We start from the raw sequence: 57,671 nt of genomic DNA, 5'->3' as shown, positions 1-57,671 counted from the left end.
AACAGCGATTTAGCCAAAGCCTTTGGTACCGACTCGCAGCACGGCGCATTTGTAAATCAAGTGATGCAAGGCTCAGCAGCAGATCAAGCAGGCATTAAGCCAGGCGATATTATTATTGCTGTTGATGATAAAAAGGTGAAAAGCTTTGCGGAACTGCGCGCTAAAATAGGCACCATGGGTGCAGGTAAAACCATTAAGATCGGCGCGATTCGAGATGGCGAAGACATTAGTTTTAAAGTTACTTTGCAGCAAGCTGAAGAGCAAAACATTAATGCTAAAGTTATGCATCCAGCCCTAGAAGGCGCAAGTTTGAGCTCTACCGCTAAAGGCGCAGATATTTCTGGCGTAGTGGTCAGTAAAATTCAACGCAACTCAAAGGCCTTTGCTAACGGTTTTGAAGAAGGCGATATTATTATCGGCATTAACAAAATCCGAATTAGTAGCATCGCCGACTTACGCGAGCTACTAGAAACCGAACCCAAAGTACTCGCGGTAAATATTCAACGCGGCGACGAAAACTTGTACCGCATCATTCAGTAAACTGAATGAGCTAACAACAAAGGCGACTTATTAGTCGCCTTTTCTTTTGTCTCTAGAATCAGCGTGCTATGCTGAGACTCTAGCTGGAGAAGAACAATTGTTAGCTATAATCAAGTATTTACTCAAGCCTGCTATTTTTGGTTTAGCGATGGCAATCGGAATTTTGTTTGCCTTCCCTGAGTTTCGGGAGAACAGCAAGCAGCTATTAGACGACTATACCGATACCCCATTGGTTAGTTACGCACAAGCCTCTAGACGAGCGGCTCCTGCCGTTGTAAATATTTATACTCGCAGCTTCCTGCAATCTTATGTGAACGTAGACAGCCAGCTAGAATCTCAAGGTTTGGGATCGGGCGTGATCATGTCGAAACAGGGCTTTGTTTTAACCAATCTGCACGTGATTGCCAATTCAGACCAAATTGTTATTGCCTTACAGGACGGACGAGTATTTAACGCTGAGTTAGTCGGTGGAGACATCATCACTGACTTAGCCGTGCTGAAGATTGACGCCTCTCCAGATTTACCGGTTATTCCGCAAAACGACCAACTTGTCACCCAAGTAGGTGACGTAGTACTGGCTATTGGTAACCCCTATAACGTGGGCCAAACGATTACCCAAGGTATTATTAGTGCAGCGGGCCGTAGTGGGATGAGCTCTACCGGTCGTCAAGACTTTCTGCAAACAGATGCAGCTATTAACCGTGGTAATTCTGGCGGTGCCTTAGTCAATACTCGCGGTGAGTTGGTAGGCATTAATACCTCAGCCTATCACTTAAACGATGCAGCAGATACTTACGGTATTAGCTTCGCTATCCCTTTTGTATTAGCTAAAAAAATCATGCAGAGCCTGATTAAAGACGGCACGATTGTGCGTGGTTATTTAGGTTTAGATGGGCAAAAAATCACTCCACTACTGGCTTCACGTCTTAAATTAAACGAAACACGTGGAGTTATTGTTAGTGGTATAGACCCACAAGGGCCAGCGGGAAAAGCTGGTATTTTGGCTAACGATATTTTAGTGAGTTTAGCCGGCCAAGATATTGAATCGATTAAACAGGCCATGGATATTGTTGCCGAAACGAGACCAGGTTCAGAGATCATGGTTCGCTTATACAGAAACGGGGAACTGCTAGAGCTCCCCGTTACTATTACCGAACTAAAACTGCCAGTTCGACCTACGAGCGGTCGTTAAAACGCGTAATTTTTGCGCCTAATTTAGCAAACTTAGTTTCAATATTTTGATAACCACGGTCGATATGGTAAATCCGGTCGACCACGGTTTCACCTTCAGCCACCAAAGCCGCAATCACTAAGCTTGCAGAAGCACGTAAATCAGTCGCCATTACTTGGGCGCCCGTTAGGTGATCTGAATGCTTACAAATAGCGGTGTTGCCTTCTAGCTCTATTTCTGCGCCCATACGCATCAACTCAGGTACATGCATAAAACGGTTTTCAAAAATCGTTTCAGTCACATGACCAGTCCCTTCGGCCACAATATTTAGTACCGTGAATTGGGCTTGCATGTCGGTAGGAAACGCTGGGTGCGGCGCTGTTTTAACATTAACCGCGTTAAGCGCGCACCCTTGCATGTCTACTTCAATCCAATCACTGCCACTGCTTACATTTGCACCCGCTTCTTCAAGCTTGGCCAATACCGATTCCATCAATGTAGGGTCAGTATGAGTACAACGCACTTTACCGCCCGTTACCGCTGCCCCTACTAGGTAAGTACCGGTTTCTATGCGGTCTGGCAATACACTGTATTCACCGCTGTGTAGGCTGTCTACGCCAGTAATTACTATAGTGTCGGTACCCGCACCTTTAATATCGGCGCCAAGGGTGTTTAAGAAGTCGGCTAGGTCTACCACTTCAGGTTCACGAGCAGCGTTTTCAATAATGGTTTCGCCTTCAGCTAACGCCGCCGCCATCATCAGGTTTTCAGTGCCAGTTACGCTCACCATATCCATGAAGATACGGGCGCCCTTCAAGCGGCCGTCTACACGGGCTTTTACATAACCGTCTTCAACACTCATGTTGGCTTGCATTAGCTCCAAACCATGAATGTGCAAATTAACTGGACGTGCACCAATGGCACAGCCACCAGGTAGTGATACGTCGGCTTCACCATAGCGGGCAACCAATGGGCCTAGTGCCATAATCGATGCACGCATCGTTTTTACTAAATCGTAAGGCGCAACAAAGTCATTAGCTTTACCAGCTTTAACAATCACGGTCTCGCCGCTGACTTCGACTTCGCGGCCTAAATGCTCAAGCATTTTACAGGTTGTGCCAATGTCTCTTAGTTGAGGGACATTGTGCAAGGTCACTTGCTCTTCACATAACAAGGTAGCAAAAAGGATCGGCAAAGCCGCATTTTTTGCACCAGAGATGGCCACTTCGCCTTCTAAACGACAGCCACCTTCAATTCTAAACTTATCCACAACTACTCCTAGCGACTACAGTTGGCCAAATTTTTGTTGCTTTTGCCATTCATCAGGAGTGAACGCCTTAATCCCTAAAGCGTGAATTTCGTTACTCGCAATGTACTCTTTCAGTGGTGCGTATACCGCTTGTTGTTTTTTAACGCGCGATAGTTCCGTAAACATTGCACCAACAGCAACAACTTGAAAGTGATTACCTTCCCCAGTTACTTGCACATGGTCTAGCTCAAGCGCTTGCGATAAAATTTGTTCAATTTGTTCTGGTTGCATTATAACGCTCCGCTAATGTGCTTTAGTTTTCAAATTGCAGCAAGGCGTCTAACTCATAGAGAGTAAACAGCTGCTTGGCTTGATCAGGGCAATGCTTAACAATTAAGCGATTGCTAGGTTCAGGTTTTAAGGCGGTGATGATAGCGGCTATTCCTGCAGAGTCAATCCGCTTAAGTTTGGCCAAGTCGAGTTCTGTGGCTTGGCACTTTGCTAACTGGGGCCACTGAGCGGCAACATCATCTGCGTTCCACTCACCAATTAAACGAAGCGTTTGCTGCTCAAGCTTAAGCTCAGCGCTCATTACTTGGCCTCGTGTGCGGCAAAGTTTTTGTCTTGCAGCAACTTAATGACACCGTCTATACCGTTGCTACGAATTAAACTGTCCATTTCTGATTGCTTCGTTGACAGCAAACTAACACCTTCAGCGATTAAGTCGTAGGCCAACCAGCGGTCGCTGCTGTCTTCGGTTTTTTTCTTAAGTTTACGAAACTTAAACTCGAGTTTAATCGGCGGGCGTTCGCCATCAATAAACTGGGCTTTTACCCCTACCTTTTTCTTACCTTCAACCGATCTCTCTGGTTCAATCGTTACTTGTTGCTGCTTGTATTGCCCTAAAGCCTGCTTGTAAGTACTCACTAAATATTCTTTGAACGCAGCGGTAAACTCACTTCTTTGTTCTTTTGTGGTTTTTTTAATTTGTTTTCCCAACACCACAAACGACGCATAGCGATAATCAATATGCGGCATCAGCTGCTCGCGCACAATGTCTTCAATTTGTTGGTCAGCATCAGCGGCTTCACGGTCTACTTCAGCCAAGCGGCTAAAAGTTTGTTCTGCTACATAAGCCATTAAGCGATAAGGGTTGTCGTCTACTTCATCGGCCCAAGTACTGGCACTAAGCAATAGCGACACTACCAACATCAAGCTGCGTATAAACATGCTTACTCCTCCGATACCGAAAATAGAAACTGACCAATCAGTTCTTCTAATACTATGGCCGATTTGGTGTCTTCAATCACGTCACCGTCATTCAAGTTCTCTATGTCTTCTAATACAAAACCAGGAGTTAGGCCAATGTACTGCTCACCTAACAAACCAGCAGTAAGAATCGATAAGGAACTGGTTTCTGGATAATAACCGTATTGGCGATACATGCTTAATGTTACCTTTGGCATGTAATCTTCTATATCTAGGTTGATCTTTTCTACACGACCGACGACAACGCCCCCTACTTTCACAGGTGAGCGTGCTTTTAACCCCCCAATATTGTCGAACTTGGCATACAAGGTATACGTATCAGTATTATTCCCAAATTGGCTATCGGCGATTTTTAAGGCCAACACCAATAAGGCAACAATGCCTAACAAAACAAATGCGCCTACCGACAACTCTACTTTATTTACTTTCATGTTATTCCCTAAACCTAGCTGCCAAACATTAATGCGGTTAATACAAAATCTAAAGCTAATACCAACAACGACGCGTGAACCACGCTGCGAGTTGTAGCTTGGCTAATCCCTTGAGCACTGGGCAAAGCGTCGTAACCGTTAAATAACGCTACCCACACAACGGTGATGGCAAACACCGCACTTTTTATCATGCCATTGCCAATGTCTTGGCCAAATTCAATAGAGGCTGCGGTAATCGACCAAAAGGCACCGTTATCGACACCTAGCCACTCTACGCCAACCAAAAAGCCGCCCCATATACCCACCAAGTTAAACATTAAGGTCAGTAGCGGCATAGCAATAAAGCCAGCCCATAATCGTGGAGCAACCACTCGTTTAAGCGGATCTACCGCCATCATCTCCATACTAGATAACTGCTCGGTCGTTTTCATCAAACCAATTTCAGCGGTTAAGGCTGAGCCTGCCCGCCCTGCGAACAACAACGCAGTAACCACAGGACCTAACTCACGCAATAAAGATAAGGCAACCATAGGGCCCAGGCTAGTTTCAGCGCCAAAGTCGACTAAAATATGATAGCCCTGAAGTGCCAACACCATGCCAATAAATAGGCCAGAAACCAGAATAATTGGCAGAGATTGCACCCCCACCACATAAACTTGTTTAACCGTATCTTTTACAAGCTGAGCACTCGGCCAAGTCGCCAATGCATGCCAAAGCATCAAACTCGCTCGGCCAATGGCGCTAACTCGAGCTAAAGCGTTACGCCCTAACGTTGCTATAAATTCAATCATAAGCTTGCCTTCAGTGCGCTAGCGTAATCGTCTGCGGGATAATGAAAAGCAGCTGGACCATCGGCTTGGCCTTTTAGAAATTGCGCTAAACGCGGGTTTGAATTCGCCGCGATGTCGGCAACACTGCCTTGGGCTAGTACACTGTGGCCGTCTATCACAAAAACGTAGTCAGCAATGCTAAGTACTTCGTTTACATCATGAGAAACAATCACTGAGGTAAGCTGCAAGCTCTGATTAAGCCCTTGAATTAACTTAATCAATACCCCCATTGAAATAGGGTCTTGACCCACGAACGGTTCATCATAAAGGATTATTTCGGGTTCTAGCGCTATCGCTCTGGCCAACGCCACTCGGCGAGCCATTCCGCCAGATAAATCGCTAGGCATCAACTTGGCTGTACCGCGCAAGCCCACTGTTTGCAGCTTCATTAATACCAGGTTGCGTAAGACTGTTTCCGGCAACTGAGTATGCTCACGCAGCGGGAATGCAACGTTCTCAAACACATTTAAATCACTAAACAAAGCGCCACTTTGAAACAACATACCAATGCGTTTACGCAGTTTAAATAATTCATTCCGTTTGAGCTGATGCACATTCTGTCCATCAATCAATACCTCACCCGCGGTGGGTTGTAATTGCCCACCAATAAGCTTGAGCAAGGTAGTTTTGCCAATTCCGCTGGGGCCCATAATGGCTGTGATTTTACCGCGCTGGATACGCAAGTCTAAGCCATCAAAAATGACTTTATTAGCGCGCTGAAACGCCAGTTGTTTTACTTCAATCAAACTATCCGCCACTCCGTGAGCAATCTTGATTGGCCAAGGCAGACATATTATTGAGATAATTGATGACACTCAAGGCTAAACTCTTCCCTTTTGCAGGGAAAATGCCGACAATGCTCCGATTTTTTTGCATCGTTGATGTTTTATAACTGAAGGATTCACATGTTAGTTGAATGTTTATTATTGGTATTGGGCCTCGCACTGTTGGTGTGGAGCGCCGACCGCTTTGTTTATGGTGCAGCCGCCATTGCTAATAATTTTGGTTTACCACCAATGATCATCGGCTTAACTATTGTTGCTTTAGGTTCTTCTGCACCAGAGGTTATGGTGTCAGCCACGGCCGCCCTAGAAGGCAAAATGAATACCGCCGTGGGCAACGTAATTGGCTCAAATATTACCAACATTACTCTGGTACTAGGCATCACCGCCTTGCTTAAACCGCTAATAGTATCCTCCTCAACCCTGTTTAGAGAGCTACCTATGGTATTAGTGGCCACTGCAGTTGCCGGCTGGGTGCTTCATGATAAACACCTAGGTTACCAAGAAGGGTTTGTTTTACTCACTCTGTTTGTAGCGTTAATGGCCTACTTAATTATCAACTCATTGCGCCAGCGCAAAGGCGCCAACGTTGACCCAATGATCGAGGAAGCTGAATCAGAAGTACCTAACGATGTACCAACTGGCAAAGCGTTGCTTTGGCTAGCGGTGGGTATGGTTGTGCTTCCACTCAGTGCTGATTTATTAGTGGGTTCTGCCTCGGAGATTGCTCGTTACTTTGGTATGAGCGACTTGGTGATTGGCCTCACCATTATTGCCATTGGCACCAGCCTGCCAGAGCTAGCAGCCTGTGTAGCCGGTGTCATCAAGAAAGAGGATGACCTAGTTCTGGGCAATATTATCGGCTCTAATCTGTTTAACATTCTAGCAGTACTGGCTGTCCCGGCGTTTATAGCGCCAGGGGCAATTGACGCCAACGCTGCTGGCCGCGATTTTTATGTGATGATGGGTGTTACCGTACTGTTGTTCATCATGGCGATGGGCTTTGGTAAAAGCCGCAAAATCACTCGTTGGGAAGGCGGCTTATTGTTAAGCGGCTTCATAGGCTATCAACTGCTATTATTTCTAGCCTAAGCACCTGTTATTACTGATTTAAGAAACTAAGGGGAAATGAGTGTCGTTTGATTATATCGCTTCAGCCAAGCAAGTCCTTGAGATTGAAAGCTTAGCTATTGAAAATCTCCATCAATATATTGATCAAGAATTTGCCGCCGCCTGCGAAATGCTTTTAGCCTGTAAAGGTAAGGTGATTCTTACTGGTATGGGTAAATCAGGCCACATTGCCAATAAAATTGCCGCTACTTTAGCCTCTACCGGCACTCCCGCATTTTTTGTTCACCCTGGCGAAGCCTGCCACGGTGATTTAGGCATGATTGCTGCCGAGGACATTGTATTAGCCTTGTCTAATTCTGGTGAATCAGAAGAGATACTCTCGCTCTACCCTGTATTTAACCGAATTAGTGTTCGTTCTATTGCGATGACCAGCAACCCCAACTCGTCTATGGCCAAGCTTGCCAACTACCATTTATGTATCTCAGTGCCTCGTGAAGCGTGCCCATTAGGGTTAGCACCTACCGCAAGCTCTACAGCAACCTTGGTAATGGGCGACGCGTTGGCGGTAGCACTATTAGAAGCCCGTGGGTTTACTGCCGATGATTTTGCGCTATCTCATCCTGGCGGCACTTTAGGTAAAAAATTATTGTTAAGTGTGAGTGACTTAATGCTAAGCGGGGAACAAATCCCTCTAGTAACAGTCGAACAAACTATTCGTGAAGCATTGTTCGAAATTACTGCCAAAGGTTTAGGTATGGTGGGAATTGTCGATGCTAAGCAACAACTGGTGGGTATTTTTACCGACGGCGACTTACGTCGAATACTTGATCAACGTATCGATATACATGACACACCAATTGGCCAAGTAATGACTCAAAAACCCAAAGTCATTGAAGACTCTTGGTTAGCCTTTGACGCCTTAAAGTTGATGAAAGCCAAATCAATTAACGGCTTGTTTGTATTGAACCAACAGACCGTAGTGGGTGCCTTTAACATGCATACCCTGCTGCAGGCTGGAGTATATTAATGACGATTAACACGCCTTATGGCTCGGTAAGCTCGCAAAACTTTACCCGTGCTAAAAACATCAAGTTGCTTATTTGCGATGTTGATGGAGTGTTTTCCGATGGCCGGATTTACCTTGGCAATGATGGTGAAGAACTAAAAGCCTTTCATACTCACGATGGCTTTGGCATTAAATCCTTGTTAAACATAGGTGTAGAAGTGGCCATTATTACCGGCCGCCAATCTAATATTGTAGAAAAACGCATGCAGGCGTTAGGTGTAAGCCGCATTTACCAAGGCCAACAAAACAAGATGGTGGCCTACCAACAAATGCTCGAACAACTCAACCTGTCAGCTGACGAAGTGGCATACATTGGCGATGATGTCGTTGATACTCCGGTAATGCGGGCTTGTGGCTTAGGTGTTGCGGTACATGACGCTCACCCGCTGTGCAAACAAGATGCTAACTTGGTTACCATTACCCCAGGTGGTTTTGGTGCGGTACGCGAACTTTGTGATCTGATACTGCAAGCCAAAGATCAGCTAGAACATGCTCAAGGTATGAGTGTATGAATCGCGTTACGCTGTTTTTTGCTAGCCTGTTCGTTCTTGCCTTGGTGTTGTGGCAATTAAGCCCCTCAGATCCTAAACAACAAAGCGCTCAACGCGAAGCCAGCAAGCCCAACTTCGTTGCAGAGAAACTCTATAGCGTCAGCTTTGGCGAAAATGGCAGCCCTCGTTACCGTATCTATGCCGAACAAATGGAGTTTTTTGAACAACTTAAGCACACTGAATTTACTCAACCAAAGATTTTGGTTTACCCAGATCCTCGTCAACCTGTATGGCAAATTGTGGCTGATCACGCTACAGTACAGCAGCAACAAACTGTCACCTTAAATGACAATGTAGTGATTAAAAACTTAAGTCGTGGCGAGTACGTTCGCGACATAATTACCGAAAGTTTGGAAATCGATCTGCAAAGCGAAACCATGAGCAGCGATCAACCTGTTACCGTGTATGGCCCATCGTACGAATTGTATGGTGTTGGCATGGACGGTGATCTAGCTAACGAAATAGTGACTTTATTAGATGATATCGAAGCGGTTTACCACAACCCACAAGAGTAAGTTAGCGCTAGCGGCTAGCTTGTTTATCCTTTCTTGGGGTTCTCAAGCACTTGAAGACGACTTCAACAAACAAATTATTGTTGATGCCGACCGCCAGCAGGTCAACATCAAAGAAAACCGCGTCACTTTCTACAATAATGTAGTGGTGACTCAAGGTTCAATAAAAATGCACGCCGAAGAACTCAGCGTAATAGGTAGTGAAGAAAAAGGCAGCGAAGTGATGATCGCCAAAGGCGAACCAGCAACTTTTTACCAACTACTAGACAGCGGCAAGCCGATTGAAGCAGAGGCCAACGAGGTGCGTTACGATTTAAAAACGCAGACCCTCACGTTAACCAACAATGCTCAGCTCAAGCAAGAAGAGAGCTTAGTAAAAGGCCAAATGATTAAATACAGCATTAACAAACAAGAGATGGTTGCTCAAGGCGATGAAAATAATCGAGTGACTACTATCTTCCTGCCTCAGCAATTAGAAGAACTCTCCCCCGAGGACAATGAGTAATCATGAGTACCTTAATCGCTGAGAACCTTGCCAAAAGCTACAAAGGTCGCAAGGTAGTAAAGAACGTCAGTTTAAATGTAGAAACCGGGAAAATTGTTGGTTTACTAGGGCCAAACGGCGCCGGTAAAACCACTACCTTCTACATGGTGGTTGGCCTAGTGCCACGAGATCATGGCCGAATACTTATCGATGACGATGATCTGTCTAGCACTGCTATGCATACTCGAGCACGAAAAGGCATTGGTTATCTTCCGCAAGAAGCCTCTATCTTTCGCCGCTTATCGGTAGAAAAAAATATTCTGGCGGTATTAGAAACCCGTAAGGATTTGGACAAAGAGCAGCAAATTGGCGCATTGGACGATTTGCTAGAAGAGTTTCACATTGGGCATATTCGCAAAAATCTCGGTATGAGCCTATCAGGCGGAGAGCGTCGCCGGGTAGAAATTGCCCGCGCCTTAGCCGCAGCCCCTAAGTTTATTTTGCTTGACGAACCCTTCGCTGGGGTAGATCCTATTTCCGTTATTGATATTAAAAAAATCATTGAACACCTGCGTGATCGCGGTCTAGGTGTATTAATTACCGACCACAATGTAAGGGAAACTCTCGATGTTTGTGAGCATGCCTATATCGTTAGTCAGGGTGAATTGATAGCCTCAGGTAAGCCACAAGAAATACTTGAAAACGAGCACGTGAAACGAGTTTATCTCGGTGAACAATTCAAGCTATAGTTAAAGTGCAGCTTAGAAAATAATATAAAAAGAAGGGATAGCGGTAGTTAATGAAAGCATCTTTGCAGTTGCGTCTTGGTCAGCAGTTAACCATGACCCCCCAGTTACAACAGGCCATACGCTTACTCCAGCTTTCAACCCTGGATTTACAGCAAGAAATTCAAGAGGCTCTGGAAAGTAACCCTCTGCTTGAGGCGGATGAGTCACATTCGAATGATAGTGACGCAACAGAGGCTAAGTCAGCCAATGAAAAATCTACAGAAGCCGAATCTAGCGCCGACGTAGACAGTAGCCAAATGGAAGCTGGCGATGCCATTAACCAAGAAACTGTTTCTGATGACCTACCCGTAGACTCCACTTGGGACGATATTTATAGCGCCAGTTCCGCGCCAGCTAGCTCATCGAGCGGCAGTGGCGGTGGTGACGACAATGATATGTTATTCCAAGGCGAAACTGTTGATTCCTTACAAGATCACATGCTGTGGCAAATGCGCCTTACTCCTTTCAGCGAAGTAGACCAAGCCATTGCTTTAGCCATTATTGATGCAGTAGATGAATCAGGTTACCTCACACAAGATTGTGAACAGTTATTAGATGGCCTAAATTCTAGTGACAATAACGACTTAGATGTAGAGCTTGACGAAATTGAAGCAGTACTAAAACGGATTCAGCATTTCGACCCCGTAGGCATTGCCGCGCGCTCACTACAAGAATGTTTGTTAATTCAATTAAGCCGTTTTTCCCCAGAAACACCATGGCTAAATGAAGCCAAAGATGTGGTGTCTAACCATATCGATGTATTAGCCAATCGAGATTTTCGCTTATTGGCTCGAAAGACCAAATTAAAAGAAGACCAGCTGCGCGAAGTGATGCGTTTGATTCACACCTTAGAACCACGCCCGGGTAACGCTGTTGAGCCAAACCAAGCCCAATACGTTATTCCCGATGTTTCCGTAGTGAAGCGCCAAGGTCGTTGGGTGGTAGAGCTAAACCCCGATGCGATGCCGAAGCTAAGAGTAAACTCTCACTATGCATCCTTAAGTAAAACGTCTAATGCCACCGATACTCAGTTTATCCGTAGCCACTTACAAGAAGCTAAGTGGTTTATTAAGAGTATTGAAAGCCGCAATGAAACCTTACTCAAAGTCTCTAACTGTATCGTTCACCATCAACAAGCCTTCTTCGAATACGGTGAAGAAGCAATGAAACCAATGGTGCTGAACGATGTGGCCGAAGCAGTAGAAATGCACGAATCAACGATTTCTCGAGTGACAACTCAAAAATTCATGCACACACCTCGCGGCATTTTCGAACTTAAGTATTTTTTCTCTAGCCATGTGGCTACCGATGGCGGCGGTGAATGTTCATCTACCGCTATTCGTGCATTAATTAAGAAACTGGTTGCTGCCGAAAATACCAGTAAACCTCTCAGCGATAGTAAGATTGCTGATATTTTGGCAGATCAGGGGATCAAGGTGGCAAGACGTACGATTGCAAAATATCGTGAGTCTTTAGCGATACCACCTTCTAACCAACGTAAGAGCCTACTTTAAGGCCAATCAAGGGGACTATATTTATGCAAATTAATCTTACCGGACACCACGTTGATATAACTGAGTCTTTAAAAGAATATGTCCATAACAAGTTTGCCAAGCTCACTCGACGATTTGACCAGATAAACAATGTTCATGTCATCCTCAACGTCGAGAAGCTCAATCAAATCGCAGAAGCCACCTTACATTTAAATGGCGGTGAATTATTCGCTACCGCTGAACATTCAGATATGTATGCGGCCATTGATGGTCTTATCGACAAACTTGACCGCCAAGTTATCAAACATAAAGAAAAACTTAACAAACATTAGTCACCTCCATGCAAATAGATAAAGTACTAAGCTTGGATTGCACTCAAAGTGCAGTCCAATGCTCTTCAAAAAAACGCGCCTTAGAAATCATTAGTGAACTAGCCGCTGGTCAACTGGATACGACAGCTCAATGTATATTTGAGAGTTTGTTGAATAGAGAAAAAATGGGCAGCACCGGTATCGGGCAAGGCGTGGCAATACCTCATGGCCGCATTGATAAACAGCATCAAACAACCGCTGTTTTTTTACGTTGTGATCCCCCAATTGCTTTTGATGCCATTGACAATAAACCTGTTGATTTGGTTTTTGCCTTACTGGTACCAGAAGATCAGTGTAAACAACACCTCAACACCTTATCTCAAGTAGCTGAAAAACTTAACGATAAGCAAGTATGTAAACAACTTCGTTGTGCACAAAGTGATGACGAATTATACGACATCATGGTAGCCTAATACTCTAATCACCGTTAGGGATAGTCATGGAACTCATTATCGTGAGTGGGCGTTCTGGTTCAGGAAAAACCGTCGCCTTAAGAGTACTAGAAGATCTGGGCTACTATTGCGTAGACAACCTCCCGGTTGTGTTATGGCAATCTCTTATCGATAACTTAAAAAATACTTACTCTAAAGTAGCAATAAGTATCGATATTCGAAACCTCCCAGACGAACCTTCGCCGATAGGCCAAATTATTCGCAACGCCGGCCCTGATGTGAATCTATTAAGCATTTTTTTAGATGCTAAAGACGAAGCACTGATCCGCCGTTACAGCGAAACGCGGCGAGTTCACCCGCTGAGTCAAACTAATTTGTCTCTGGCGGAAGCGATTGAATCGGAAACCGAGCTGCTGGCACCGTTATCTCGAAATGCTGATTTACGCATCGATACTTCACGCTTATCAGTGCATGAGCTAAGTGGCTTAATTCGCTCTAGAGTAACTGGCGATCAGCAACAACAGTTAATTTTAGTGTTTGAATCGTTTGGCTTTAAAAACGGCGTACCTAACGATGCTGACTATATGTTTGATGCTAGATTTCTGCCGAACCCCCATTGGCAAGAAGAGTTACGACCACTGACTGGCCTAGATAAACCCGTTCAAGAGTATTTATCAGCACAAGCTTTGGTCAATCAATACATTAAGCAAATTCGTGATTTACTACAATCTTGGTTACCGCATTTGGAAGCCAATAATCGCGCTTATCTAACCATTGCCATTGGTTGCACTGGTGGCCAACACCGTAGTGTTTACGTAGCAGAAAAACTAGCTGAACACTTTAGTGCTCAGCGTAAAGTACAACGTCGCCATCGCACTTTGGAACACCGTCTTGAAACTCACTAGGCAAGTTATCGTTAAAAACAAGCTGGGGCTGCATGCTCGCCCAGCGACAAAACTGGTAGAGCTGGCCCAAAAATTTGATGCTGAACTAACCATTATCGATGGCGAGAAAACTGCCTCCGCTGCCAGTGTAATGGGCTTGTTGGTGTTAGCCAGCGCTCAAGGTAATACCTTAACCATTATTTCCGAAGGGGACGATGCCACTGCGGCTTTAGATGCTGTTCAAGCGTTAATAGAAGCAAATTTCGACGAAGAATAAACCAAAGCGCAATAAACACACGCTACACTTAGCAAGCGCTGCTTAAACAATAATAGGGAATGCTTATGCCGGAAGAGATGGAGTTAAACCCTAATCAGCACAAACGTTTGCAGGAGCTTAACCAAGCCCTAGACAGCGGTATGTTTGTGCATGTTAGGCGCATGCTTCATCAAATGCCGGCCTGTGACGTAGCCTTACTGCTAGAATCTAGCCCACCAGCGGGGCGGAAAGTGTTATGGCAACTCACCGATCCTGAACAACACGGCGAAATTCTCGAAGAGCTTAACGAAGACGTAATGGAAGGCGTGCTGCAATTAATGGCGCCTGAGACGCTTGCCGCAGCCACCGAAGGCATGGACACCGACGATATCGCTTATGTGCTGCGTAGCCTGCCTGATAGTGTGTATCAAGAAGTATTAGAACAGATGGACGGGCAAGACCGTCATCGTGTAGAAGCCGCCTTAGCCTATCCTGAAGATACTGCCGGCAGTATCATGAACACTGACACCATCACCATTCGTGCCGACGTCACTATTGATGTGGTATTACGTTACTTACGGGTGCGCGGTGAACTGCCCGAGGCCACAGACGCCTTGTATGTAGTGGACGAGGATGATTCACTACTCGGTGATATCCCTTTATCCACCCTGCTTACCGTTAACCCCAATGTTGACGTTCGCGACGTGATGGACAGTAAGGCAGAGACCATTCCGGTAGCGATGGATGAAGATGATGTAGCGGCATTATTTGAGCGCCACGACTGGATTTCAGCCCCTGTTGTCGATGAAGAAGGTCACTTATTGGGCCGAGTGACCATTGATGATGTGGTTGATATTATTCGTGAAAATGCCGAGCACAGTATGATGGGCATGGCAGGCATGGATGATGACGAAGATACCTTTGCGCCGGTAATAAAAAGTACTCAACGTAGAACCTTTTGGCTAGCAATAAACTTGTGTGCAGCGTTAATCGCAGCCTCTATCAGTAACATGTTTGAGTCAACCTTGGAACAATTAGCCACCTTGGCAATTTTAATGACGATTGTCCCTAGTATGGGAGGCATTGCCGGTAATCAAACACTTGCCCTGGTAATCCGTGGCTTAGCTGTGGGGCATATTGGGGAAGGTAACTCACGCTGGCTCATCGGCAAAGAAGCGGCTATTGGCATGCTCAACGGTATGATTTGGGCCACGGTGATTGCGATAGTGGTAACCTTTTGGAAAGGAGATTGGACACTGGGTGTGATCATCGCAGGGGCGATGTTTATAAATATGTCATTAGCCGGGCTGGCTGGCGTTACTATTCCCCTGCTAATGAAGAAATTTAACATTGACCCAGCATTAGCTGGCGGTATGGCTTTAACCACCATTACAGATGTAATGGGCTTATTCTCTTTCTTAGGAATGGCCACCTTAATACTGGCTTAAACAAAGCTAGAGGCCAGAGACGAGAACTGAGCTAGAGCAAACAATTCAGCTTATTTGTGGCTCTAGCCCAATCCAATTAACTTTAGCTACCTGCAATCTTCATTGAAGAAATCAATATCGAGCCCGTTTGAATAGCACTCTCTTTATCGAAGTCATCAGCAATAGCGACAACATTCGCAAACATTTCAGGCAAAGTACTGGCGACAGTGATTTCATGTACTGGAAAAGCAATTTCACCATTCTCTACCCAGTAGCCAGCGGCACCGCGAGAGTAGTCTCCAGTTACCGTATTTACCCCTTGCCCCATCATTTCGGTTACCAATAAGCCCGTCCCCATTTGCTTTAACAGCTCAGTCCTATTTACACCGCTATTTTTCACAAGCCAGTTATGAATACCGCCCGCATGCCCGGTACTTTGCATGCCCAACTTACGGCCCGCATAAGTCGTTAATAAGTAAGACTCTAAAACTCCATCGGCAATAATGTGTTTAGCTTTAGGTGCTACACCTTCGCTGTCAAAAGGTGTACTTGATAAGCCCTTTTTAACAAATGGGTCTTCGTAAATAGACAACCAACTCGGGAACAATTTTTTTCCCAAACTATCGAGTAAAAATGACGAACGACGATATAAATTACCACCACTAATCGCTCCAATTAAATGGCCAAACAAGCTACCCGCCACTTCTTGATCAAATACCACAGGTACTTCACAAGTCGAAATTTTGCGACTGCCTAAACGACCTAGGGTTTTACTGGTCGCTTGAGCAGCAATCTCTTCAATACTGTCGAGGTCAGAGAAGTCACGCGCTACGCTGTAGGCGTAATCACGTTGCATATCTTTTTCACCAGCGATCAACATACAACTAATACTATGACGACTGGTCGGGTAACCGCCTACAAAGCCGTGGCTATTTCCAAATACCTTAACCCCGTAGTGGCTATTAATGTTCGCCCCATCACTGGCTTTAATTTTAGGGTTAGCCAACGCTAATCCCTCACACTTTTTGGCAAGCTCAATAAAACGGTCAGGCTCTAGTGGGTGTGGGTGGAATAAATCTAAATCAGGAATATCAGTGGCGAGTAGCTCTTTGTCGGCAATTCCGGCAGCTTTATCTGCCGAAGTGAATTTAGAAATATCGTAAGCCGCTTTCACTGCATTCTTAATTGCTTCAGGGCTTAAATCAGAGGTTGAAGCACTGCCCTTACAGTTAGCCGTATATACCGCGATACCCAAGGCACCATCGTGATTAAACTCCAGCGTTTCCACTTCTTGATCACGGGTAGCCACGCAAATTCCGGTTTGCTTAGAAATCGACACTTCCGATTCGTCGGCTCCTAGTTGTTTGGCTTCTTGAATGGCAAACTCTACAGCCTGTTTTAATTGGCTTAACTCTTGGCTAACTTGTTTTTCAGGGCTCATTGTTATTCTTCATCTCCATGCATTTCCCTAGCATAACAAAACTCATCGAGCGACCATATGCAAGAACTGGTAAGATATGAAAAAAAGTACCATGAGAGTTAAAAATGAAGAAAGAACAGCCCATTGATGATGACGATTGGATCAGTAAGTCCGAAATCAAGCGAGAAGCAGACCGGCTGAAAAAACTAGGTGCCGACTTGGTTGGGTTAACCAATCCGCAGCTAGCCACTATTGAGATGAGTCCAACCTTACGCGAAGCCATTGCCCTAGCTAAACGTTTGAAAGACAAACGCGAAGCCTCACGCCGCCATATGAACTACATTGGCAAAGTGATGCGCACTGAAAATGAAGAGCAAATTAATGCTGGCTTAGACAAGATCCGTAATAAACATATTTATCAGGCTCAAGCGCAACTTGCGTTAGATAAACAACGTGACCTCTTAATTGCCGAAGGCGATTCAGCGATTAATAACTTAGTAGCTGAGAACCCTAACTTTGAGCGCCAAAAGCTTCGCCAATTAGTCCGCCAAGCTAAAAAAGAATTAGAGCAAGAAAAACCAGACAAAGCCCATCAAGAACTGGCTAAATACCTAAAAGAACACCATTAAAAAAGGGGCTTAACGCCCCTTTTTATTATGCTGTACCACCTACAGTAAGTTCATCCAACTTCAAGCTAGGCTGTCCTACTCCTACCGGTACACTTTGACCTTCTTTACCACATACACCAACACCTTGATCGAGCGCGAGGTCATTGCCAACCATCGACACTTGCTGCATCGCTTCTGGTCCGCTACCAATTAAGGTGGCGCCTTTAATTGGCGCGGTAATTTTGCCGTCTTCGATGAGGTAAGCTTCTGAGGCAGAAAATACGAATTTGCCTGATGTAATATCTACTTGGCCACCACCAAAGTTGGGCGCATAAATGCCTCGTTTAACCGAAGCAATAAGCTCTTCGGGTTCACTTTCACCGGACAACATATAGGTATTTGTCATACGCGGTAGGGGCAAATGGGCATAAGACTCGCGTCGGCCATTACCGGTAGAATGCGTATTCATAAGCTGAGCGTTGTGTTTGTCTTGCATGTAGCCTTTAAGCACACCTTTTTCAATCAATACATTGTATTGGCCAGGCGTACCTTCATCATCAATACTGACCGAACCGCGACGATTTCCCATCGTGCCGTCGTCTACCACAGTACATAAACTGGAGGCGACCTTCTCACCCATGCAGCCACTAAAAGCAGAGGAGCCCTTACGGTTAAAGTCTCCCTCTAAACCATGGCCTACCGCTTCATGCAGTAACACGCCAGGCCAACCGGCACCTAGCACTACCGGCATAAGTCCAGCTGGCGCATCTACCGCTTCCAAATTAACCAAGGCTTGGCGTACAGCTTCATCAACAAAGCCCATCGCCCGTTCGCGACCATTTACGTCTTCTAAGAAATAGCTATAGTTGCTTCGGCCACCGCCACCAGCAGAGCCTCGCTCACGACGCTCGTTGCGCTCTACCAATACGCTACAGTTAAAGCGAATTAAGGGGCGGATATCTGCTGCTAAGGTTCCGTCACTAGCCGCCACTAACACTTCTTCGTAAACGCCACTTAAGCTAACGATCACTTGAGTCACTGAGGAATCTAAGCTGCGCGCATATTTGTCTGCTCGTTCTAACAAAGCAATTTTTTGTTGGTTAGATAAGCTAACTAAAGGGTTGTCTGACTGATAAAACTGCTCAGCGCTAACTCGAGAAAATGGTTTTACTTTTGCCGAACCAGCTTTAGCACTAATACCTCGGGCAGCCTGGCAAGTTTGAATTAACGCGCTTTGATTAATCACATCTGAATAAGCGAAGCCCGTTTGTTCGCCGCTAATTGCGCGAACACCAACGCCCTGCTCAATGTTATAGCTACCTTCTTTTACAATGCCGTCTTCTAGCACCCAAGACTCATGGCGACTATGTTGAAAATACAGATCAGCGTAATCAATTTGGTGTTTTGCTACCTCGGTCAGCGCCATTGTTAATTCTTGCTCGCCAATGCCACCCGGCACCAGTAATGACTGACTGACTTTTTCAAACGACATAGTGTTTATTCTCTCCACCCTAAATGTAATTGACCATGCAACGGCACGGGCATCCGGTCCCTAACTTGTTTTAACAACTGCGGGTTAAATTCGGCTCTTGCTGGCGCTATTCCGCTTGCTTGTAGATCTAAACAACGCCCCCACGGATCCACTATCATCGAGTGTCCCCATGTTTGGCGTTGGTTGTCATGTGTTCCAGTTTGATTTGCAGCAATCAGATATAACTGATTTTCGATGGCTCGAGCTTGTAACAGCGGCTGCCAATGGGCTTCCCCCGTTAGCGCAGTAAACGCTGCAGGAACTAATACAATATCACAGCCCTGTTGGCGCAGCAGCTGAAATAAATAAGGAAAACGCAAATCAAAACAAATCGCCATACCAACACGAATTTCATCAATATCAAACCAAGCAAGCTGCTGGCCCGCAACAAAACTATCGGATTCTCTATAGCAGCCTACGTTGTCGGCAACCTCAACATCGAATAAATGCAATTTATGATAATGCTGTAATAAGTCACCATCGGGAGAAAATGCTAAACTGGAGGTATAACAACGAGCATTATCATCAGCTTGTGTTGGCACGCTTCCCGCCACCAAATAAATAGCATAGCGTTTGGCCTGTTCGGCTAACCATTGTTGAATAGGGCCATTTGCAAGTGGCTCAGCAATACTGATATACGCTTGGTCTCCGCCACCATATTGAGCAAAGTTCTCTGGCAACAATACCAAATCCCCAGCGTGCGGCTGAGCCTGCTTTAGCAACTCTTCAGCTTGCGCTAAGTTGCTCGACAGTGAACTTCCTGAAGTCATCTGCAAGGCAATTAAATTCATCAGCGAGACTCCTTAGGACGAAACTTATCTGGCACTTTAATTTCTTGTTTAACCCGCTCCAATTCTATCAACTCTGGCTCGCCAATATTGCCCGTGAGTGCAAAGTCAATTTGTGTTACCACTTCCACCACTGGTTCTAACAACTTAGATAAAGCCAATACGGCTACTCCAGTAGCGGGAGTGACCAAAAATGCCGCCAGTACCGGCAAGCTTGAAGTAACTTTAGGAGAGTAGCTCACTAGGTAATCAATTTGACCATCTCGAAAATCAACCTCGCCTTTGCCGCGCATGGAACCGGCCACACCATCAAAGAAAAAGTCCTGATTATTACCAACGCCCTGTTTAAAGGTGATGCTGCCGCTCAATGAGTCAAAGTGCATGCCTTTTTCAAATACGTCGCTAAAATCTAATTTAAGTCGGCGACGAATAGTATCCAAACTGGCTAAGGTTAATAAACGGGTACCTTTATCGCTCATTTCCGTCACCACGCCTTTGTCGGCTTGAACCTTGATATTGCCATCTAAGCTGCTCATTTCAGGACTCAATAAGCTATCGCGCCAGTTAACATCAAAAGTAAAACGTGCAGGCGTTCCTTTTAGCGGGCTTTCTTGGCCGAGATCCTCAAATACTTTTTCCATACTGGTGCTCTCAAAAGAACCAGCTAAACCAGCTTGTTCGGCTCCGTCTGGGGCATTCCAAAACAAAGCTGAAGTTAATTGGCTATGTCCCCAATCAACCCATAAGCGGCCGTTTTCCATCGCTTGGTTCTCGATCGGCAAATCAACTTTTACATTTCCTAAACGGTAATCTCCAAGCTGACAACCGCTGCAGCTGAGCTTGAGAGGCGGCAAAACTTTTAACAAACTATGACCACTGGTTTCTGAAGTAGTTTGTCGTGACTCCAGTTTTTGTAAGTCTTGTTCTACTTGCTCTTCAAAACGGCCAAAATCAATTTGATCTAAATTCGCCTTTTCAATAACAACATTAACTGGCTGTTCAACAGAGGGATGCTTAGGTGCCGCAAGACTAGCCACTAGCTGCTCGGACTCAATTTGTAACTGGGTTTTACTGCGCGGCAAAAACGCAATATCAAAGTTATCCAGTGTTTGTTCCAGCAAGGTTGCTTTAGTGACCGCGCCCCGTACAAACATTAACTCTGGCACTTCTAAACTCACATTGGTGTAGTCTGTTTCAGGCTTCTCAGGGGTAAATTTAATTTGCTCTTTTGCCCAAAAAAGCCACGGTTCCAGATCCAGCTCAGGAAAATCAAAAGACATGGCTAAGCCTTCCCCTTCCCACAACAAGTTGTTATCTGCACCTAAATTAAGCAGTGCGTATTTCAGCTTCTTTTGGTCGTCAGCAAATTCTACTTTAGCCGTAGCGGAGACCAACTGATTAGACTCTAATTGAAATTTACTAGTAAGGTGATCGCCGTTAACGCTAAGCGCAGTAGGCCAGCTAAGGGGTGACGCCTTTTTCATTGGTGCGGGCAAGTTCATGCTCACCCCCAGTAAATCGCTTCGAAAGTCACCGTTGTAATCAAACAAACCTTCCGGCTTAAGGCGAATATCTAAATCCCCTTGCCAGCGTAAATTACCTTTTGCGTACTCGGTAAGTGGAATACCAAAAGCACGCTCAGCCTCCACCAATGGCCATCGCCCTGCTAAATCAAAGTTAAGCAGATAATTATCAGCGTCCGCTTCAGTATTAAACTTGATGTCTAAGGGCATCCCCCGCCACAGGGCTGATAAGTTATTGGTACGCAATTGCTCATTCTGAAAATACAAGCGGCCGTTTAGCTGACTAAGGCTCATGCCCGCAGGTAACACTTCAATGCCATTACCATTGAAGTCTACATGGCCATTTACCTCAACATCTCCGTCAGAGAGCGGAATATTAAGGTAAATTTCACCCGCTACATCGCCATCACCTAGCGGAAGCTGCTGCAGGCTTGCACTTAAGGCTTCAATCGGCGATTGCAGTAAATAGTCTTGTACCGCACGGGCTGGTCCGGCAATTTCGCCAGTAATAAACAGTTCCGACCCGCTATAAAATTTAGGAATACTGGCACTAATACGTTGTGCAGGAACCTCGCCTAAACGCGCCCTATTACTCTCCATAAACAGGCCATCATTCTGGAATAACAAATCTAGCTGCAACTCTTCTAAGGCAGGCCAATCAGGGTCAAACTTAAAGGTGGCATCATCGAGCGGTACAAAGGCTTGGAAAATGCCATTGTGTTGGTCATAGGGATAGTTGTTTAACTGCCCATACCAAAGGATTTGGCTATCTTTTGCCGCGCCAGCTAAGAGTGCGCCTTCTAAATAGGAGAAAACCTTATCGGGCATTACATTTGGGTAATACCAGTAAGCTTTGCCGGCATCTTTAATCTCGGCATTAGCCATTAAGCTCAGCAATGGCCACTTACCTTGTTCCGGCCAAATAAGTGCCCATTGACCAGCAAAATCTAATTCGGGAGTCAGTAATTGAGTCGCATCGCTCTTTAGGCTTAAGCCCGCATCACCAAAACTAATTTCAATCTCCGATTCGAGTTGTTGTACTTGCCAAGTTTCTATAAATTGAGCTGCGAGCTGAAATGCCCCTCGCTGTTGCAAGCTTAAGTGAGCACTTTGTTTATCGCCACGAATGTATGCACTTAGCGCGTGAATACTAGGCAGGTAAGATTGTCCCACGGTGCTCAAGCCAGAAATATCAGCCTGATAGGTCAGGGCTTTGTCAGCATGTGAGTAATTGAGTTGCAGTTGGTCTAATTGCCCTTCGGTGATTAACCTTGACCAAGCAATCTCCCCTTCCTGTTCCAGGGCCACTAAAGCAGGTGACCAGGTGGCTAGGTCATACTCGGCAAGGCGCCAAGCTTGACCTTGTTTATTGAGCAAGGCTTGCAGGGTAAAATCAGCGTCAAGACTATTAACACTAATGTTCCAGGGCAGCTTATCGATACGCCAATCATCTTCAACTTTGAGACCTTGGGCTAAACCACTGTCGATAACCAAATGCTGTTCGTTGTCAGCTCCCCAATAAACATAACTAGGTTGCCATTGCACTACCCAACGTTGCTGTTGATCTGCACCAAAATCAACCCATAAAGACAGGTTTAAATCACTACCAAGATGTTCTGAACTTCGCCCTAACAAACGCGGCATAGCATTTAAGTTAAGCTGTTGCCCTTTAGCAAATAGTTTACCACTTAAAGAATCTACGTTTGAAGCATCACCTATCAGGTCTACTCGAAAGCTTATTCGGCCATTTTGTAAATCCTGACCAATAAGTATCTCACCGTTTCCTTGGTGTAGTTGACCATTATTCACCCAATCCAAATTGGCGATATCAAAGTTCATACTATGATCAGGAAACTCAATTTCTATCAAACTATTGGTTAAGCTAAAACGAGTTAATTGGCTCAGAAATACATCGGCAATGGCTTGGTAGCTTTGGCTAAAATCACGCTGGGAGCGCGCACTATGGGGGTCAATAGCTAACTGAAAATTAACTTGGTCTAGCACCAAGTCTTTAAATACTACTTGGCCTTGCTCAATACTTTGCCAGAGATCTAATTCCAGCATCAATGCGCCTACACTGAAGGTAGTTTCTCGGTTTTCTCCAATCGCTACTTGGCTATCTTCAAATACCAACATAGGGCGAAAATTATGCATCCGCGCACTAAGCTGGCCAATAGTTAAATCGGCTTGCTGTCCATCCACCAGCCAAGACGCTAAGTCGTCTTTGTAGTTAGTCGCAAAACTTAAAATGCCGCGTGCAATACTCAAGCACACGGCAACAATAACCAATAATAACGCTAAACCATGCCAGCACTTTCTCGCTCCGCGAGCAAAAGGAGTTGCCATAGGTTTACATTAACACCACGTCAAACTGCTCTTGGCTATACATAGGTTCGGTTTGAACACGTACTTGCTTTCCAATAAAGACCTCTAATTCAGCTAAGCTATGCGACTCATCTCCCATTAGCATTTCAGCTACTTTGGTTGATGCATACACGATGAAGTTATCGGCGTCGTAAGCCCGGTTAACCCGAATGATTTCTCGTAAAGCTTCGTAGCAAACAGTCTCAACTGTTTTCACCGTGCCGCGGCCACGACAAGTTGGACACTCGCCGCATAGGATATGTTCAATACTTTCACGGGTACGTTTACGTGTCATCTCAACTAAACCAAGTTGAGAAAAGCCACTAATGTTAGTTTTAGCACGATCTTTAGCCAGCGCTAACTCTAGGCTATGCAGTACTCTGCGCTGGTGTTCCGAATCGGTCATATCGATGAAGTCGATAATCACAATACCCCCCAAGTTACGTAAACGTAGCTGACGAGCAATAGATTGAGTGGCTTCAATATTAGTATTAAAAATAGTTTCTTCGAGATTTCGATGACCCACAAAAGCACCGGTATTGATGTCGATGGTGGTCATTGCTTCAGTTTGATCGATAATCAAATAGCCGCCAGACTTTAAGTCTACACGGCGTTTTAGCGCCCGCTGAATTTCATTTTCTACATCAAATAAATCAAATATCGGTCGGTCGCCAGCATAGTATTCAAGGATTTCGGTAAACTCCGGCACAAATTCAGCGCTAAAAGACACCAGCTGCTCGTAGGTTTCACGAGAATCAACCCGAATCCGATCTAAATGGGTGCCCACAAAATCGCGAATAATACGTAAAGCCAAATTCAGTTCAGCATAAAGCTTGCTTTTACTAGGAGAGCTCTCTTTGCGTTGCAGAACTTTACGCCAAACGCGCTTTAAAAAGGCAGCGTCTTGCTCGAGCTCGTCGGCACCTACCCCTTCGGCAGCAGTACGAATAATAAAGCCACCTAAATCATCAACAAAATCACTACAGATTTCTTTTAGGCGATCACGTTCTTCTTCACTTTCAATGCGCTGTGATACCCCTACGTGACTGCTACCTGGCATAAACACTAAGTAACGAGAAGGGAGAGTAATATCAGTGGTTAAACGCGCGCCTTTGGTACCGAGAGGATCTTTTACCACCTGCACCATAATATCTTGGCCTTGGCGCACCAACTCAGCAATATTGCCTGCTTGAAAGTGTTCCTGCTCAGTAACATCCACGCACTCAGTGTGCGGCACAATGTCAGAAGCATGTAAAAATGCAGCTTTATCTAAACCTATATCTACAAATGCCGCTTGCATACCGGGTAATACTCGGCTCACACGGCCTTTATACATATTACCCACAATGCCACGGCGGGCATCACGTTCAACATGGGTTTCTTGCAAAATCCCGCTATCAACTAGGGCAACACGAGTTTCTGTAGGTGTAACATTGATCAATAATTCTGCTGACATAATAACCTAGCGAGTTAAATGTAAATGAAGTAAACGGTCAGTCTCTACCAAAGGTAGGCCGACCACCGAGCTATAACTACCTTCAATACGCTCGACAAACTTACCACCTACACCTTGAATGGCGTAACTGCCTGCTTTGTCACAAGGTTCTCCACTATCCCAATAATCCACCATTTGTTTGGCAGAAAGAGCGCAAAAATAGACCGAGGTAGTGACTAACTGCGTATGCGCTTTTGAGTGATGATACAGGCTGACAGCCGTCATTACTTGGTGCTGCTTAGCACTTAATAAACTCAACATGCGTTGGCTGTCATTTGCATCTTGTGGCTTACCTAAAATATGGCCATCACATACCACAATAGTATCTGAGCCCAACACGGCAATATAAGAATCGTTTTGCTGATGATAAACCGCTGCGGCTTTTTGCTCAGCTAACCTGCGTACCAGTTGTTCTGGAAGCTCACCAGCAATCGGGGTTTCATCAATATCAGCAGCTTGGGTGGTAAATGGCCAGTCAAGTTGAGCCAACAACTCTACTCGTCTTGGTGAGGATGAGGCTAAAATCAGTGAAGTTGACGACATTAAGAAATCTTCCATTGGCGACGTAGTTTGCGTAACAACAAAAATATCCAAGGCCAAGCCACAGATGTTGTAATCACTGGGTAAAAGTACCCTGCAGGTAACTGAATATCTTGCACTAGGTATTCAGCCCAAAACACCACAATTTTGGCTAAACCAGTCATGCCACCCACAACCAGAGCTTGCTGCCACACTGAAAAATTGCGTAAACGGGTAAAATTGGTTGCAACTATATACGCCACAATAGACATCGCCAGTGCTCTAACGCCTAAGGTAGAGCCTAACAATATATCGAGAATGAACCCTACAACAAAAGCGACGCCCACATTGCTGCGATGCGGTAAGGCAATGGTCCAATAAAAAACACATACCAATACCCAGTCAGGGCGGAACGCATCGGCCACTAAAGGTAGCGGAATAATCGCTAAAATCAATGCGATAAACAAACTGCCAATAATGGCGCCACGGCCATTAATCTTCTCAATCATGTTGTGCCTTTATACTGCCACTCAAACTTAGGGCCAAATCAACAATAGGTAGCGCAAGCGGTCCAATTCAACCACTGGTGTCGCCACCACATCGGCATAGGGTTTACCTTCTTGATAGTCGAATCGATTCACTACCGCTACCGGATACCCTTCAGGAAACACTCCACCTAAACCAGAGGTTACTAACACATCACCTTCACCAATATCTGTGCTGCGCGGAATATGTGGTAGCTGTAATCGACTGAGCTCACCGGTACCGGTCGCTACAGCGCGAATATCGTTACGAGCAATCCGCACCGGAATACCATGGCTAGCATCGGTAATGAGTAATATTCGGCTAGTAGTCGTGCCTACATGCAATACTTGGCCAATGACACCGATATCATTAATCACCGGCTGACCTTCGTAAACACCATCCAATTTGCCTTTATCAATCACCACTTGGTGAGAAAAAGGATCTGAATCTACTGCCATAATTTCAGCCACCAGCTTACGGCTGTCATTTCGAACAGGTGAGCCCAATAACGCACGCAAGCGGGTGTTTTCTTTAGCAAGGCTTTCCATTAACAGTTGGTCAGCTCGGTTAAGTATCAGCTGTTCTTTTAAGGAGCTGTTTTCTCGTTTGAGCTGTTCACGAGTAATTACTTGATTAGACATCGAGTCCATAAGTTGACCCGGCATGTTAGCAATGTATTGCAGAGGACTTACAGCAGAATGCAAATAAACACGAACCTGTTTGAAGGCTATCAGTTTACTATCGATAAAAATCAAAGAAATTGACAATACAACAGCGAGCGCAAGGCGAAGCTCTAGAGATGGACCTGGGCCGAAGATAGGTTTCATCGGTCGTTACCTGAGTAGTTGTCGAGTTGTTTCATATAAAGCAACGGGCACAATACTGTGCCCGCGCTACAGCGCTTATTCGTAGTGGAATAAGTCGCCGCCGTGCATGTCGATCATTTCGATAGCTTTACCGCCACCACGCGCCACACAAGTTAGCGGATCGTCTGCAACCACAACTGGAATACCCGTTTCTTCCATGAGTAAACGGTCTAAGTCACGCACTAGTGCGCCACCACCGGTGAGCACCATACCACGCTCAGAAATGTCTGAGGCAAGCTCTGGTGGGCTTTGCTCAAGGGCAACCATTACTGCACTAACAATACCGGAAAGCGGCTCTTGCAGTGCTTCTAAAATTTCATTGCTATTTAAAGTGAAGCTTCTTGGAACACCTTCAGCTAGGTTACGACCACGTACTTCAATTTCACGTACTTCATCACCCGGATAAGCAGAGCCAATCACATGTTTGATGCGCTCAGCGGTTGCTTCACCAATGAGGCTGCCGTAGTTACGGCGCACGTAGTTTATAATGGCATCGTCAAATTTGTCGCCACCAATACGTACTGAAGATGAATACACCACACCGTTCAAAGAGATAATAGCCACTTCGGTGGTACCACCACCAATATCTACCACCATAGAACCGGTTGCTTCAGATACCGGCAAACCGGCACCAATAGCTGCAGCCATTGGTTCATCAATAAGATAAACCTCACGCGCTCCTGCTCCCATGGCTGATTCACGAATAGCTCGACGCTCAACCTGAGTAGAACCACAAGGCACACACACTAAAACTCGAGGACTAGGACGTAGGAAGTTGTTGTCATGCACTTGCTTGATAAAGTGCTGTAACATTTTCTCTGTCACGTAGAAATCTGCAATTACCCCGTCTTTCATTGGGCGAATCGCTAATATGTTACCTGGAGTTCGTCCGAGCATTTGCTTAGCGGCATGTCCTACCGCAGCTACACTTTTTGGGCTGCCAGCGCGCTCTTGGCGAATCGCCACTACTGAAGGTTCGTTAAGAACGATCCCCTGATCTTTAACATAAATAAGTGTATTAGCTGTTCCTAAGTCGATAGACAAATCGTTAGAAAACAAGCCTCGAAGCTTTTTAAACATAGCTGGGAAAATCCTGAGAAATAGTGTCGATGATACGCGATTAAAACTTGGCTCACTTTACCAACGCAGGCACCGATGAGCAAGCATACTATAGAGAGAAGCCAAGGATAGTGAAGACTATCACCTAGCTAATTCAATATCTTTGAACCAAGGTGTACATTTTTCATACAAAACTTAAGATTTATAGCATCCGGCGATAAATAACCCTGTCACTTTGTCGGAAAATACCAAAGGTGACTTGTCCAGCACCTGCTGCGTCGTCTGCACTCTCAAAGCTTCCATTGCCATTCCAATCTTCACGAAGCCAATTCAAATTAGTGTCTAGGTTAAACCAATAATCGACACTGCCAGTATTTCCTTCGCCTGGAGCGGTAAAGTCGACCCAAATGACACCTTGGTTAGCAATACCAGGGCTACGGAGACTAACAGTTGAAGTACCGCCACCTACCGTTGCATCTGTAGCATCTGTTTTAGGAGAAAAATCTAGAGGCGCAAGATTTAAGTTACTACAAGCGTCTTCGGTATTGCTAATGTACTGAGTACCGTCGAAGTACTGTAAATCACCAGTGACGCCAATCGCTTGCAACTCAGAACCAAAGCCGTTGTTGAGTTTTATGCGGCCATGGCGTAGATCCGGTACGGTGCCTAAATCACAATAAGGACCTTCATCAGAATCTATACCGCAATCAAAGCCACCAGCATCAGAATCGGAAACAATATCTGCACTAAGCAAGGTCGCATCATCAAAATATAGATTGTAAAACAAGCGTAACTTGCCATCTGTTACTGGGGCTTGTGCCGCTACTGGTTTTAACAAACCAGCCATTACTTCATCAGTTTGTGCAAAAATTCCTTGGCTCCATATCGCGGTAGCATCATCAATCTTTAATCCGTCGTCGAAACCTAAGATGCTAGAGCTGCTATTAAACTGCCAACGACTAAAATCAGTATTTACCGGGAAAACACTGTCTGTGTAATTTTCTGTGATCGAGCCATTAGCACTCTCGGCTTGTAATATCCAAGTCACTTTTTGTTCTTGCTGGCCAATATAACTAAAGTCCCCTAGTGTACATGCTGCCCCTAGCACGGCCGACGACAGTTCAAAGTGATGAGGATAAAACATACCCACCTCAGTATTTGCCACACTGACGTCATAATCTATAACAGTCGATAGATCTGTACCATCAGGATAAACAAAAGTGTAATCCAAATATTTACTAATCCACCCAGAGTAATTGATGCTGCCCACATCGTGATATTCGTTTTCGTCAACCACCACGATGCCGGCAATCTGACTGACAATCACGCCATCATTAAATGTGCCTAGTACGCCACTATCTGGCGAGGCAAGCTCAACTTTAAGCCCAAGCTTATCGGTGTCAGCGATAAAATTAGCCGCATCACATGAAGAATCTGTTACCGAAGACGGTGTGCAATTAGCTATTCGCGCCGCTAACCAAGATTTAAAAGGCGTGCCAGACCTGGCAAATGGCACTGTATCATTATTTGAACTCGAGTTAGTTTCGTTGACTTCATTTTCAATCAACGCCCATTCAAATCTATCTGGTATCAATTCAGCGCTAGCACTGCCTAACAAGGTAGTGGTATTTCCATCCACCACAGAGCCATCTTCATCCCAAAAATTAATGCCTAAGCGACCTACATCTGGGTACCGAAGATCTATTTCTGCTAAACCATCAACAAAGTAAATAGCTACTGCTGTACGTAGTGCTTGGGTAGTGCTTACATCCACATAATTATTGGTGCTTTGGTTCTTTACTGCTAACTGCCGAGTGCCAGTTGTTGGCTCGGTATAGTCAGTCCAAAAACGTAAACTCTTTTGCCCTTCATAATTAGTGATTGGGCGACACTCGGTTCCATCAGGGTCTTTACCTACGGCGGTTAGCTGTAATTTAAATTCAGTGTTGGCTTTATGAGGATTCTCGCCCCATGCCCCCACCAATTTTTCTTCAAAGCCGTAAGCATTAAAAGTTACTACAGTAGAATCGCCTACCGTGCCGTCAACGACAGTTAAGGTTACTGAGCCCTCTAAAGGATGGAATAAACCTAAACTCACCTCACCCAAATCAGCAGCAGTGAAACCATAACTTGCTTTGCCGTTGTTATTTTCTGGTACTAAGTTGCCAAGTCCGTTTCCTTTCGACCAGGTACCTTTATTGCTAGAGGTGGATAGATTCACCGTCCCTACAAAACTTTGATCCACTTGCCCATCAAGGGTTGCTTGAATGGTTACCTCATGAATATCACAGGTTAAACCAAAGTCCTGAGCAGAGATATTAAGCCCTGGTACAGCCACCGAAGCATTAGAACTAAAAGCCATGTAGCTGTAGCTTTCCGCTAAATGGCTTCGTTCATTATCAAGGTATTGGTCTTCCTCTGTAATCATTGAGAAATCAGCCGCGTTGTGCTGACAGCGTCTCAACCAACCGCCATTGTTACCTCTACGTTCATTTTTGCTGGCCACCAATATAGGCGGCGAAGAGAACAAGTTGTTTTGATAAGGAGTGGAGTAATCACACGTTGCTTGCGGTGTAATAGTGCTTCCACCACTACCGTGAGTTAACGAGTTACCAAATTGATAATTAATGACTTCATTATCTACAGTAATGGCTCCTACTACTGGCTCTGTTGCGAGATAGGCGACTGTTTCATCTTGTAAGTCAGTGTAATAAATTGAGTCACTTTGTGAGTTACAATAACGTGCGAAAAAGCGGAAATCGTAGGCTTCACTGTTATCAATCGCTAAGCGAATACCACTATTGTTATATTCTGACGTGGTGGTGAGCCAGCAATTGTTATTACGCGACTGACTTTGATGCAAAACCACCGATAAATTGTTGGGCATATCTACATTAAAATAGTCTCTATCGGGAAACGGAAAAGCAGTATTGGTGCTTATCTTGCCCGCTCTTAACTCAGTGCCGTCTTCGAGAAAATGCTCACCTTCATTAACAGCAATCCAATCTACTGCTTCTATGTTTTTTGATGCAGTGGAGTTGAAAGGAGGCTCTTGACGTACCCATGTAAATTTATCAACATCGACACTGGTGACTAGCGCTGCTACCGGTCCGTCATTGTTTGGGTCGTTAGCATCAATAGGCGTCATTAAAAACACTAAAGGTTTAGACTGATAAGTTTGGTCAAATGTAACCGTACCACCATTTTGCCCTGCACCAGCGCTACCAAACTGCAACAAAAGTGGTTCTGTCACGCTACTGTTACACAGAGGAGCAAAATCTACCTCTCCTGGATTAGCAATTCCTCGAACAACCGACTCGTTAACCATTACCACATCGCGTTGCTGGGTGAATAACGCCCCCTCTAATTCGGCTTGGTAATTTAAAGCAATGTTCCGTCTAGCGTAACCAATAAAAGCAGACTCAGTTTCATTGGCTAAATCGATGTCCTCTCGGGTATAGATGGCCAAACGTAAGGGGTCGCCATTTACATTTAACTTAGCTTGGTAACCTGCGGTCACGTTACGATTCACAAATATTTTTACCGTACCACTGGAGCCAAGCAATTCTAGTGTAGCCTCTTGGCCGATGGTAAAATCACCATCTATCCAATATGTTCCTGGCGAGAGACGTAAAGCAGATTGGTAACCTACATTCACATTCTCAATAAAATACTCATTGCGATCACTAGAAAAGTTGATGGTACTTTGAGTAGCCCCTTGAATGTCTGCAAAATTATTTGTGTTATAGCTGGCTGAGCCAAGCGTGACAGTTTGTTGGTAACCCACATTAACAGACTGCCCGTTGTTAATTTTTTCAATATTAACATTGCTACCCGCCGAGGCTAAGTTACCGCTAGCCACGCAATCGGTATTGGCATCAGGACAAGTATTTCCATCTGATGAGCTAACTTTATCAACGCTATCTATATCCAATCGCCCTTGATTGCTTCCGTAGACTCGCGCTAACCAATTTATCTCCAAACGACGATTATTTTGTGAAGATGCTATGGGGCTGGTAAATACGTCGACACAATCAACGGCTAAAGCTAACTGAGGACTCACCAGAAGACTAATAAGAAGAGGGCTAATTAGTGCCGTTAATTTCATAAGCCGCTCCTCGCTTGAATTTGTTGAGAGCGTTGAACGAGAACCTCACCAGAGCCGCAAGAAGCGGTGGCTTGCAAATCAAAAAAGCGCGCGTTTAATTGCGCTATATCGTTTTGTTGGCAGGTAACTGCTACGCTACAGCTACTAAAAGCTTGCCCATTTAAAGCAGGATTCGGCGTCACATCGTTGCAATTGCCTGGGGTTGTATTTGGTGTATTTAAAGGAAACAGTTCAGACAAGCTTTGTTCTAAGCCAGAATAAGCGGCTAATTCGGCACGAGTACCCAATACATCCCAAGCGGCATTGCGAGAGGTATCTTGTAACATCACCGTTAATGCAGCACTAATTAAAGCCATCACCACAATCACAAAAATCGCTATCACCAACGCACTCCCCTGCTGCTTAGCAGGGTTGCTAACTAGTTGTCCCTGCTTAAGGCTGGTTGAGAATGACGATGTCATGATTAAATTCCACTACCTCATTATTTTCAACAAACCGCAAGCGTAGATTCACTAAGCCGTTTCTGGTCAAGCTAGGCTGCACCACCTGAAAGGGTTGCACTGTATTAGGGTTTTCGAGTTTACTCGCCATTAGTACACCGGTACCACTGTCTGCTGGCTGAAAACGCAGCAAGCGATTGTTTTCAAGACAATAGCGAATCGGCTCCCCCAATATAAAAGTTCTCTGTGAGGGTGAGTCCGTAGTAAAACTCACTGATGTTGCATTATTTGAAGAATCGGAAAAACCTAGGGTACTGGCTCCCGAACTAGCATCTTCACTTATGTTAGCTAAGCAGAACACTTTGCCAGTTGCAGAACTACAGCCTGCGTTTACCAAGCCTCCAGACGCCAGTAGCACCTCATCGGAGTTGAGTATGTAAGTGCTTAGCCAGGCTGGTTCTGCGGTAGAGATAATCGATGGTTGACTTGGTGAAGTAACCACCGCTGCTGACGCCGAACTACTCGGGGCAACAGGAATGTCAATATAAGTATGTGCCGAGATGGTAGGCACAAAACTCAAACAATAGTCAGTGACATTCGCTCCATTTGGATCTAAACGAGCACTATTCGGTAAGCTATTATGTAATTCTCTGTTTAGGCGCTCAATGGCAAAACGCGCCTCACCTAGCAACACCTGCCTATCAGCACTTTGTCGGTAAATAAGGCTACCGGTACGCAAAAAATCGGTGGTAGCAATCGCCAGTATTGCCAATAACACCATGGTAATGACGAGTTCAATAAGCGTAAAACCCACTTGCTTAGCCATTAGTAATTCCACCGATAAGCACTAAAGGCGTAATCAGCGCCATTAGGCGCCCTTATCCACAAATCGATGCGTTTAGCTACATTAATGCCATTCTCTGAACTGTCGATAGCCACTCGATAAGAATAGTTGCGATAGATGTTGGCTAAGTTAGTTCCTAAACTGTCGTCAATAGCGATAAAATTACCATTAGTATGGTAATCATCCACATCGTTATATTGAGAACGAGTTTCTCCGTCCGGACCATAACTACCTGCGACAGTACAAGCAGGCTGCCCAGTTTCTCCACAGCGCCACAGCCCTCCGCCAGTATGATCCGAATTGTGATCAAATGATTTAGACAGTATTTCATTCATTAGGCTAGACCCTAATTCGGCGGATCGTACTTGGTAAATAGGGTCAATACTACGCACCGCTTGAGGTGCTAAAAATGAGGTAATGACTACAAGCGAAATCGCAAGCACCACTATGCCAACAATCAGCTCAATCAGAGTAAAACCGCTATCTCTGGAGCTTTTACAAGGGCGCATGAATATAGCCCTCTGATTCTATAACAATGGTGTGAGTTTCTTCACCTTGCACGCTAATAATGCAAGGGAACTGCGAACATAAACTGGAATCAGCCAGCCTAACTCGTCCAAGTCCATCAAAACGAATAACACCTTGGCTAACATTGAGATCGCTAGAAAAAGACACCTCTTCTAGAACATCAATAGTGCTTAAACAATTACCGTTTGTTGCTAGCTCGCCAGAAAAATAGTTCTCACTGTTAATTTGCAGAAAAAAGCAATCTTGATAATGGTTCATTGCTTGGGTTTGTATTAAATGTAAACGACTTAGCAATTGCTCGCGCAGGCTTATTTCAGCAAAGCCGCCGCGAAAGAATCTGGGGAATACAGTGATAGCAAGAATGCCAATGAGGATGAGCGTAATCACCAGCTCAATAGTGGTAAAGCCGGAGTTTCGAGGGTGAGGTTTAAATGATGTTTCCAATCTAATAGTTAAAAAGTAAAGGCTAGCCGAAGCTAGCCTTAAACAATTAACAGCCAGTTACAACTGATACAGTTTGAGCAGAGCTCGTGCTATCTGCAATCGTATATTGAACTTCACAAGCACCAGAAGAAGCAGTAAAGCCCGCCGGAGTAATAGTTGCACCAGCACCAGAAGTAGTAACAGTCCATTCAGCAGTACTAAGATCTAGCCAACCATCGAGTTGATCTGAACCAAATGCAGCTACATTAGGGTAACCAAGAGTCGTTGAAACATCAGTGCTATTTGCTCCTGATACATCACCAGAACTTGCTTCAATACCAGCAATTGCCGCTTTACTATAAATCAAATTGGCTCCGCCTTTAACTGCTCCTTCCAAGCCTTTCACAGTTGAAGCGCGAGCATCAGTTTGTAAGTTTAAAAACTTAGGTGCTGCAGTCACAGCCAAAATACCTAAGATGATAATAACAATCACCAATTCAATTAGCGTAAAACCTTGCTGTTTAGTTGTTTTCATTTCTATATCCTTAGAAAATTATTGATTTATAAATCGTTAGTTAGAAATATTTGTAAAAACTCGCCCAGCGGCGGGTTGGTACGTAAAGTTATTAAAAGAGCCTTCGTCGTTGCCAGGATCAACGTAAGACCCATCGCTATTTTTTGCCAAGGAGTTAACTTGGTAGAAAATACATCTGGTCGCTTCAGCAGCGCCGGTCACCGTGGTGTAATATTTAAAATAATCGCCTTGATCGGCAACTTCAGCAAAGGTGCTGGTCGCTCGAGCCGGGTTTTGTAAAATAGCGTCCCATACTTTTAGGCACTTTTCGCCGCTAAGCGAGCCAGGATCTACTTCTTCATCATCACTGGTTACAGGGTAACCAGGCGCAACACTACCGTTAGATATTTGAGCAGCAGTAGGAGTTGTTAAATACACCTTCTGAGTATCGTAAATAACGGCATTCTTACCGTTTTCACTCGGTCGACCTTCAGCTTCCCATTGTGCTCTCGCTAAAGAAACACCTGTAGCAAATCCACCCGCTACGCCCTCAAGGCTGGCTACCTTAGCTTCTTCTGTTACATCCAAAAATCGTGGTAATGCAGTAACAGCGAGGATCCCCAACACCACAATAACAATCACCAACTCGATCAATGAGAAGCCGACTTGCCTGTATTTGTTAGCACTTAGGCTAGGATAAATTGTCACTTGTTAGTTACTCCTCAAATCAGCTTTACAGCCATTCCTTTGTAATCGAACCTTGTTGCGGGCTGTACACCATCACCGCTAACTGCTCAAAGGTAAAATAACAGCGCCGCTGTAAAAATTCAGCATCACTTGCCTTCCCTTCAAAACTCAACTCAACACCCACTAATTGCTGCCATAAGACCAAGCAATCTTGTCGATTGCCAACGTCTGGCCAACCAGATTTAGTCATTTTAAGCGTGATCGGTTCTAGTGCCTTTTGTTCACCGGTTAAACTATCGAGTTGATAAAGATTTACCTCTAAGAACTCGGGTCTAAATCTGGCTATCCATAAACCGTGAACTTGCGCCAACTGGTTAACCCAAGTTTGAGTATATTCTTCTACAACTTGCTGCTCTGCTTGCTCAATTGTCCTAACAAAGCTAATTAAAAGCAATAATACGACTAATAAAACTATGCAGAATGTCACAATCCAGCTGAAGCGAGAACGGTTATTCTCCAGTAAATCTTGCCGATTCACTTAACCACCTCGAACTGCACGCATCATGTCCCACATTGGCGTAAAGATACCCAAAGCAAGAATTAGCACCATACCTGCGACCACGCTAATGAGTATTGGTTCAATTCGCGCGGTTAAACTCTTTAAATCATAGTCCACTTCACGCTCATAAAACTCAGCAGCTTCGGTCAGCAATTCATCCACTTGGCCGGTTTCTTCACCCACCGAGATCATCTGTAATACCAAGGGCGTAAACAACTCACTAGCGATGGCATTGCGCAATAAGCTCTCTCCGCGTTCAATACCTCGGCGCATCTCTACAATACGCTCTGCCATAAAGGCATTGTCTACCGCACTGGCCACTAGTGATAAAGCTTGATTTAACGGAACGCCTGCGCCCAACATCATGGCAAAACTACGAGAAAAACGCGCTAATAAAGAACGTTCAATCACCGAGCCAACCACCGGTAAACGCAAGCGGGTTTTATCCCACAACATTCGCCCCTTGGGAGTGGCTACATACCACCTCACCAAAAACACCGAACCAATTGCTAACACTAATAACAGCGGCCAAAAGTTCACAAAAAAGTTCGACGTTCCTATCAATATTCTGGTGGCTAAGGGTAACTCCACGTTAAATCTACCAAATATTTCAGCAAATTGTGGAATAACAAATATATTCAAAATCACCATGGCGATAACAATCGCCAAAATCACAAAAGTGGGATAACGCATCGCGGTTTTAATCCGCTTTCGAGTATCCATTTCTAATTCTAAGTACTGCGATAACTGCAAAAACGCTTGCTCTAGTTGGCCAGTGTTTTCGCCCACATGCACAATACTTACAAACAACTGTGAGAATACTTTCGGGTATTCCGCCATTGATGTAGATAACGCCCGCCCACTACTTAGCGCATCTGATACCCCCGCCAAGGAACGGCGCAATAGCTTACTGTGGGCCGTTTCGGCCAAGCCATTTATCGCCCGCATAATAGGTATACCAGCTTTGGTTAGCGAGTACATTTGACGAGTGAATACCACCAACTCATCAATTTTAATTCGCCCCTCCCATAAGCTACTGACATCTAAGCTACCAAAACCCTCGCCTTGCACTTTTCCTTCGGCAATTTTAATCGGTGTTAAGCCGCGACGAAGTAAACTTTCTGCAGCCGCATTTTGATTAGCCGCCTCAATATCGCCGTTTATTAGGCGACCTGTGCTATCGCGAACTTGATAGCGAAAAATAGCCATTACACAGACTCTTCCGCTTGATTCACTACACTGCCGTAAACATCAATTTCTTCCACTAAACGCAGCACTTCTTCAATCGAGGTAACACCTTGTTTGGCGTAATCTAAGGCGGCTAAAGAGAGAGGTCTATATTGCTCAGACGCTTTGGCGACCTTGGAAAACTCATCAGGGTCATCACGACGCAAACACTCCATCATTGCTTCGTTTAACTCAAGCATTTCAAATACACCAATTCGACCTTTGTATCCGGTGTAATTACAGGTTTGACAACCTCGGCCTTTAAAGAAAACTTGCTGACTTAAATCTTGGCTACTGATGTGCTCTAGCCAAACTTTTTCTTCTAGCGTGGCAGCTTGCTCTTGTTTGCAGTTGTCACATAAACGACGAACTAAACGTTGAGCAAGAATGGTTCTTAAGGAGCTTGCTACCAAATAGCCCGCTGCGCCCATATCAATTAAACGCAGGGCACTAGTAATGGCATCATTAGTGTGCAGAGTGGTAAGCACCAAGTGACCGGTTAAAGCGCCACGCAAACCAATCTCTACGGTTTCTTGGTCACGCATCTCGCCCACCAGCAAAATATCGGGATCTTGACGCAAAGTTGTCCGTAAAATACTGGAAAAGTCGAGACCAATTTTGGTGTTTACTTGTACTTGGTTAATCCGAGGAAGACGATATTCAACCGGGTCTTCTACGGTAATAATTTTTGATTCTGGCTGATTAAGCTCACTTAAGGACCCGTACAAAGTGGTGGTTTTACCACTACCGGTTGGCCCCGTTACCACGATCATGCCATGAGGGCGATGCAATTGGCGGCGGAAACGTTCCATGATGTCGGGCGGCATACCGGTTTGCTCTAAGGACAAAATACCCGCAGACTGATCGAGCAAACGCATTACTACTGATTCACCAGCCTGAATAGGCATGGTAGATAAACGTACATCGATAGAATGGCCACGTACTTTAATATTAAAGCGGCCATCTTGTGGTAAACGTTTCTCAGAAATATCTAGCCCAGACATCAACTTCAAACGCAGCACCATGGCCGAGGCAATTTGCACTTCGTTTAATACACTTTCTTGTAGTACACCATCTACCCGTTGGCGGATCCGTAATACCTTGTCGTCTGGCTCAATATGAATATCTGACGCGCCAACTTGTACCGCATCTTCAAACAAAGATTGCAGCAACTTAACCACGGTAGTTTCGTTACTTTCGTCGTTGGCAGTCGCCAGACCAATATCAAATTCATCGGCGCTGGCATACTCTTCTTTTAGCTCTTGGGCAAAACCTTCAATTTCTCGCGTACGGCGATAGAAGCGGTCAAAAGCTTCTACCACTTGTGATTCACGAGCTACTACATATTTAAGCTGACTTGGCGCTAACAACCCGGCTAAGGTATCAATAGCCGAGAGATCGGCGGGGTCAGAAATGGCGACAGTAAGTACGTCTCCATCTTTATGAATTACCAAAGCTCGTAAGCGTCGAGCATGAACTTCACCCAACATAACAACGGCATTAGCATCGACAGAGGCCTGAGCTAAATCGACAAAAGGAATGCCGAGTTGGCGAGCCAAAAACTCCAGTAACTGCACTTCGGCAATAACCCCAAGTTCAATTAATGTCGCGCCTAACTTTCGCCCGGTTTGCTTTTGTTGAGCCAATGCGCTCATTAACTCAGCTTCACTAATAACTTGCTCACTTACAAGCAAGTCACCTAAACGCATTCGTAATTTGGGTTGCGCCATGTTTATTGCTCCAACTGTCGAATACGGTTTGCGACAAAATCGCGTGAATGACTAGAAAGCTGTCCCATCAGTTCCGCTTGGCGATAGGCGGCTAACGCCTCGTTGTAATGAGTTAACTTGTCGTTGGCAATGGCATAACCCATCCACCAGCGCGCGCGGCTCGGCTCATGCTTCACCAGTTTTTGATAAGCACTTAAGGCCAGATCTTGTTTGTTCAGGTTTTGCGCTAGGCCGGCTAACATGGCGTAGTAATCTACATTGCCACTCACCTCAGGCTCGGCACTCTCTAAATAGTAAATGGCTTGCGGCAGATTTTCTTGTTGCACAAAGATACGCGCTAACATTACTCTAAATGAACCACGCAATGGGCTAAGTTGAACCCCCTCTTCTAACAAGTTCACTGCGGCACTTGCGTTGCCACGGCCAAACTCTAAGGCGGCTAATTGCTCTCTCACTTCATGTGCTTGATGATCGAGCTGTAAAGCTTTATTAAACTCTAAGCGCGCTTCTACTAATTGATTTTTGTCTAATGCTTGAAAACCGCGCCGAGTGTACAAGGCAACTTGTTGTTCTCGATTAAGTTTCAGAGGTTTTATTTCCAAGCTCGACTCGTCGCTTTCTACATTCTTAGAAAGCGGAGCTTGACGCTCTACTGTTTCTAAATCTAAAGGTTTGTTAGCTTCAGGCTCACTCTCAACTCTAGCTTCAACGACCTTATCTGTAGTAATGACAACATTTGATGTCGCTATTTTTTCTGGCTCAGCTTCAATGATGGGACTTGGTAGCGTCTGCTCAACGTCTGATTTGGGATCTGGAGTCGCAACCAACTCCAACTCAGTAGTTGTCTTCGGTGGTAAGTCCTTATTGCTCAAGGTATCCGCTGGTTCTACTATCAGCTCAGCACTGCTTGTAGGCTCGTTTAATTCAACGTCTATCGCGGCAGCTACAGCTTGAAGCTGTTCAGTCTCGGGAGAAATGGAGAGCGAACTATTGTTCGTTGCTTCCGTCACTACTTCAACGTCACTTTTTAACTCTAAGTTAGCAAAATAGCGAAGTGCCAACCAAGCGGAAATCATTAATGCAATCAGCACTAAACCCATAAGGATGTAGGCTCTAGCACTGCGGCCTGACTCTTCCACCAGTGGCGCCATACTTTGCGGGTTAGTTTGCTGACGCTTATCTAAATCTTTCAGCATTTGATTGATAACACTCATCGTAGTGCCCCCCACCAAATAACCAAACCAAGCAAGAAACAAGCGGAGAAACCCAATACCAACAATGCGGTTTTAGCTGCTGGTAACGCCGCATCCTCGGTATCTTGTACGGCGGTTTTCACCATATTTACACTAACTTGTTGAGCACCTTGGCCGTAACACAGCATCAATACCTTGTGTGCTAATATATTGATTAAACGAGGAATTCCGCGGCTTGCCCGAGTTAGTAGCTTTAATGACCCTGCAGTAAACAACGGCCCACCACGGTAACCACTTAAATGTAAGCGATGCTGAATGTAACTAGCCACCTCATCCTTTTCTAAGGCGCGTAAACGGTACGAGAATGTGATGCGTTGGCGTAATTGGCGAAGTTGCTGGCTGGCTAAGCGCTCATCTAGCTCAGGTTGGCCAAACAAGACTACGTGTAATAATTTACGCTGCTCTGTTTCTAGATTTCCAAGCAGCCGAATCACTTCTAAAGCTTCGTCACTTAAGGCCTGAGCTTCATCAATCAATAGTACAACTGGTCGCTGTTGACTGGCTAATTCAATTAAGCAGTGATGAATCTGTTCCAATAAACTATGCGAAGAGGCACTTGGGTCGACCTTCAAGCCCAATTCGTTGGCTAATGCGGCATGGATTTGCTCGGCAGATAAACAAGGATTAGGCAAGTAAGCAAACTGGTACTCATCGCTCATTTCATTAAGCAATTTGCGACAAAGCAACGTTTTACCGGTACCCACTTCGCCACTGACTTTAATAAAACCTTCGCCAGATTTAAGCGCAGTTTGCAGTACCTGTATCGCCTCGTCATGAGGTAATAAAGCCTGATACAAACCCGTGTTCGGCGTTAAACCAAACGGTGCTTGCGAAAGTCCAAAATGTTCCAGATATACTGCCACTTATGCCGCCTAGTTTTCTTCTGGATACCAAGTGTTCAGCAAATCCTGAGACTTCTGTAGCTCAATTTGCCAAGTATCTTCGGTCACCACAGTAGGCTGAATCAAAATTACTAATTCGGTTTTTTTGCTCGATATCGCTTTGTTGGTAAACAACTCGCCCAAGCCAGGAATAGAGCCAATAAACGGCACTTTAGAAATAATCTCTTCCTGTTTGGAGCTCATCAAACCACCAATCACTACCACATCACCAGAGTTCGCTTTAATAACCGTATCAGTTTCACGAATGTCACTTTGGGCTAAGGGCAAATCAAGTTGCTCACTAGAGCTACCAAAGCTAATCACTTTGCGTTGCTCTTTAACTTCTGTCACTGAGGGGTGAACGTGCAGTAGCACTTGCCCGTTATCGTCAATTTGTGGAGTAACATCTAAAGCAACACCCGAGAAAAATGGTGTTAACTCTACGCTGGGGTTGGTCACTGGGTTGGTGCCCGAGATAGTAGTATTTGATACGTCAGTAACAAAGTACTCGTCGGTACCCACTTTAATAACAGCTTTTTGGTTATTTGACGCCGTAATGCGCGGGCTAGACAATACATTCACATCACCTTGAGTTTGCAACAAACTCACCACCGCTTGAAAATTACCATCGGTAACGGTTAGCGCACCACCGCCCCCTAATATTGCACTAATCGCATCACCAGGAATTTGCGAGGTATTGTTAAACAATACTTCTGTTGAGCCAATCACATCACCGGCGTTGGTCCAATCAATACCTTGTTGGTAACCATCACTTAAGGTGACTTCAATGATCTTGGCTTCTAAAATCACTTGACGCTGTAAGTTCCTTTCAGACTTAGCCAAAAAGGTTTTAATGGTACGAATTTCATCTGGAAAAGCACGTACAGTAACTAAACCAGCTTGTGGGCTAACAACCACCATGCGGCCGTCATTGGCGTAAGAGGTATCGTTGCCACGATCTCGACGCATACTAATGCCGATCATGCCGCGTAAGGTTTCTTCAAGCTCATACCAGAAACGCGTTTCAGTCGCAGACTCAATTTTAGTGCCGTTAAAACTGTCACTCCGATTAGAATTACGGCTGCTGTTATTGTTGTTACTGGAGTTATTACTAGATGAGTTATTCGACGAATTATTGCTCGAGCTATTATTATCGCTATCACCACCGGTGATACCACCCGAATTAATGCGGGTACGGGTATAGCCATAACGCTCTAACATTAAGTAGTTAAGTGGAATAGTTTCAATACGCATTCCCGCAGGGTAAACATGTAATATTTTACCGCTACGTTTAACGTCGTAACCATACATATCAGACACCACATCAATGGCTTCTTTTAAGGTCACTTCTTTAAGTTTTAAGGTAATTTTACCCTCTACGCCTGGGTGCATCGCTACGCTAAGAGGAGAGCCTTTAATCAAAGCAGGGAAGAAGGTTTTTGCGTCTACATTACGCGCATTTACGTCAAAGCGATGCTCAACCTGAAGCAAGTCGCCCTGCTGCAAGCCAAGTTCTGGCATTAGCTCTGCTTGCACTTCTGCGGGTAACTCTGGCGCTTTTATCGTAGACGGCACTGGTTTTTGCGCTTCAGAGATAGCTTGCTTAGCTTCTACAGGATCAGGCCTAGAGGTGGACTGGCAAGCACTTACCAATACAACGACACAGCCAATAAAAATCCGTTTGATATACATGTATTACTGCCCCTGCCCAGTGACGCGTTTCACTGACACCTTGTCTAATTGAATTCGATACTGCTTATTTGCTCGTGTTAACACTACGTAATCTTGATGCACACGGCTCAAGGTGTAACCTGATATTGATTGTTTTACGCCCACAAAGCGCTGATTAAGAATCGCCCCTGGCTCTTTCCCACCAACAATAATCGCTTGGATACTGGGTAAAGATACCTGCTTGGCGGCACTACTCGTGCTACTGCGACTATTAGGTGGCGCTGTAGGATCACTTAGCGGCGTAGCCAACACACTACTGGTAAGCACTCCACATGAGAGCATTAACGCTAAAAAATACTTAGCCACTAATAAAATCCTTATTGGTGCTTAAGGTATAGATATCGATAGTGATATCGGCTCTTGGGTACTCAAGCACTTGGTAATCGATAAGTTGCCACAGGAATCGCTGCGGTAACTCTTCAACTACCTGCAAATACTTAACTAAAGGAAAATAGCCACCATTAAGTTTTAATCGAATACCGTGGCGATAAAAATTAAGGCTATCGGCGCTGCTTTCTGCACTACTCAATATCGCTTCAGGTGCTAAAGAATCCATAGAGACCAGCATCAAACCGTCACTTTTTTGCAGCAGTTTCTCCAATACTTCGGTCATCTGCTCAACAGGGATCAAGCCCGCCTGCTGTAGCTCTAGTTTTTTATCTACTTGTTCTAGCTGAGTGTGTAACTGTAACAACTCAGCTTTAATGTCTTTATTAGGATCTTCGCGCAGTTTTATTTTACTGAATTCAATTAAATCGGCATTTTCAGCGTATTTGCGCGTCGCTTCTGCTAACTCTGTTTCAGCTTTATTTTGCTTAATACTGGCGGGTTCTATCCACAAGTAATAACTCGGTAATATAATAACCAACAAGCCGGTAACAAGAATCAATAGGCGTTCTCGTAAACTAAGACCTGCGAAGGTAGCTTGCCACTGTTGCCACTGCTCACTCATTTGAGGCTCCTAATATGCTTTCGCTCTTAGTTGAACCACTTAAACTAAAGTGCAGTTGCTGGTCTTCATCTCTAAATATCTTCAAGCCAGCGAACTGTTGCTGAGACAAATCGGGGTAGGCCTTAAACTGCTTAAGCCATTTAGGCACCGCATCACTGCTGGTTGATTGCCCCGCTAAGGCCATACGACCACGCTGAATATTTATTTCAGTCAGCCATATTTGGCTATCTTCAATAGACGCCAAAGCATTAAGCGATGAAGAAAAGCCGCTGTTTGCATAACCATGTCCTTTAAGGCGCTGGTCTAACAATTGTTTCAATGTTAGCTCTTGTTGCACCAGGCTAACTTCACGCTGCAATCTTGGGTCTAAAGCGCGCTGCTCGATAGCGGCTTTTAGTTTATTAAGCTGTTGCTCTTGTTGATTAAGTAATTGGCGTTGAGCACTCGAGCTTACAACAGCGGCATTGGTTTGCTGCTGCTGCCAAAATCCCCAGACCAAAGCTAACACGCCAACAATTCCCCAAGATATCACCGCTTGCCTTAGTGAACCTCGTTCTGGCTTTGGACGAAACTCCTCAACATAAAGGTTAATTCTCGTTTTCACGACAACACCCCTTCTTGTAAAGCAGCCAAGGCTGGCAAGTGATAATAGTACTCACTACTTTCAATCGACGAGAGTTCTAATAAATTAACTTTTGGGGTTAGATTTTGCTGCAACTGGCGAGCAATTTCATCACAAAAACGGCTAGGAATCGCCAACTGAATAACGCTAACTTCTGGCAACTTTAGAGTGGCGCTAATGTAGTCTATTGAACGTTGTAGCTCTAAGCTCAAGCTATCAAAGAAAGATTGGGTAAATTCAATTTCTTGCATCTGACCCAACGCAGAAAAGGCACGTAGCTGACGAGTAAAAGATACTTGCCCTTGGCGAACCACAATAAGTTCTAAGTCACCACCTTTGGGCTGCCATAACAACATTTGGCAACGCTCATTCGCTTCAAGAAAATTAATCGCAGCGAGGCTTTCAATAGTGATGCCTTCAATGGTTAAATCTTGCTGATTCGCCATATTCACCAGCTGCTGAATAATAGGTTTACGAACACACACTACATTGAGCTTTTCACTGGCCATTGGCGCGGCTGGCGCTTCGTAATAATCAACCGCTAAATCTAAGACCTGCTCTGCCACCATGTCTTTAATGGTCCACGGCACAGCCCCCGCCAACTCTTCATCGGCGACTTTGGGTTTTTCTACCTGAAACTGTTGATAATGCGCATTACCTAGAACAAAAACAATTTGATGGTCGGCACCGAGTTGTGCCTCTTTACATAATGATGCTAACGCTTCTGGCCATTGCTCGATAGAGCTAACCGACTTCTCAAAGGTTTGCTGTTGGTGATCGGCTAAAACCACAAGATCTGAGCGCAAATAGGCACTGCAACGAGTCTTCGCTGTATTTCTTCGCCAAAACGCTAAACCCATCCCTTTTCCTTTGAGTAATCCATGTAAAATCTACACAAGTAGTCTAAACTTTTCTGTTATTTTTTAAAGCATTGGCCGACAAATATGTGCTAATTCTCAAGATTAACGGCGGTATATCTAGTAACTGTAGATTAGACACTCAAATAACTCATGCTTTTCTCACCAAAACGCCACCCTAAGATGATTTAAATGGGCTCTGGCTTGCTAAATAAGAAACCTTGCCCGTAGTGCACACCTAAACGCTGCAAAACACGCCATTCTTCGTTGCGCTCTACGCCTACAGCAATAACCTCTACGCGGTCAGAACAACTGGCCACTAATGAGCTCACTGCGAGCTGGTTAACTTGTCGAATCTGAATGTCTCGCACTAAGCTAGTATGCAGCTTCAAATATTCAAGCTTTAACTCGCTAATGTATTGAGTACTCACCACCCGCTGCCCCGCTCGCTCTACCGCTAACTTAATGCCTTTTTTATTCAGTGCTTTTAAACGTAGCATTTCGGTGTCATTTAACTGCGATAACTGTATCTCGGGAAACTCTAAGACTAGTTTCTTACACTCTTTGTAAGGCACAGAGAAAACCCACTGCAGCAATTCACGCATCACCGACTGCTTTATTACCGTCGCAATATTCAAGTTAACACTGATAGGCTGGCGAGTGTATTTCACGTACTTCATGGCAAATGTTAAGGCATGCTCATCAAAACTTGCCTGTAAGCCGCTTTTCTCCGCCCAAGGCAAAAATACGCCAGCGTTTATCACTTCGCCTTGGTAGTCGGTAATTCTGGCTAATAATTCGCGATAACAAACCCGACCATCTTCATCAACAACATCTTGCTGATAATAATGCAGCCCTTCATTGCTTAATACATGCTGCAACAGGGTACGCCAGCGAACCGAACCCTTTCCGGTTTGGGTTGAACTTAATTCGCGAGGTACCACATACCACCCATTGTGGCGCTGCATTTGGGCAACACGCAATGCGTCTTCGGCTTGCTCAATCACTAATTGCGCGCTGTCACCATATTGATAACCTGCAATACCAATGTAGAAAAAGTCATCTTCGTCCGCCACTTCTGGCAAAGAAATGCGCTCTAGCAGCTTGAGAATGCCCGCAGCTGTATCTTCAGCTTCATCTAAAGTGGAAAGCGGCATTAACAAAGCAAAGGCATCACCACTGAAGCGAGCTAAGTTCACATCTATGTTGCGGCGCGTGTACTGCTTTAATGCATCGGCACTTTGCTGCAAAATAGCATCGCCTTCGTTACGGGCGTACTGGTAATTAACGTCATCCATGCCCCGCAAATAAACCAAAAGCACCGCGCCGGTGTGTGCGTCTGCATCACCAATTTCCGCTTCTAACTGATTATAGAAATGGGTGCGGTTTGACAACTGAGTGAGCTCATCGACAAAGGCGTGATTACGAATAATACAGTCAAACCGGCTACGTTCTTGGCGTGCTTCAAGTAATTGAGTAATAAGTTGTTCAATGGCTTTACTGGCCGCATTAGGCCATTCCTTGGGACTACCCACTTGTACGTCGCGCAATCGCCCCGCCAATATTTGGTTACCGCGCGTTTGCAGTAACTCTGCACCGAACATAATCTTTTTAAGCCAGCGGAACACCGCAATTAAGCTGAGTGCAACAATCAATACGCCGCCACCAATGCCCAACATGGCTTCGGGTTCGTAGGTAAGCTGTTTGAATGGTCGCTCTACCCAAATTTGAATCACAAAATCAGGATGAGCCATTAAGGGGTAACGGTAAGACACCAAGCTATTGCTATTGCCGGTATAATTGAGTTCGCGAAAGGTATAAATCACCCCTCCACGGTTAGACACTTCTAATACTTGAATATTATGGGCCCGCAGCCAGTTAGGCAGCCATTGGGCAAACTCGGGTGTTTCTGGTTGAACACTCAACTGGCCATCGATTACCTCAACTACCGAGCGCAACTGGTGCTGCTGCTGATTGAAGGCAAGTTGTCGGAAGGTTAATGCTCCACCTAGCAATACAAGCAGTACCGCGACTACTACGCAACTAATGGTAAATACAATGATCCGACTAGAGAATTTCATGCAAGGTGTTCCTCACCATCAAGCGCAACGGGCCCTACCATCCTTTGGTTTAGCCATCGCTTGAGTATATCAGTAATTATCGAAATGCTTGGAATCAATACAAAAAAAGACCAGCCTAAGCTGGTCTTTAACTCGACATTTCAAAAAGATTTATGGTCGAAGCATTCTCTCGCCGCGGCTCATGCCACAAACACCACTTCGCACTACTTCCAAAATCTCGGTTGATTGCGCTAAGGTTTTGACACAAGCATCCAGTTTGGCGCTATCGCCACTTAATTGCATGATATACATGCTTGGCGTTACATCAACGATTTGACCGCGGAAAATATCACAAGTTCGCATCACTTCTTCGCGGATTGCTCCAGCCGCACGAACTTTAACCAACATTATCTCACGCTCAACATGCTCAGCTTCGGTTAACTCCGATACTTTAAGCACATCAACCAGCTTGTTTAGCTGCTTGGTGATTTGCTCAATGGTATTTTCATCGCCGTAAGTGCAAATGCTCATACGTGAAAGAGTTGGATCTTCTGTGGTAGACACGGTTAATGAATCAATGTTAAAACCGCGCTGCGAGAACAAGCCAGTAACACGAGACAGAGCACCAGCTTCGTTTTCTAATAAAACTGAAATAATTCGGCGCATTATGTTCTCTCCGTTTTACTTAGCCACATGTCTTTCATCGCTTCGGTTTTTATTTGCATTGGATAAACGTGTTCTTCAGGGTCAACCATGATGTCCATAAACACCACTCGGTCTTTCATTGAGAAGGCTTTTTCCATGGCTGCATCTAGCTCATCAGGGTGATTCACTTGCATACCTACATGGCCGTAAGCTTCAGCCAATTTCACAAAGTCAGGCACGGAATCCATGTAAGAATGAGATTGGCGACCATCGTAGAACATCTTCTGCCACTGTTTAACCATGCCTAACGAGCGGTTGTTCAAAGAAACAATCACCACTGGCACGTTATATTGCAAGCAAGTCGACAACTCTTGAATGTTCATTTGAATAGAACCATCACCTGTTACACAGGCCACGGTAGCATCAGGGAAGGCAAACTTAACCCCCATAGCCGCGGGGAAACCAAAGCCCATGGTGCCTAAACCACCAGAGTTAATCCAACGCCGTGGCTTATCAAAAGGATAATACAAGGCGGCGAACATTTGGTGCTGACCAACATCAGAGGTGACATAAGCATCACCTTTGGTAACGCGGTACATTGATTCAATCACCTGCTGAGGTTTAATCAATGTATCGCTTTTTGCATAGTCTAAACACTTGCGGCTGCGCCATTCGTCTACCTGAGCCCACCACGCTTTCAAGCTGTCGGCTTCGTTCTTAATGCCTGTTTCTTCAATACATTCCAGCATTTGGTCAATCACTGAATCAACAGAACCGACGATAGGGATATCGGCACGAATTGTTTTTGATATGGAGGTTGGATCAATATCAATGTGTAAAATAGTCGCGTTAGGGCAGAACTTTTTCACATTGTTCGTGACGCGGTCATCAAAGCGCGCACCCACCGCAAAAATCACGTCGGCATTATGCATCGACATATTGGCTTCATAGGTGCCGTGCATACCAAGCATGCCCACAAAGCGAGGGTCGGTGGAGGCAAATGCCCCTAAACCCATCAGGGTTGAGGTAACTGGCATATTAAACAAATCAACCAGCTTGCTAATTTGCTCGCCAGCTTCAGCCATAATCGCGCCGCCACCAATGTACAGCACTGGACGTTCGGCAGCAGCTAAGGCTTTAACTGCCTTTTTAATCTGACCTTTATGACCAGTTAACGTAGGGTTATACGACCGCATGTTAACCGATTTTGGATATTCGTAAGGGAACTTAAGCAGCGGATTCTGCACGTCCTTTGGTAAATCAATAACAACCGGACCCGGACGCCCTGTAGAGGCAATGTAATAAGCCTTTTTAATCGCGGCAGGGATCTCTTCGGCTTTTTTTACTAAAAAGCTGTGTTTAACCACTGGACGAGAAACACCGATCATATCGGTTTCTTGGAAGGCATCTTGGCCTATCAAACCAGTAGGCACTTGGCCGGATAACACCACCAAAGGGATTGAATCCATATAGGCGGTAGCGATACCGGTGATCGTGTTTGTAGCACCGGGACCAGAGGTCACCAATACAGTACCTACTTCGCCAGTTGCGCGCGCATAGCCGTCGGCCATATGTACAGCGGCTTGCTCATGTCTAACCAAAACATGCTCAATATCACTGCTGTCAAATAGCGCATCGTAGACATCTAATACTGAGCCGCCAGGGTAACCAAAAATATGTTTAACACCCTGGTCCTGCAAACAGCGGATGACCATTTCGGCGCCGGATAACTTCTCCATGTTCAAGCCTCCAGGCTTTATTTATTTTAATTGTTGGGGATAACTCTTGTTATGTTGCGGGAAATTGGACTTATAATCCTGTCTTCCAAGGCTAGCACTTTAACGTTTCTTGCCCCCTAGCGTCTACGCTTTTGTCTAGTCTTTCTGCTCTTTTAAGCAGCTCATCCTATAAAAAATCTCAAGCAGGATAGAGCTTCAACAGACTATTCTCCCAAACAAACAATAAAAAACCGGATGATAAATAGATATCACCCGGTCACTTAGCGCTACACACAAGCATCATTATCACTTAATAGAATCATGCTCTTCTGTTAGCCAAATCTGTTGTTCTGGATCGGCATCTTCACTTAGCGAGATGCTTACTCCCATATCGTATAATTCTTGTAAGGTCATGTTATTGGCTAAGTCCATGACCTGGCCGTCTTCATTAGTAAAACGCATACTCGCTCCTTGTAGGCTCATCCCGACACTTTAATTTTAGTCAAAGATTCGGCGCTTGGGGCTCGGTCACTCATGATATTCGCCATGAGCAACTGGCTAGCCGCAGGGTAGCTCACTTGCTGCCACATATCTTTAGCCATTGCTTCAAGGTTTTGCCACTGGTCTTTCTTGATATAAGTCGCCAGCAACTCGGCAACATTGGGGTAATAAACCGGCTCAGCTTGGTCCATCTGTAACCATGAATCCAACTGATAAGGTTCTAAGCTCTCGGCCACATGGGCTAAACCTAAGCTTTGCAGGGTATAGGCATTGGTCACTTGCTCGAATTGGCCAAACAGCGGTTTAACTAGCAATTTTTTGCCTGCAGCCATTGCTTCTGAAGGTAACTCAAAACCGGCATTACAAAACACCCCAGCACATGCGCGAAGATTGTCTAAAAACTCGTTGCGACTTATTGGCTGTAGCTGAATATTTCCATCCGATACTGGATGCTTTATCTCAGGATGAAAACACACAAATTGATGGCCAGTAAATCGCTTCAACAAGGGCAAAATTTGATGCAAATACTCAAACGGTAAATACACTAAAATTTTCCCGTTATTGCTAATGTTTTCTAACGCTTCCACCAGTGGTGGCACAATGGTCTGCTTAAAATCGGCCCAATGCACACCCAGATTGTATTTGCAGGGCGCAAAGTTGCGAACTAAACGACGATTCCAAAAGCCCATTTCTTTAGTAGGAATATCATGCAAGAACGCAGCTTGGTGAGAAATAGAAAGGCTATCTACACCTTGTTGCTTAGCGGCCCATGCACTTACTGGTTCAAAATCGTTAATCAATAGATCGTAAGATGACAAATCGAGCGCTTTCACATCTTGGGCAAACTGCCTTAATGACAAATCGTGAAACGTCGCCCATTTGTTCACACGCCCACCTTTATGGTGAAAGCTCACTCCCTTCACCTTACGATAGCGACCAAACTCAGGAACATCTGGCATTTCACCTTCGCGACCTGACATAAGTACATCAACCTGTATACCTTGTTGCTTTAAGGCCGAGCAAAGCAAACGCGCACGAGTAATATGGCCATTACCTGTACCTTGAACACCGTAAAGAATTCGCATTTTTCTTAACCTAATTGATGCTGTAAACGATAAACAAACCTAAACTTGCTCCGGCGATAACATCACTAATGAAATGCACACCAAGCAATACTCGCGAGCAAGCCACTAAGCTTGCCCAGGTAAATGCAATACCAGACCAGCTGGGAAAAATTTGGGCGATACTTCCGGCCATGACAAAGGCGCCAGCACTGTGTCCAGATGGAAAGCTAAAGCGATCAGAAGGGCAGATAAATACCGGTAGTGACTTGGGGCGGTCTCGGCGAAACACTTGCTTCAGCACCAAGTAGCACATCAGCTCAATAACAAAGGCAGGTAAAGCAATGCTCAAAAATGAGCCGGCAAATGGAGTGAATGCGATAATCCCGCCAAATAAGGCGTAGTAATAACCATCGCCGGAATGAGAGACCACCCGCGCCGCCTTAGCCACTTGCGCATTAAAGCGGTGGCCTAAACATGTAGCGGATATTGCATAATCCCACTGGCTCAATCGTTGTAACATACCAAGCTCCTTCCTGTGCTTTTCCACAGACTGGATAATTTGCTTTACCGCTAAATGAAGGTAACTTGACAAAACCATGACAATGTTCAGCTTAGTGATAACTTACACACTGAGAAGAACCTTACGAAGTAGGTGGATTAAGGGGACTTAAAGAGTTAATGACTAATGACAGTGTTTTTCCATCAATGTTGAAACAAGGATTCTCCTTGAACAACTTGCTTAGCGATATTGTCATCTAACAACGCGTAAACGCTCATAGTGTGGGCTAATTGATCCGCAGAAATACCTCGCCAAGCGCGTAATGGCGAATAAGGTGCTCTAAATATTGGCTGCATAGCTGCCACCACCTGCTCAGAAAAACGCGGTTGTTTTCGCTTCCCAAGTAAAGGCCCCGGTCGAAAAGCAATAAAGCGTTGGAACCCTAGCTGAGCCAGTTGGTTTTCAAGTTCGCCCTTCAGCCGCAAATAATGTGACAGTGAATGTGCATTTGCTAGATACGAAGAGATAAGCAAGCAATCGTTAACACCATTGCCTTTGGCCAATGTGGCAAACGCTAACGGTAGCTCCAAATCAATCTTACGCATCGCCGTTTTGCTGCCTGCTTGGCTAAGTGTAGTGCCTAAACAAATAAACAAGCTATCGCCTTTAATGTCTGCTTGCCACTGTGGCATATCAGCAAAATCAACCACGTGCTCGAGCAATTTTTCATCAGACACATTTAAGCTAGAGCGAACAAATACCACTACCTTGTGCCATTGTTCACTAGCCAGAAGTTGCGTCACTAATTGCTGGCCCACCAAACCTGTAGCGCCAATCACAATTGCAGTTTTGGTCACGCTTTATCCCCCTTATTAATTTGTTATTGAGTCACTGGCTCTATTTTTACTTAGCCGTTAAGATGTCAGCTTGCTAAAATAGCCGATATATTGTGCGCCTCGCATTCAATAACTAATAATAAACCTAATCACTATAACGTGCAGTTAGGCAAACACAGATAACATAGACAAGGATTAATGAATGTCTGACCTAGTCAAAATTTTTGATACCACCCTTCGTGACGGTGAACAAGCCTTAGCAGCCAGCTTAACGGTTAAAGAAAAGCTGCAAATTGCATTCGCCTTAGAACGTTTAGGCGTAGACATTATGGAAGTGGGCTTTCCAATTTCTTCTCCTGGCGATTTTGACTCAGTACAAACCATTGCTCGAGAGATTAAAAACTCCACTGTCTGTGCATTATCTCGCGCACTACCAAAAGACATTGATGTAGCCGCCGAGGCACTAAAAGTTGCTGAAGCCTTCCGTATTCATACCTTTATATCTACATCAACCGTGCACGTAGAAAGCAAACTTAAACGTAGCTTTGACGACGTATTGGATATGGCAGTAAAAGCAGTAAAACACGCGCGTAACTATACCAACGACGTTGAATTTTCGTGTGAAGATGCCGGACGCACCCCTATTGATAATCTTTGCCGCATGGTTGAAGCCGCGATTAAAGCCGGCGCTACCACGGTAAATATTCCAGATACCGTTGGTTACACGCTTCCTAGCGAGTTTGGTGGCATTATTAGCAACCTATTTAATCGCGTACCTAATATTGACCAAGCCGTTATATCGGTTCACTGTCACGATGATTTGGGTTTATCGGTAGCTAACTCTATTGCAGCTGTGCAGCAAGGTGCTCGCCAAATAGAATGTACCTTAAACGGGATTGGCGAACGTGCAGGCAACTGCTCACTCGAAGAAGTGGCCATGATCATCAATACTCGTAAAGATCAGCTCGGCGGTTTAACCAGCAATATTAAGTCTCAAGAAATTTACCGCGCGAGTCAGTTAGTCAGTCATTTGTGTAACATGCCAGTACAAGCTAATAAAGCCATCGTTGGCAGCAACGCCTTTTCACACTCTTCAGGCATTCACCAAGATGGCATGTTGAAGAATGAAAATACTTACGAAATCATGACACCCGAGAGTATTGGTTTAAACAAAAACAGCTTAAACCTTACCTCACGCTCTGGTCGCCACGTAATCAAACACCGTATGCAGGAGTTAGGTTACAGCGAAGCTGATTACGACTTAAATGAATTATACGAGAGCTTTTTAGCACTCGCAGATCGTAAAGGCCAAGTCTTTGATTATGACTTAGAAGCCTTAGTATTTTTTAATAACTTACAAGATGAATCTGAGCATTATCGATTAGAGTACTTAAGTGCTCAAAGTGGCTCTGATGTGGTTTCAACCGCTACCGTTAAGCTTATCGCCGGTGAAGAGACAATACTCGAAGCCTCTACCGGGAATGGTCCCATCGATGCAGCCTACCGTTGCCTACGTAAAATAACCGGCTACGATATCAAGATCGACGACTACACTATTGAAGCCGCAGGCGGTGGCACAAGTGCTGCGCAAAAATCAGATATTAAAGATGCACTTGGTAAAGCCGATATTGTTGCAAATTATCAGGGGCGTAAATATCACGGCATGGGCTTAGCCACCGACATTGTAGAAGCTTCGGCTAAAGCCTTTGTTCACGTATTGAATCATATTCATCGCGCGGAACAAGTCGCCAAACAGAAACAATCTAAACTAGGCTAATAGCATTAAATCAGCCGGAGCAACAATGAAAAAAGGATTAATTCACTTACTCATTATCTCCGGCTTACTCAGTGCTTTTGCTGATGCAGAACAGCTCAGTTTTGACAGAAATGCAGGCAATTACAACTACCTCTGGAACGATCAACAAGGTAAGCAACAACAAATAGGCTTTAGCTTACTCAACTATCCACACCACCTCACAAAGTTTACTCAGTATCGCCCTCAACATGCTCAGCAATACGTGCTCTCTCAGCTAAAAAGCAGCCTAAGTAACATAGACCCTAAACAAGCACGAGTAACCTTTAATACTCAAAACGACCAACTCTCTTATCAGCTGCAGGGCAATGACCAAGCACTGTTAAAAGAAATAAATACTCAACTACACCAAGACATTGAGCAGCATTACCAAAACTATTTAAACCAACAATACTTTGTAGAACAACGTACCGTGGATGGTTCAATAGGAATTATGCCAGACCATAACCGTTTGGCTAAAGAGAGCGCCGAATATCTCACAAGTTGGTTAAACAGCAGCTTAAATGCTCTAGGGGACAAGGAAAGTAGCCCTAGGGAAGTCACTAATTATTTACTGGGGTTTGTACAATCTATTCCTTACAACCAACTACGCTCTAAAGACAATCTACGTGGCGCTGGTTACCTCACCCCAATTCAAGTTATTCGTAATAATGTAGGCGACTGCGATAGTAAATCTACTTTGATTGCTAGCGCCCTCAAAACGGCTTTTCCAAGGTTGGATATTGCCATTATTTATGTGCCAAATCATGCTTTGATTGCTTTGGCCATTCCAGCAAGAGCTAGTGATGAAACGGTGGAGATAAGAGGTAAGAAATTTGTACTTGCTGAACCCACTGGGCCAGCGTTGTTTCAATTAGGGAAAGTAGCAAAAAGCAGTTCCCAGTACATCCATTCAGGGCTTTATACCTATCAACGAATAGACTGGGAACCCCCAAAGTTTAAGAGAGTGAAGTAAACTCAACAGCGTAATCAATATCGCCTTCAGCTATACAACGTACCACTTTGCCCTTAGCACTAAAAGGTGCAACACCTTGACCACTTAAGGCGACTTCAACGTCATCGCCTAAGGCCAGTTTTACATCTTTTAAACTAATCCCCATGCCAGTAGCACTTAAGTCTTTACACAAACCCGAATAGCTTTGCTGGCCAACCCAGATACGTAACTCTGCATCAATTAGCATACGGTGAAATGCGCGCTTGTTTTCGTCTCCAATCATCTTTTACCTTCTATAGTTTTTCTTCTGCAAACGAGGCTAAACGGCTCCTCACTACGCCATTTAAGTAAACATTTGCACTTCCTTCAAAATCTTTAAAGCGCTCAACAATGTAAGTTAGCCCTGAGGTCACTGCCGACAAGTAATTGCTGTCAATTTGCGCTAAGTTACCACAGCATACCAATTTGGTTCCTTCACCGCAGCGAGTAATAATGGTTTTGAGCTGGGAAGCTGTTAAATTTTGACACTCATCCAAAAAGACAAAGGAATTTTGAATACTCCGTCCACGCATAAAGTTAACGGATTTGAACTGGATGTTGGCCTTTTCCATAATGTAATTCATTGAGCCTGACATCGATTCATCATGTTTGTGCAGCACTTCCAAAGTATCGGTAATCGCTGCCAGCCAAGGGGCCATTTTCTCTTCTTCTGTACCGGGTAAAAAGCCAATCGATTCAGCGATTTCAGGAGTATTTCGAGTAACAATAATCTTGTCGTAGATCCCTTTCTCTACCACCATCTCTAAAGCAGCAGCCATTGCCAGCAATGTTTTACCACACCCGGCAGGGCCAGTAAGAATGACTAAATCGATACTTGGATCGAGCAAGGCATCAAACGCCATGCCTTGATAGATGTTTTTAGGATGCACCCCCCAAGCATGTTTGGCCATCAGCCGTTCATAACCTAAATCTAGTAGCTCGACCTTTTGCTCATCCTTTTTTACAACTCGCGCAGCAAAACTTTCGGTATCATCCACTATGTATTGATTCACATAACATGGGCCTAGGACCTCAGCATCAATAACATGGTGGGTATCTCGACCTTCAGAGCTGCTTTCACAGTCTTTAACACGCCCCCAAAAGCTACCTTCAAACTCTACAAAGCCCTTAGCTAATAGGCGAATATCATCTATCAATTGATCGGTACGATAGTCTTCAACAAGTTCTAGGCCGGCTCCTTTAGCCTTTAAGCGCATATTAATGTCTTTAGTTACAAGAACCACCTTTCGCGGGGTGTGCTTTGCTTGCAAATAGATAGCCGCATTAATAATACGGTTGTCGGGCTCATCAGCAGTAAAGTTTTGCTGATCTTTTTCTAAGGCGTGATCCGCAAAAATGGCGACTTTACCGCTAACTTGATTATCAGCTTCATTTTTAAGGTTAATACCATTAACAATTTCTTCTGGGGACGCATCGGCAAAGACATCCTCTAGAGAGCGAATAGCTACTCGAGCATCGCGACTTACGTCTTTTTGCCTATCTTTAATTCGGTCTAATTCTTCGAGTACCGTCATCGGGATGACGACATCGTGTTCTTGAAATGAGTAAATAGCGAGGGGTTCGTGCAGCAGCACATTGGTGTCGAGAATGAACAGTTTACTTGGAGCGTTATTTTCCATATTTGCCCTCCATAGGCCAACAGGCGATGTGAGAAGTATTGCAAACGTTCATTCTCAGGCTAAATCATCCTGATCGGCATTACAAACATTTCACCAATTCACTCAGCTAACTGGCCAATAATTGACCACCTGTATTGTTCTTTTTATATCTGAGATATAGATAGAGGATAGATTTAAATCGCAGACAATAAAAAAGCCCGCTCATTGAGCGGGCTTAGTAATAAGAGCCTGGCGGTGGAACAGGGGTGCAGCATAGCTGCTTCCGCTTCGGCCGAAAAAAGCACGCTTTTTCCTGACGGCC

At 44.8% G+C, this 57,671-nt stretch carries 59 protein-coding genes (1 of these 59 running past the window's edge); 17 read left to right on the top strand and 42 right to left on the bottom strand.

What is annotated here, in order from left to right:
* Together FFR00_RS12065 and degS are read left to right on the top strand one after the other, a co-directional pair.
* Positions 1 to 540, top strand: partial view of a DegQ family serine endoprotease gene (locus tag FFR00_RS12065; RefSeq protein ID WP_137673660.1) — the end only. Its footprint begins 828 nt before the window's first position; only the last 540 of its 1,368 coding nucleotides appear in the window; its start codon lies beyond the left edge, outside the window; the stop codon is at positions 538 to 540.
* Positions 541 to 586: 46 nt separating this feature from the next.
* On the top strand, positions 587 to 1,732 hold the full coding sequence (gene degS / locus FFR00_RS12060; RefSeq protein ID WP_306766886.1) for an outer membrane-stress sensor serine endopeptidase DegS: 1,146 nt from the start codon (positions 587 to 589) through the stop codon (positions 1,730 to 1,732).
* Here degS and murA read toward each other — a convergent pair.
* The 7 genes from murA to FFR00_RS12025 are packed head-to-tail and all read right to left on the bottom strand — an operon-like array spanning position 1,716 to position 6,248.
* Positions 1,716 to 2,981: a UDP-N-acetylglucosamine 1-carboxyvinyltransferase gene (gene murA / locus FFR00_RS12055; RefSeq protein ID WP_137673658.1), complete on the bottom strand. Its 1,266-nt coding sequence runs from the start codon at positions 2,979 to 2,981 to the stop codon at positions 1,716 to 1,718. The genes degS and murA overlap by 17 nt on opposite strands.
* 15 nt (positions 2,982 to 2,996) lie before the next feature.
* Positions 2,997 to 3,251 carry a BolA family protein gene (locus FFR00_RS12050; RefSeq protein ID WP_137673657.1) on the bottom strand — a complete coding sequence of 85 codons (255 nt, stop codon included), beginning with the start codon at positions 3,249 to 3,251 and terminating at the stop codon, positions 2,997 to 2,999.
* Between the two features lie 22 nt (positions 3,252 to 3,273).
* Positions 3,274 to 3,552, bottom strand: a complete 279-nt coding sequence (locus FFR00_RS12045) for a lipid asymmetry maintenance protein MlaB (RefSeq protein WP_137673656.1) — start codon at positions 3,550 to 3,552, stop codon at positions 3,274 to 3,276.
* Positions 3,552 to 4,190 carry a phospholipid-binding protein MlaC gene (locus FFR00_RS12040; protein ID WP_137673655.1) on the bottom strand — a complete coding sequence of 213 codons (639 nt, stop codon included), beginning with the start codon at positions 4,188 to 4,190 and terminating at the stop codon, positions 3,552 to 3,554. The genes FFR00_RS12045 and FFR00_RS12040 overlap by 1 nt, the downstream gene beginning before the upstream one ends.
* A gap of 2 nt (positions 4,191 to 4,192) precedes the next feature.
* Entirely contained in the window at positions 4,193 to 4,660 is a 468-nt protein-coding gene (gene mlaD, locus FFR00_RS12035) for an outer membrane lipid asymmetry maintenance protein MlaD (protein WP_137673654.1), read from the bottom strand.
* Between the two features lie 14 nt (positions 4,661 to 4,674).
* Positions 4,675 to 5,451 (bottom strand): lipid asymmetry maintenance ABC transporter permease subunit MlaE, encoded by a 777-nt coding sequence (gene mlaE / locus FFR00_RS12030; protein ID WP_137673653.1) that lies wholly within the window; start codon positions 5,449 to 5,451, stop codon positions 4,675 to 4,677.
* Positions 5,448 to 6,248 carry an ATP-binding cassette domain-containing protein gene (locus FFR00_RS12025; RefSeq protein WP_137673652.1) on the bottom strand — a complete coding sequence of 267 codons (801 nt, stop codon included), beginning with the start codon at positions 6,246 to 6,248 and terminating at the stop codon, positions 5,448 to 5,450. The genes mlaE and FFR00_RS12025 overlap by 4 nt, the downstream gene beginning before the upstream one ends.
* Positions 6,249 to 6,395: 147 nt before the next feature.
* Between FFR00_RS12025 and FFR00_RS12020 the strand changes: the two genes are divergently transcribed.
* From FFR00_RS12020 to mgtE, 12 genes are all read left to right on the top strand, one after another.
* Complete coding sequence (locus tag FFR00_RS12020) at positions 6,396 to 7,364, top strand: calcium/sodium antiporter (protein WP_137673651.1); 969 nt, start codon at positions 6,396 to 6,398, stop codon at positions 7,362 to 7,364.
* 40 nt (positions 7,365 to 7,404) lie between these two features.
* The gene (locus tag FFR00_RS12015; protein WP_137673650.1) at positions 7,405 to 8,370 is read left to right on the top strand and encodes a KpsF/GutQ family sugar-phosphate isomerase; all 966 of its coding nucleotides are present in this window, start codon (positions 7,405 to 7,407) and stop codon (positions 8,368 to 8,370) included.
* Positions 8,370 to 8,921 carry a 3-deoxy-manno-octulosonate-8-phosphatase KdsC gene (gene kdsC / locus FFR00_RS12010; protein ID WP_137673649.1) on the top strand — a complete coding sequence of 184 codons (552 nt, stop codon included), beginning with the start codon at positions 8,370 to 8,372 and terminating at the stop codon, positions 8,919 to 8,921. Before FFR00_RS12015 ends, kdsC begins: the two co-directional genes overlap by 1 nt.
* Positions 8,918 to 9,475 carry an LPS export ABC transporter periplasmic protein LptC gene (gene lptC, locus FFR00_RS12005; protein WP_137673648.1) on the top strand — a complete coding sequence of 186 codons (558 nt, stop codon included), beginning with the start codon at positions 8,918 to 8,920 and terminating at the stop codon, positions 9,473 to 9,475. The genes kdsC and lptC overlap by 4 nt, the downstream gene beginning before the upstream one ends.
* Positions 9,438 to 9,977 carry a lipopolysaccharide transport periplasmic protein LptA gene (gene lptA / locus FFR00_RS12000; RefSeq protein WP_235836218.1) on the top strand — a complete coding sequence of 180 codons (540 nt, stop codon included), beginning with the start codon at positions 9,438 to 9,440 and terminating at the stop codon, positions 9,975 to 9,977. The genes lptC and lptA overlap by 38 nt, the downstream gene beginning before the upstream one ends.
* 2 nt (positions 9,978 to 9,979) lie before the next feature.
* Positions 9,980 to 10,705: an LPS export ABC transporter ATP-binding protein gene (lptB, locus tag FFR00_RS11995; protein WP_137673647.1), complete on the top strand. Its 726-nt coding sequence runs from the start codon at positions 9,980 to 9,982 to the stop codon at positions 10,703 to 10,705.
* A 50-nt stretch (positions 10,706 to 10,755) separates the two neighbouring features.
* The gene (locus tag FFR00_RS11990; protein WP_137673646.1) at positions 10,756 to 12,258 is read left to right on the top strand and encodes an RNA polymerase factor sigma-54; all 1,503 of its coding nucleotides are present in this window, start codon (positions 10,756 to 10,758) and stop codon (positions 12,256 to 12,258) included.
* Positions 12,259 to 12,281: 23 nt separating this feature from the next.
* The gene (gene hpf / locus FFR00_RS11985) at positions 12,282 to 12,569 is read left to right on the top strand and encodes a ribosome hibernation promoting factor (protein WP_137673645.1); all 288 of its coding nucleotides are present in this window, start codon (positions 12,282 to 12,284) and stop codon (positions 12,567 to 12,569) included.
* A gap of 8 nt (positions 12,570 to 12,577) precedes the next feature.
* Positions 12,578 to 13,021, top strand: coding sequence for a PTS IIA-like nitrogen regulatory protein PtsN (gene ptsN / locus FFR00_RS11980; protein ID WP_137673644.1), 444 nt, complete (start codon positions 12,578 to 12,580; stop codon positions 13,019 to 13,021).
* A 26-nt stretch (positions 13,022 to 13,047) separates the two neighbouring features.
* Positions 13,048 to 13,905, top strand: a complete 858-nt coding sequence (rapZ, locus tag FFR00_RS11975) for an RNase adapter RapZ (protein ID WP_137673643.1) — start codon at positions 13,048 to 13,050, stop codon at positions 13,903 to 13,905.
* Positions 13,892 to 14,161, top strand: a complete 270-nt coding sequence (locus tag FFR00_RS11970) for an HPr family phosphocarrier protein (protein WP_137673642.1) — start codon at positions 13,892 to 13,894, stop codon at positions 14,159 to 14,161. The genes rapZ and FFR00_RS11970 overlap by 14 nt, the downstream gene beginning before the upstream one ends.
* A gap of 65 nt (positions 14,162 to 14,226) precedes the next feature.
* Positions 14,227 to 15,588, top strand: coding sequence for a magnesium transporter (mgtE, locus tag FFR00_RS11965; protein WP_137673641.1), 1,362 nt, complete (start codon positions 14,227 to 14,229; stop codon positions 15,586 to 15,588).
* An 82-nt stretch (positions 15,589 to 15,670) separates the two neighbouring features.
* Here the strand turns inward: mgtE and pmbA are convergent, their stop codons facing one another.
* Positions 15,671 to 17,008, bottom strand: coding sequence for a metalloprotease PmbA (gene pmbA, locus FFR00_RS11960; protein ID WP_137673640.1), 1,338 nt, complete (start codon positions 17,006 to 17,008; stop codon positions 15,671 to 15,673).
* 104 nt (positions 17,009 to 17,112) lie between these two features.
* Here pmbA and yjgA point away from each other — a divergent pair, with 104 nt between their 5' ends.
* Positions 17,113 to 17,616, top strand: coding sequence for a ribosome biogenesis factor YjgA (gene yjgA / locus FFR00_RS11955; protein WP_137673639.1), 504 nt, complete (start codon positions 17,113 to 17,115; stop codon positions 17,614 to 17,616).
* A gap of 25 nt (positions 17,617 to 17,641) precedes the next feature.
* Here yjgA and tldD read toward each other — a convergent pair whose 3' ends face one another.
* The 32 genes from tldD to FFR00_RS11800 all read right to left on the bottom strand — a co-directional run bounded on the left by tldD (position 17,642) and on the right by FFR00_RS11800 (position 52,965).
* Positions 17,642 to 19,087: a metalloprotease TldD gene (tldD, locus tag FFR00_RS11950; protein ID WP_137673638.1), complete on the bottom strand. Its 1,446-nt coding sequence runs from the start codon at positions 19,085 to 19,087 to the stop codon at positions 17,642 to 17,644.
* 5 nt (positions 19,088 to 19,092) lie between these two features.
* The gene (locus FFR00_RS11945; RefSeq protein ID WP_235836217.1) at positions 19,093 to 19,917 is read right to left on the bottom strand and encodes a carbon-nitrogen hydrolase family protein; all 825 of its coding nucleotides are present in this window, start codon (positions 19,915 to 19,917) and stop codon (positions 19,093 to 19,095) included.
* Complete coding sequence (locus tag FFR00_RS11940) at positions 19,917 to 23,783, bottom strand: YhdP family protein (RefSeq protein WP_137673637.1); 3,867 nt, start codon at positions 23,781 to 23,783, stop codon at positions 19,917 to 19,919. Before FFR00_RS11940 ends, FFR00_RS11945 begins: the two co-directional genes overlap by 1 nt.
* A gap of 4 nt (positions 23,784 to 23,787) precedes the next feature.
* On the bottom strand, positions 23,788 to 25,257 hold the full coding sequence (gene rng, locus FFR00_RS11935) for a ribonuclease G (protein ID WP_137673636.1): 1,470 nt from the start codon (positions 25,255 to 25,257) through the stop codon (positions 23,788 to 23,790).
* A gap of 6 nt (positions 25,258 to 25,263) precedes the next feature.
* Positions 25,264 to 25,839: a nucleoside triphosphate pyrophosphatase gene (locus FFR00_RS11930; RefSeq protein WP_137673635.1), complete on the bottom strand. Its 576-nt coding sequence runs from the start codon at positions 25,837 to 25,839 to the stop codon at positions 25,264 to 25,266.
* The gene (gene mreD, locus FFR00_RS11925; RefSeq protein ID WP_137673634.1) at positions 25,839 to 26,324 is read right to left on the bottom strand and encodes a rod shape-determining protein MreD; all 486 of its coding nucleotides are present in this window, start codon (positions 26,322 to 26,324) and stop codon (positions 25,839 to 25,841) included. The genes FFR00_RS11930 and mreD overlap by 1 nt, the downstream gene beginning before the upstream one ends.
* Positions 26,325 to 26,351: 27 nt before the next feature.
* Positions 26,352 to 27,167: a rod shape-determining protein MreC gene (gene mreC / locus FFR00_RS11920; RefSeq protein WP_137673633.1), complete on the bottom strand. Its 816-nt coding sequence runs from the start codon at positions 27,165 to 27,167 to the stop codon at positions 26,352 to 26,354.
* A 75-nt stretch (positions 27,168 to 27,242) separates the two neighbouring features.
* Positions 27,243 to 28,286, bottom strand: coding sequence for a rod shape-determining protein (locus FFR00_RS11915; protein ID WP_016400728.1), 1,044 nt, complete (start codon positions 28,284 to 28,286; stop codon positions 27,243 to 27,245).
* A gap of 181 nt (positions 28,287 to 28,467) precedes the next feature.
* Positions 28,468 to 32,373, bottom strand: a complete 3,906-nt coding sequence (locus tag FFR00_RS11910; RefSeq protein WP_137673632.1) for a DUF6701 domain-containing protein — start codon at positions 32,371 to 32,373, stop codon at positions 28,468 to 28,470.
* Complete coding sequence (locus FFR00_RS11905) at positions 32,370 to 32,834, bottom strand: MSHA biogenesis protein MshP (protein WP_137673631.1); 465 nt, start codon at positions 32,832 to 32,834, stop codon at positions 32,370 to 32,372. The genes FFR00_RS11910 and FFR00_RS11905 overlap by 4 nt, the downstream gene beginning before the upstream one ends.
* On the bottom strand, positions 32,806 to 33,639 hold the full coding sequence (locus FFR00_RS11900; RefSeq protein ID WP_137673630.1) for a PilW family protein: 834 nt from the start codon (positions 33,637 to 33,639) through the stop codon (positions 32,806 to 32,808). The genes FFR00_RS11905 and FFR00_RS11900 overlap by 29 nt, the downstream gene beginning before the upstream one ends.
* The gene (locus FFR00_RS11895) at positions 33,639 to 34,166 is read right to left on the bottom strand and encodes a prepilin-type N-terminal cleavage/methylation domain-containing protein (protein ID WP_137673629.1); all 528 of its coding nucleotides are present in this window, start codon (positions 34,164 to 34,166) and stop codon (positions 33,639 to 33,641) included. The genes FFR00_RS11900 and FFR00_RS11895 overlap by 1 nt, the downstream gene beginning before the upstream one ends.
* Complete coding sequence (locus tag FFR00_RS11890) at positions 34,153 to 34,629, bottom strand: type II secretion system protein (RefSeq protein ID WP_137673628.1); 477 nt, start codon at positions 34,627 to 34,629, stop codon at positions 34,153 to 34,155. Before FFR00_RS11890 ends, FFR00_RS11895 begins: the two co-directional genes overlap by 14 nt.
* Positions 34,630 to 34,675: 46 nt before the next feature.
* Complete coding sequence (locus FFR00_RS22025; protein WP_137673627.1) at positions 34,676 to 35,143, bottom strand: prepilin-type N-terminal cleavage/methylation domain-containing protein; 468 nt, start codon at positions 35,141 to 35,143, stop codon at positions 34,676 to 34,678.
* Positions 35,144 to 35,179: 36 nt separating this feature from the next.
* A complete protein-coding gene (locus FFR00_RS11880) occupies positions 35,180 to 35,830 on the bottom strand; it encodes a Tfp pilus assembly protein FimT/FimU (RefSeq protein ID WP_161985158.1) in 651 nt (216 codons plus the stop codon).
* 25 nt (positions 35,831 to 35,855) lie between these two features.
* Positions 35,856 to 36,347 carry a hypothetical protein gene (locus FFR00_RS11875; protein WP_137673626.1) on the bottom strand — a complete coding sequence of 164 codons (492 nt, stop codon included), beginning with the start codon at positions 36,345 to 36,347 and terminating at the stop codon, positions 35,856 to 35,858.
* Positions 36,348 to 37,577 carry a type II secretion system F family protein gene (locus FFR00_RS11870; RefSeq protein ID WP_137673625.1) on the bottom strand — a complete coding sequence of 410 codons (1,230 nt, stop codon included), beginning with the start codon at positions 37,575 to 37,577 and terminating at the stop codon, positions 36,348 to 36,350. It abuts the gene before it with no gap.
* A complete protein-coding gene (locus tag FFR00_RS11865; protein WP_137673624.1) occupies positions 37,577 to 39,325 on the bottom strand; it encodes a GspE/PulE family protein in 1,749 nt (582 codons plus the stop codon). The genes FFR00_RS11870 and FFR00_RS11865 overlap by 1 nt, the downstream gene beginning before the upstream one ends.
* 2 nt (positions 39,326 to 39,327) lie before the next feature.
* A complete protein-coding gene (locus tag FFR00_RS11860) occupies positions 39,328 to 40,539 on the bottom strand; it encodes a lipopolysaccharide assembly protein LapB (protein ID WP_137673623.1) in 1,212 nt (403 codons plus the stop codon).
* Positions 40,536 to 41,441 carry an ExeA family protein gene (locus FFR00_RS11855; RefSeq protein WP_137673622.1) on the bottom strand — a complete coding sequence of 302 codons (906 nt, stop codon included), beginning with the start codon at positions 41,439 to 41,441 and terminating at the stop codon, positions 40,536 to 40,538. The genes FFR00_RS11860 and FFR00_RS11855 overlap by 4 nt, the downstream gene beginning before the upstream one ends.
* A gap of 9 nt (positions 41,442 to 41,450) precedes the next feature.
* Positions 41,451 to 43,151, bottom strand: a complete 1,701-nt coding sequence (gene mshL / locus FFR00_RS11850; RefSeq protein ID WP_137673621.1) for a pilus (MSHA type) biogenesis protein MshL — start codon at positions 43,149 to 43,151, stop codon at positions 41,451 to 41,453.
* Positions 43,152 to 43,154: 3 nt separating this feature from the next.
* On the bottom strand, positions 43,155 to 43,496 hold the full coding sequence (locus FFR00_RS11845) for a hypothetical protein (protein WP_137673620.1): 342 nt from the start codon (positions 43,494 to 43,496) through the stop codon (positions 43,155 to 43,157).
* The gene (gspM, locus tag FFR00_RS11840; RefSeq protein WP_137673619.1) at positions 43,489 to 44,142 is read right to left on the bottom strand and encodes a type II secretion system protein GspM; all 654 of its coding nucleotides are present in this window, start codon (positions 44,140 to 44,142) and stop codon (positions 43,489 to 43,491) included. Before gspM ends, FFR00_RS11845 begins: the two co-directional genes overlap by 8 nt.
* Positions 44,135 to 44,746 (bottom strand): PilN domain-containing protein, encoded by a 612-nt coding sequence (locus tag FFR00_RS11835; RefSeq protein WP_137673618.1) that lies wholly within the window; start codon positions 44,744 to 44,746, stop codon positions 44,135 to 44,137. The genes gspM and FFR00_RS11835 overlap by 8 nt, the downstream gene beginning before the upstream one ends.
* Positions 44,743 to 45,624: an MSHA biogenesis protein MshI gene (locus FFR00_RS11830; RefSeq protein WP_137673617.1), complete on the bottom strand. Its 882-nt coding sequence runs from the start codon at positions 45,622 to 45,624 to the stop codon at positions 44,743 to 44,745. The genes FFR00_RS11835 and FFR00_RS11830 overlap by 4 nt, the downstream gene beginning before the upstream one ends.
* A gap of 185 nt (positions 45,625 to 45,809) precedes the next feature.
* Positions 45,810 to 47,702, bottom strand: a complete 1,893-nt coding sequence (locus FFR00_RS11825; protein ID WP_137673616.1) for an EAL domain-containing protein — start codon at positions 47,700 to 47,702, stop codon at positions 45,810 to 45,812.
* A gap of 150 nt (positions 47,703 to 47,852) precedes the next feature.
* The gene (ilvN, locus tag FFR00_RS11820) at positions 47,853 to 48,347 is read right to left on the bottom strand and encodes an acetolactate synthase small subunit (protein WP_137673615.1); all 495 of its coding nucleotides are present in this window, start codon (positions 48,345 to 48,347) and stop codon (positions 47,853 to 47,855) included.
* Positions 48,347 to 50,065, bottom strand: coding sequence for an acetolactate synthase 3 large subunit (locus FFR00_RS11815; protein WP_137673614.1), 1,719 nt, complete (start codon positions 50,063 to 50,065; stop codon positions 48,347 to 48,349). Before FFR00_RS11815 ends, ilvN begins: the two co-directional genes overlap by 1 nt.
* Positions 50,066 to 50,350: 285 nt before the next feature.
* On the bottom strand, positions 50,351 to 50,506 hold the full coding sequence (locus tag FFR00_RS21770; protein WP_174235948.1) for a hypothetical protein: 156 nt from the start codon (positions 50,504 to 50,506) through the stop codon (positions 50,351 to 50,353).
* A gap of 17 nt (positions 50,507 to 50,523) precedes the next feature.
* Positions 50,524 to 51,630, bottom strand: coding sequence for an MJ1255/VC2487 family glycosyltransferase (locus tag FFR00_RS11810; RefSeq protein ID WP_137673613.1), 1,107 nt, complete (start codon positions 51,628 to 51,630; stop codon positions 50,524 to 50,526).
* A gap of 10 nt (positions 51,631 to 51,640) precedes the next feature.
* The gene (locus FFR00_RS11805) at positions 51,641 to 52,129 is read right to left on the bottom strand and encodes a phosphatase PAP2 family protein (RefSeq protein WP_137673612.1); all 489 of its coding nucleotides are present in this window, start codon (positions 52,127 to 52,129) and stop codon (positions 51,641 to 51,643) included.
* A 182-nt stretch (positions 52,130 to 52,311) separates the two neighbouring features.
* On the bottom strand, positions 52,312 to 52,965 hold the full coding sequence (locus FFR00_RS11800) for an NAD(P)H-binding protein (protein ID WP_137673611.1): 654 nt from the start codon (positions 52,963 to 52,965) through the stop codon (positions 52,312 to 52,314).
* A 181-nt stretch (positions 52,966 to 53,146) separates the two neighbouring features.
* On the opposite strand from FFR00_RS11800, the gene leuA reads away from it, so the two are divergent.
* Positions 53,147 to 54,721, top strand: a complete 1,575-nt coding sequence (gene leuA, locus FFR00_RS11795; protein ID WP_137673610.1) for a 2-isopropylmalate synthase — start codon at positions 53,147 to 53,149, stop codon at positions 54,719 to 54,721.
* Between the two features lie 25 nt (positions 54,722 to 54,746).
* Positions 54,747 to 55,712, top strand: coding sequence for a hypothetical protein (locus tag FFR00_RS11790; protein WP_137673609.1), 966 nt, complete (start codon positions 54,747 to 54,749; stop codon positions 55,710 to 55,712).
* Here the strand turns inward: FFR00_RS11790 and FFR00_RS11785 are convergent.
* Together FFR00_RS11785 and FFR00_RS11780 are read right to left on the bottom strand one after the other, a co-directional pair.
* Positions 55,696 to 55,974 (bottom strand): PilZ domain-containing protein, encoded by a 279-nt coding sequence (locus FFR00_RS11785; protein ID WP_137673608.1) that lies wholly within the window; start codon positions 55,972 to 55,974, stop codon positions 55,696 to 55,698. The genes FFR00_RS11790 and FFR00_RS11785 overlap by 17 nt on opposite strands.
* A 10-nt stretch (positions 55,975 to 55,984) precedes the next feature.
* Positions 55,985 to 57,370, bottom strand: coding sequence for a PhoH family protein (locus FFR00_RS11780; RefSeq protein ID WP_137673607.1), 1,386 nt, complete (start codon positions 57,368 to 57,370; stop codon positions 55,985 to 55,987).
* Between the last annotated feature and the right edge of the window lie 301 nt (positions 57,371 to 57,671).

The sequence above is a fragment of the Agarivorans sp. Toyoura001 genome (assembly GCF_005405585.1).
Classification (GTDB): domain Bacteria; phylum Pseudomonadota; class Gammaproteobacteria; order Enterobacterales; family Celerinatantimonadaceae; genus Agarivorans.
The sequence above is the reverse complement of the archived record's forward strand: the minus strand, read 5'-3'. Positions and strand labels throughout refer to the sequence as shown.

Coding starts and splice junctions, on each gene's coding strand:
- FFR00_RS12050 (WP_137673657.1), bottom strand. CDS start 3,251: ATGCAACCAGAACAAATTGAACAAATTTTATCGCAAGCGCTTGAGCTA.
- FFR00_RS12045 (WP_137673656.1), bottom strand. CDS start 3,552: ATGAGCGCTGAGCTTAAGCTTGAGCAGCAAACGCTTCGTTTAATTGGT.
- FFR00_RS12040 (WP_137673655.1), bottom strand. CDS start 4,190: ATGTTTATACGCAGCTTGATGTTGGTAGTGTCGCTATTGCTTAGTGCC.
- mlaD (WP_137673654.1), bottom strand. CDS start 4,660: ATGAAAGTAAATAAAGTAGAGTTGTCGGTAGGCGCATTTGTTTTGTTA.
- mlaE (WP_137673653.1), bottom strand. CDS start 5,451: ATGATTGAATTTATAGCAACGTTAGGGCGTAACGCTTTAGCTCGAGTT.
- FFR00_RS12020 (WP_137673651.1), top strand. CDS start 6,396: ATGTTAGTTGAATGTTTATTATTGGTATTGGGCCTCGCACTGTTGGTG.
- kdsC (WP_137673649.1), top strand. CDS start 8,370: ATGACGATTAACACGCCTTATGGCTCGGTAAGCTCGCAAAACTTTACC.
- lptC (WP_137673648.1), top strand. CDS start 8,918: ATGAATCGCGTTACGCTGTTTTTTGCTAGCCTGTTCGTTCTTGCCTTG.
- lptA (WP_235836218.1), top strand. CDS start 9,438: ATGATATCGAAGCGGTTTACCACAACCCACAAGAGTAAGTTAGCGCTA.
- lptB (WP_137673647.1), top strand. CDS start 9,980: ATGAGTACCTTAATCGCTGAGAACCTTGCCAAAAGCTACAAAGGTCGC.
- FFR00_RS11990 (WP_137673646.1), top strand. CDS start 10,756: ATGAAAGCATCTTTGCAGTTGCGTCTTGGTCAGCAGTTAACCATGACC.
- hpf (WP_137673645.1), top strand. CDS start 12,282: ATGCAAATTAATCTTACCGGACACCACGTTGATATAACTGAGTCTTTA.
- ptsN (WP_137673644.1), top strand. CDS start 12,578: ATGCAAATAGATAAAGTACTAAGCTTGGATTGCACTCAAAGTGCAGTC.
- rapZ (WP_137673643.1), top strand. CDS start 13,048: ATGGAACTCATTATCGTGAGTGGGCGTTCTGGTTCAGGAAAAACCGTC.
- mgtE (WP_137673641.1), top strand. CDS start 14,227: ATGCCGGAAGAGATGGAGTTAAACCCTAATCAGCACAAACGTTTGCAG.
- pmbA (WP_137673640.1), bottom strand. CDS start 17,008: ATGAGCCCTGAAAAACAAGTTAGCCAAGAGTTAAGCCAATTAAAACAG.
- yjgA (WP_137673639.1), top strand. CDS start 17,113: ATGAAGAAAGAACAGCCCATTGATGATGACGATTGGATCAGTAAGTCC.
- tldD (WP_137673638.1), bottom strand. CDS start 19,087: ATGTCGTTTGAAAAAGTCAGTCAGTCATTACTGGTGCCGGGTGGCATT.
- FFR00_RS11945 (WP_235836217.1), bottom strand. CDS start 19,917: ATGAATTTAATTGCCTTGCAGATGACTTCAGGAAGTTCACTGTCGAGC.
- FFR00_RS11940 (WP_137673637.1), bottom strand. CDS start 23,783: ATGGCAACTCCTTTTGCTCGCGGAGCGAGAAAGTGCTGGCATGGTTTA.
- rng (WP_137673636.1), bottom strand. CDS start 25,257: ATGTCAGCAGAATTATTGATCAATGTTACACCTACAGAAACTCGTGTT.
- FFR00_RS11930 (WP_137673635.1), bottom strand. CDS start 25,839: ATGTCGTCAACTTCACTGATTTTAGCCTCATCCTCACCAAGACGAGTA.
- mreD (WP_137673634.1), bottom strand. CDS start 26,324: ATGATTGAGAAGATTAATGGCCGTGGCGCCATTATTGGCAGTTTGTTT.
- mreC (WP_137673633.1), bottom strand. CDS start 27,167: ATGAAACCTATCTTCGGCCCAGGTCCATCTCTAGAGCTTCGCCTTGCG.
- FFR00_RS11915 (WP_016400728.1), bottom strand. CDS start 28,286: ATGTTTAAAAAGCTTCGAGGCTTGTTTTCTAACGATTTGTCTATCGAC.
- FFR00_RS11910 (WP_137673632.1), bottom strand. CDS start 32,373: ATGAAATTAACGGCACTAATTAGCCCTCTTCTTATTAGTCTTCTGGTG.
- FFR00_RS11905 (WP_137673631.1), bottom strand. CDS start 32,834: ATGACATCGTCATTCTCAACCAGCCTTAAGCAGGGACAACTAGTTAGC.
- FFR00_RS11900 (WP_137673630.1), bottom strand. CDS start 33,639: ATGGCTAAGCAAGTGGGTTTTACGCTTATTGAACTCGTCATTACCATG.
- FFR00_RS11895 (WP_137673629.1), bottom strand. CDS start 34,166: ATGCGCCCTTGTAAAAGCTCCAGAGATAGCGGTTTTACTCTGATTGAG.
- FFR00_RS22025 (WP_137673627.1), bottom strand. CDS start 35,143: ATGAAAACAACTAAACAGCAAGGTTTTACGCTAATTGAATTGGTGATT.
- FFR00_RS11870 (WP_137673625.1), bottom strand. CDS start 37,577: ATGGCTATTTTTCGCTATCAAGTTCGCGATAGCACAGGTCGCCTAATA.
- FFR00_RS11865 (WP_137673624.1), bottom strand. CDS start 39,325: ATGGCGCAACCCAAATTACGAATGCGTTTAGGTGACTTGCTTGTAAGT.
- FFR00_RS11860 (WP_137673623.1), bottom strand. CDS start 40,539: ATGAGTGTTATCAATCAAATGCTGAAAGATTTAGATAAGCGTCAGCAA.
- mshL (WP_137673621.1), bottom strand. CDS start 43,151: ATGTATATCAAACGGATTTTTATTGGCTGTGTCGTTGTATTGGTAAGT.
- gspM (WP_137673619.1), bottom strand. CDS start 44,142: ATGAGTGAGCAGTGGCAACAGTGGCAAGCTACCTTCGCAGGTCTTAGT.
- FFR00_RS11830 (WP_137673617.1), bottom strand. CDS start 45,624: ATGGGTTTAGCGTTTTGGCGAAGAAATACAGCGAAGACTCGTTGCAGT.
- FFR00_RS11825 (WP_137673616.1), bottom strand. CDS start 47,702: ATGAAATTCTCTAGTCGGATCATTGTATTTACCATTAGTTGCGTAGTA.
- ilvN (WP_137673615.1), bottom strand. CDS start 48,347: ATGCGCCGAATTATTTCAGTTTTATTAGAAAACGAAGCTGGTGCTCTG.
- FFR00_RS11815 (WP_137673614.1), bottom strand. CDS start 50,065: ATGGAGAAGTTATCCGGCGCCGAAATGGTCATCCGCTGTTTGCAGGAC.
- FFR00_RS21770 (WP_174235948.1), bottom strand. CDS start 50,506: ATGCGTTTTACTAATGAAGACGGCCAGGTCATGGACTTAGCCAATAAC.
- FFR00_RS11810 (WP_137673613.1), bottom strand. CDS start 51,630: ATGCGAATTCTTTACGGTGTTCAAGGTACAGGTAATGGCCATATTACT.
- FFR00_RS11805 (WP_137673612.1), bottom strand. CDS start 52,129: ATGTTACAACGATTGAGCCAGTGGGATTATGCAATATCCGCTACATGT.
- leuA (WP_137673610.1), top strand. CDS start 53,147: ATGTCTGACCTAGTCAAAATTTTTGATACCACCCTTCGTGACGGTGAA.
- FFR00_RS11790 (WP_137673609.1), top strand. CDS start 54,747: ATGAAAAAAGGATTAATTCACTTACTCATTATCTCCGGCTTACTCAGT.
- FFR00_RS11785 (WP_137673608.1), bottom strand. CDS start 55,974: ATGATTGGAGACGAAAACAAGCGCGCATTTCACCGTATGCTAATTGAT.
- FFR00_RS11780 (WP_137673607.1), bottom strand. CDS start 57,370: ATGGAAAATAACGCTCCAAGTAAACTGTTCATTCTCGACACCAATGTG.